We start from the raw sequence: 57,346 nt of genomic DNA on the forward strand, positions 1-57,346 counted from the left end.
TCCCGCTACTTCATCCAGCACTACGCACCCGGCCCGGCCACCGCCGTCGAACTCGTGCGGGCTGCAGGCGGCGTCCCCGTCTTTGCCCATCCGGTGGCCTCCTCCCGCGGGAGGATCGTTGGGGAGCGCGTCTACCAGGAGATGATCGACGCCGGCCTGGCCGGGCTGGAGATCGACCACCGGGACAATCCCGAGGAGGGCCGGGACTTCCTGCGACGCCTCGCGGCCCGCCATGACCTTCTGGTCACCGGCTCCTCGGACTACCACGGAACCGGCAAGCCCAATCTGCTGGGAGAGAACCTCACAGCCCGGGAGGTACTGGCGCGGATCGAAGAACTCGGCAGCGGGACCGCCGTCGTCCGCCCCTGACCCCGCACTTAGCGCTACCTACTTGGGCGGCAGGGACGCCACCGTGGCGTGCGCACCGAGGCGCTTGGCCATGATGTCGATGGCCGGCTGGTTCTGGTCGACACACACGAACTTCCGGCCCAGTTTGGCAGCCACGGCACCCAGGGTCCCGGAACCGGCGAAGAAGTCCAGGCACCAGTCGCCGGGCCGGCTGGACGCGGACACCACCCGCCGGATGAGGCCTTCGGGCTTCTGCGTGGGGTAGCCGGTTTTCTCCTTACCGGTGGGCGAGACGATGGTGTGCCACCAGACGTCCGTGGGAAGCTTCCCCAGTTCGCGCTTGGCGGGGGTCACCAGGCCGGGCGCCATGTACGGTTCCCGGTCCACCTCTGCGCTGTCGAAGTGGTACTTGGCGGGATTCTTGACGTACACCAGGATGTTGTCGTGCTTGGTGGGCCACCGGTTCTTGGCGCGGGCGCCGTAGTCGTAGGCCCAGATGATCTCATTCAGGAAGCACTCGCGGCCGAAGATCGCGTCCAGCATGACCTTGGCGTAGTGAACCTCGCGGTAGTCCAGGTGCAGATACAGCGTGCCGTCATCCGCCAGCAGGCGCCAGGCTTCAACAAGCCGCGGTTCCAGAAACGACCAGTAGTCGCTGAACGCGTCGTCGTAGCGGTGCAGGGCGCCCTTGATGGTGTCGTACGAGCGGCCCTTGAACCCGACCCGGTCCCCGCTGCCGCCGGCATTGGCCACCATCCGGGTTTCCTGGCGGCGCTGCACCCGGCCGGTGTTGAACGGCGGGTCAACGTAAATCAGGGTAAAGGCGCCGTCCGGCAGCGTGGGGAGGTAGTCCGCGTTGTCCGCGTGCACCACCAGGCTGCCGCCGTCCGGCGCCCAAACAGCGTCAGTCATCGACGCTGTTAGCCCTCGGTGCCAGGCTGCGTACCCTTGTCGCCGGCCACCACTTCGCCGTTGCGGCGGCGGGTGCGCGTCCGGGTGCGGCGGGCGCGGGACGGCTGGACGTCCTCGGAGCGGGGAGCCTGCGCACCGTTGTCACCGGCCTCTGCAGCATCGGATGTACGACGGCGGCGCTCCCCGGAGCGGGCTGCCCCTTCGGAGCCGCGGGACTCCCCGCTGCGGGCCGGGCGGCCACGGCCACCGCGGGTACGCTCACGTTCGCGGGATCCGCCGGAGTCGCGGGAGCCCGAGTCACGGCCGCCGCGGCTGTTCTTCTTGCCGGTTTCGCCGAGGTCTTCCAGGACCTCTGCATCCACGCCGGCCAGGGTGCGCTTGTCCCTGGGGAGCCTGCCCTTGGTGCCCTCGGGGATGTCCAGGTCCGTGTACAGGTGCGGCGAGGAGGAGTAGGTTTCGACCGGCTCGGGCACGTTCAGGCCGAGCGCCTTGTTGATCAGCGCCCAGCGGGGAACGTCGTCCCAGTCCACGAACGTGACGGCTGTTCCCTTGTTGCCCGCGCGACCGGTGCGGCCCACGCGGTGCAGGTAGATCTTTTCGTCCTCCACGCACTGGTAGTTGATGACGTGGGTGACGTCTTCAACGTCAATGCCGCGGGCGGCGACGTCGGTGGCCACCAGGACGTCCACCTTGTTGTTACGGAAGGCGCGCAGGGCCTGCTCGCGGGCACCCTGGCCCAGGTCGCCGTGGATCGCAGCCGCGGCGAACCCGCGGTCAACCAGTTCTTCGGACACCTTGGCGGCGGTGCGCTTGGTCTTGGTGAAGATGATGGTCCGGCCGCGGCCCTTGGCCTGCAGGATACGGGCCACCACCTCGATCTTGTCCATGCTGTGGGCACGGTAGATCAACTGGCGGATGTCGCGCTTGGTCAGGCCCTCGTCATCCGGGTCGGCGGCACGGATGTGGGTGGGTTGCGTCATGTAGCGGCGGGCCATGGCGATGACGGGGCCGGGCATCGTGGCAGAGAACAGGAGCGTCTGGCGGACAGCCGGGGTGCCGGCGATGATGGTCTCAACGTCGGGAAGGAAGCCGAGGTCCAGCATTTCGTCGGCCTCATCCAGGACCACAATCCGGACGTTCTTCAGGCTCAGGTGCTTCTGCCGGTACAGGTCGATCAGGCGGCCGGGCGTGCCCACCACGACCTCAACGCCGTTCTTCAGGGCTTCCACTTGGGGCTCATAGGCGCGGCCACCGTAAATGGTGGCGATGCGGGCATTGCGCTTGCTGGAGGCGGTCTGCAAGTCGTTGGCCACCTGGACGGCAAGTTCGCGCGTGGGCACGATGACCAGGGCCTGGGGCGCGCCCGGGACGGCCAGCTTGTCGTAGCCGGGATCGTCCTGGCCAACTACGCGCTGCAGGGCTGGGATGCCAAAACCGAGGGTTTTACCGGTGCCGGTCTTGGCCTGGCCGATGATGTCGTGGCCGGAGAGCGCCACGGGCAGGGTCATGGCCTGGATGGGGAAGGGGTGGGTGATCCCGGCTGCTGCCAGGGATGCGACGATGTCTTCGCGGACGTTGAAGTCGGCGAACGACTTTTCCTCGATCTCGTGCGGCTTCTCGTCCGAGATGATGGTCTCTTCCGGCTCGATGGTTTCGGTGCCGGACTCGTCCGTCAAAAGCTGGTGGGTGTGCAATTCACTCACGTGGAGTTTCCTTATTCATTTGGGCAATGGCGCTGCCTGCTCAACGGTTCCGCCGGTGGCGGGGCCGGAGCACGCTCAGGCGCACAAGCAATTCCAGTGGAAGCCGATCGCGGGCTATCTAATGCCGGCACTGGGGACCGGCGGGTGTTTCTCAAGATCGCGTAGGGGCGGGCTTGTTGGTTTCAATAAAAGGAAATCAACGACCGGGCATCCATTTCTACAGGCACCAGTCTAGCCGTAAATGCCCGCGATCTCGGCGAGGGCCGCGCGCAGGCGCGCATCGGCGTCGTCCGCTACCTCCCGGACCGCAGGGGCACCGCTGAGCTGCACCATGGTTTGTGGGTCGATTGCCTCCACCGTGGTGGCGTCCGCCTCCTTGCCGCGTCGGACCACTACGTTGCAGGGCAGGAGCGCGCCCATTTCGGGCTCGGCCGCCAGGGCGCGGCTGGCCAGCGACGGATTGCACGCACCAAGAATGATGTAGTCGCCCACAGCCTCCGCCGCTTCCGGGCCGAGTTTTGCCTCGAAGGTGGACCGGACGTTGATCTCCGTCAGGATTCCAAAACCCTGGTTGGCCAGCGCATCCCTGGTGGCCTGGACGGACTCTTCCCAGGCGAGCGGGACGGTGACGCTGTTGGTGTAGCTCATCATGACTCCTTGGTGGTGGGCTGCTGACTGACGAGTTCGAAATGAACCTGGCGCGCGGCGATGTCCGAGGACACCAGGCGCACCCGTACCTTGGTGCCCGATTCGAGTTCGCCGGCACAGCGGGCGGTCACCGCAGGCTCCGCGATCTGGATGATGCCGGAGGCGCCGTTCCCGTTGCCGTTCTTGCCGTTGGACGGCCCGCCATTGTCCTTGGACGGCCGGGAGCCGGAAATGACAATCGCGTCGAACTCCTGCCCCACGTGGTTGACCAGCAGCGCAGCTTCCACGGTGTCCAGCGCCATGCGCTCCATGCGGTTTGCCAGTTGATCCGAACCGGCCATAATCCCGGGCAGCAGCGGCAGGGCCGCACGGGCCCAGTCGGGGACTCCGCCGCCGCTGCATAGCGACTCGCAGATCACCAGGACGAAACGGTCCACAAGCCGGCGCAGTGGAGCCGTGGTGTGGGCGTAGGACGCACCGATGGCCGACTGGACCGCATCCCCGGGGACAGTGCCGTCGAAGGCGGTGTAGGCGGCGCCGCGGAACAGCATTCCGGCGGAGTGCAGGATGGCAAGCTGGCGCGGCTCCGTGGGGTCCAGGGTGCGGAGGTATTCGCCGTAGCTGATCTTTCCGTTCCAGGGCTTTCCCAGAACTTCGGTCTGGAGCCGGAAGTGGTCCAGGGATCGGCTGTCGGGCTCGGGCATGGTGCGCAGGATACCCACCTTGCCGTCCAGCATGAGGCGGGCGGCGGCCATCCCGGTCATGAGGGAAATCTGTGCGTTCCAGTCCTCCACGGGAAGCTGCGGGGCGGCGGCAATCCGGTAGCCGCCGTCGGGGAGCTGGACGATCTCCTGGTCCGGCATGTTCAGGCTGGCGCCGCCCCGCTCGCGCTCCAGTGCCACGCGCTTGAGCCCTACCTCCTTGAGCAGCTGGAGGACCGGCGGCGCCGTGCCGGCGTCGAGCTCCTTCTGGGCGCCCTTGTAGCTGAGCTTGTCACGGCTGCGGACGCGCGCCCGGCGCACGGTCACGGCAGTCACTTCCGCGGCGTTGTCCAGCTGGAAGTCCCAGACGAACGCCGGGCAGTCCTGGTCCGGCAGCAGGCTGCCGGCACCTTCGCTGATGACCTCCGGGTGCAGCGGGATCCGGCCGTCCGGGGCGTAGAAAGTTTGCCCCCGGCGCCGTGTTTCGGCATCCAGCGGCCCTCCCGGCCGGACAAAAGCGGGAACGTCGGCGATGGCGTACAGCACCCGGTAGCCGTCCTCGGCAGGCTCAATGAACAGGGCCTGGTCCAGGTCCGTGGAGGATTCCGGGTCAATAGTGATGAATGCGACGTCCGTCAGGTCGTAGTCGGGCATGTCCAATGAGGCCACGGCCGCTTCGGCGTCCGCGAGGACTTCCGTTGGGAAGCCGGCGGGCAGTTCCAGCTCGGTGCGCAGCGCGCTCAAGGCCTCCTCGAGCGCGTTTTTGTGCTCGTGGACATTGGGGGCCAACCGATGATGCGACACGAAAATCAGCCTAGCCCGAAACCACCGGAACGAGGAACAGCGGGGCTAGCGCGCGGCGTCCAGCGCCGCGAGCAGCGAGGCTGCAGCCGCGGCCGGGTCCGGCGCCTCCGTGATGGCGCGGACCACCACGATCCGGCGGGCCCCTGCAGCGACCACCTTGTCCACGTTGCCGTGGTCGATTCCGCCGATGGCAAACCAGGGCAGGCCGGCCGGCGCGGCGGCCGCGGCGTGCCTGACCAGGTCGAGGCCGACGGCGGCCCGGCCGGGTTTCGTGGGCGTCGCCCACAGCGGACCCACGCAGAAGTAGTCCAGCCCGGCCGGTCCCGAGGCAGCGGCCACCGCTGCATCCACCTGCTCCGGCGCGTGCGTGGACTGCCCGATCGCCGCGCCGCCCAGGAAGCTGCGCGCGGCCTTGAGGGGGAGGTCCTTCTGGCCGACGTGGAACACTGGCGCCCCGGAAAGGGAAGCGATGTCCGCGCGGTCGTTGACGGCCCACAGCCGGCCGTGGCGTTCGGCAGCTTCGCGCAGCACGTCGAGCAGCTCGAGCTCCTCGGAGGCCTCGATGGTTTTGTCCCGGAGCTGGATGATGTCCACGCCGCCGGCGAAGGCCTCATCGACAAAACGGGCAAAATCGCCCTGGCCGCGTCGGGCATCGGTGCAGAGGTACAGGCGGGCGGACGCCAAGGCGGCAGCGGGGGACACATTCATGGCTGCAAGCCTAGTTCCTCTAAACTGGCCTCGTACTGCGGGAGCCTGCGGCGGCTGTCATAAAAGCGCCGGGCTGAGAGGGCGTCAGAGCCGACCGCTTGACCTGATCCGGTTAATACCGGCGTAGGGAAGGAACCATATGGGCAACCCCACCGTTGGGTCCGGCGCTGCCGCGGATGGCGTGGTGCGTGCCGACGTCGCCGTTATCGGCGGCGGGGTGGTCGGCCACAGCATTGCCTGGGAGGCCCGCCGGTCCGGCCGGTCCGTGGTGCTGGTCGATGACGCCCCCGGCACCGGCGCCAGCTGGGCGGCGGCCGGGATGCTCGCCCCCGTCAGCGAGCTTCACTACCAGGAGGAAGGCCTCCTGGAGTTGATGCTGGAATCCTCCTCCCGGTGGCCGGGTTTCGCGGCCGCCCTCGCCACCGCCGCGGGCATGGACCCCGGATACCTCACGACGCCGACCCTCGCCGTCGGCGTGGACGCTGCGGACCGGCGGGCGCTGTTGGACCTTCGGGCCGTGCAAAAGGCCAACGGCCTCGACGTGGAGCCCCTCACGGTCCGGGAGGCCCGCCGCCGGGAGCCGCTCCTGAGCCCGGCGATCGCCTGCGCCCTGGACACCCCTGCCGACCACCAGGTGGATCCGCGGCAGCTGGTGGCCTGCCTCCGGCTGGCGCTCTCCCGGCATACAGACGGCGACGGCGGGGCCGGCACCCGGGTGGCGGGCGCCGTCGACGGTTACGCGGTCCCGGCCCGGGCCGCTGAACTGCTTTGGAAGGACGACGGCGTGGCCGGAGCCCTGCTGAAAGGCGGCGGAAAGGTCTTCGCGGGGGAGACCGTGGTGGCCAATGGCCTCTACGCAGGAGCGCTCGGCGGACTGCCAGCCGGGCTGGCCCTGCCGCTGCGTCCCGTGCACGGCGACATCCTGCGGCTCGCCGTGCCGGAACACCTTCGCCCGCTGGTGACCGCCACGGTCCGGGGCCTGGTCCATGGCGTGCCCGTCTACCTGGTGCCCCGGCAGGACGGAACCGTGGTGATCGGCGCCACCCAGCGCGAGGACGCCCTGGGCGGAACGGCTCGCTTGGAATCCGGTGCAGGTCAGGACGCCGCGTCCGACGGTGCGGTGTCCGCCGGCGGGGTCTACCAGCTCCTCCGGGACGCCCAGGCGCTGGTACCCGCCGTCGCCGAACTGGAATTGCTCGAATGCACAGTGCGGGCCCGTCCCGGAACCCCGGACAATGCGCCACTGCTGGGCCGGGTCCCGCTGCCTGACGGCGCAGTGGGACACGTCCCCGGGGTCATCGTCGCCACCGGCTTCTTCCGCCACGGCGTGCTGCTGGCACCCGCTGCCGCGGCTATTTGCCGCGCCCTGCTGGATGGCAGTCAAGACCCCCGCTGGGCAGCGTTCAACCCTGCCCGGTTTTCCGCAGCCGCATCACGCCACGACACCAAGGAGAGAGCATGAATATCATCCTGAACGGAAGCCTCCGCGCCGTGCCGGACGGCGCCTCCATTGCTGCGCTGGTCAGCGATATCACCGGCCGGCCGCTGGCAGCAGACGGCCAGGCCGCGGACGGGCGGAAGCTTGGCGTGGCGGTGGCGCAGAACGCGCAGGTGGTGCCGCGGAGCCAGTGGTCCGCCACGGCGCTCGCCGAGGGCGACGACGTTGAACTTGTCACCGCAGTCCAGGGAGGCTGACATCATGACCCAAATAACGAACGCACCCGCCGGCGCAGAATCCGACGTTGCCGACACCTTGGTGATCGACGGAGTCCCGCTGCACTCGCGGCTGATCATGGGGACCGGGGGAGCGCCCAGCCTGGACGGGCTCGGCGCTGCGCTGCTCGCCTCCGGTACAGCGTTGACCACAGTTGCGATGCGCCGTTATTCCCCTGCGGAGACCGGCTCGCTGTTCCAGCTCCTGGTGGACCACGGCATCCGGGTGCTGCCCAACACGGCGGGCTGCTTTACAGCCCGTGATGCCGTCCTCACCGCTGAGCTGGCCCGCGAAGCCCTGGAGACGGATTGGGTCAAGCTGGAAGTCATCGCTGACGAACAGACCCTCCTGCCGGATGCCGTGGAGCTGGTCGACGCCACGGAACAGCTGGTGGCCCGTGGCTTCAAGGTCTTTGCCTACACGAATGACGATCCTGTCCTGGCGCTCCGGCTCGAAAACCTGGGCGCCACGGCCGTCATGCCGCTGGGAGCACCGATCGGAACAGGCCTGGGCATCCTGAATCCGCACAACATTGCGCTAATCGTCTCCCGCGCTTCGGTTCCCGTGGTGCTGGACGCGGGAATCGGGACCGCTTCCGACGCCGCGCTGGCCATGGAACTGGGCTGCGACGCTGTGTTGCTGGCGACGGCGGTGACGAGGGCGCAGAACCCTGCGCTGATGGGCGCGGCCTTCAAGCACGCGGTGGCTGCCGGCAGGATGGCCAGGGCTGCGGGGCGGATCCCGCGGCGTGAGCATGCACTCGCGTCCTCCGCCATGGAGGGCAGGGCGGAGTTTCTCTAGCTCTAAAGGCGGAGGGCTGCGGTCAGGCGCTCCGTGTCCTGCCGGGCGCGTGTGCGTCCCAAGTAGATGACGACGGCCAGGGCCGCGCAGGTTCCGAGCAGCACGGGCAGGACCCACGGCAGCCAGGTCAGGCCGGGCAGGTAGCCAAACCCGGCGGCGATGAGGATTATCCAGGCCACGGACGCCGCGGCCACGGCCACCCCCGCCGGGAGGGCGGCGCCGTACTTGGCGTGCCGCCTGTCATTGGCCCACACAAGGAACCCTGCGGCAACGGCTGCGAGCACGACGATGCTGAGCGAGAGCATGGATCTCCTTTGACTGTAAGCCGCGGCGGACTGGCGGCCGCCGCGGCTTAGGTCCTAGAACTGGCCGAAACCTACGCGCCGGACTTCCTCGGCACCGATTTCCACGTAGCCAAGGGCGTTGCCGGGAACGATGATCAGGCGTCCTTTGTCGTCCTTCAGGCGCAGCTCGCTTCCGGTGTTGATGGCTTCGCCGACGACCTTGGCCACGGAGTCCGCGTCCTCCGTGGACTCGAGGACGATTTCGCGGCCAACGTTCTGCACGCCGATCTTAATTTCCACAGGGGCCTCCCAGCCGGTCAAAGTGCTCAGGTATCTCTACCCGTTGATGTCTTATTTGTAGTCTAGGACTCTTTGGGAAAACGGGAGATTCCGCGCCAAGCTAAACGGTAGATCAGGTCGCTGGCCACATCGAGGTCCAGGTTTCCGTCCGTTTCCAGCCAATACCGCGCGCTGACCTGGGCCATTCCGGCCAGGCCGCGGCCCAAAAGCTGCGCTTCAAGCTGCGGCAGCTTGGTGTCTTCCGCGATCACCCGTGCGATGGCGTCCGCGAATGTGCGGTTCAGGGTCTCCAGCCGCGAACTGACATCCGCGTCGTTAATAAGGTCTGACTCAAAAACCAGCCGGTGTGCCTGGTCATCGCTGGCGATGAACCGGAAGTAGGCGCGCATGACGGCCTGGACGCGTTCCTTGTTATCCGTGGTGGAATTCAGGGCGCCAAGCAGCAGTTCCGTCAGGGCTGTCAGGTGGCTGTCCAGAAGGGCGAGGTAGAGCTCGCGCTTGGACGGAAAATGCTGGTATAGAACCGGCTTGCTGACCCGTGCAGTCTCAGCAATTTCGTCCATGGCGGCGCCGTGGTAACCGTTGGCCACGAACACTTCCTGGGCTGCCGTCAGGAGCTGGGCACGGCGCTCATCCCGCGGCAGCCGTGCCGAGCGCTGGCCTGCCGGCCGGGCAGGTGATTCCGGGGCTGCGGACGGGCGGTCTGCACGTGCTTCTGGGACCACGGTTGTCCTTCTTTCCGTTGCGGGGTACTTCCACTTTACTGCGGGGTAATATGACCCGGCGGTATCCCGGGGCCTACATTGAAGTATGGCCTCTTCTTTGACCGCAAATGTTGCAAATGTTTCCCTGGAGCCCTTGGTGGAACCGGCAGGCGAACTTTCGCCGGCGGAAGTGGAACGGTATTCGCGGCACATCATTATTTCCGAAATAGGCGCGGTGGGGCAGCGCAGGCTCAAGAACGCCAAGGTGCTGGTGATCGGCGCAGGCGGACTGGGTTCCCCCGCATTGCTGTACCTCGCCGCGGCCGGCGTTGGAACACTCGGGATTGTCGATGACGACACGGTGGACCTCAGCAACCTCCAGCGTCAGGTTATTCACAGCGTGGCGGACGTGGGCCGCCCCAAGATCGAGTCCGCACGTGACGCAATTCATGCCCTGAACCCCCTCGTTGATGTCCGGCTGCACAACATCCGCCTCGACGCAACCAACGCGCTGGAACTGTTCGCCGGCTACGATCTGATCCTCGACGGGGCCGATAACTTTGCCACCCGCTACCTGGTCAACGACGCCGCCGCCATCCTGGGCAAGCCCTACGTGTGGGGTTCCATCTTCCGCTTCGACGGACAGGTCAGCGTCTTCTGGGAAAAGCACGGGCCCACTTACCGCGACCTCTACCCGGAGGCCCCGCCGGCAGGCTCCGTCCCGTCCTGCGGAGAAGGCGGCGTCTTCGGGATGCTGTGCGCGGCTGTGGGATCGCTGATGGTGACGGAGGCAGTGAAGCTTATTACCGGCGTCGGACGTTCCCTGCTGGGGCGCGTGGCGCTCTTCGACGCGCTGGGCGGAAGCTGGCGCGAAATCCGTGTGGCAAAGGATCCCGCGGCACCGCGCATCACCGAACTCACCGACTACGACGCGTTCTGCGGCATTGCACCGGAGCCGGAAACGGACACCGAGCACACCGTCACCGCAACCCAGTTGGCTACCATGTTGGCGTCACGGAAGGCCGGCCTGAAGGATTTTGAACTGGTGGACGTCCGGGAGCCGGGCGAGTACGACATCGTCCGGATTGACGGCTCCGTACTGGTTCCGCAGGGCAGGATACTGGCAGGCGAGGCATGGCAGGAGATCCCGCAGGACAAGGACGTGGTCTTCCTGTGCAAGGGCGGCACCAGGTCCGGGAACGTCCTCGCGGCCGCACGGAAAGCGGGGTACCAACGGGTGAGCCATCTCGACGGCGGCATCCTGGCCTGGGTGCGCGAGGTGGAGCCGCAGAAGCCCGTCTACTAGGCAGGTGTGGGTTCAGGCGGTTTCGCGGCCCTGGTGGTCTACCGGGCATTCGGCCGGTGCGGCAGCCGGTGCCGCGGGCTGTTCCACGGTGATGCCGTAAAGCGCTTCGAGGGCGGCGATGTAGTTGTCCTGCTCGCCGTTGGCGGCGAGCTCGCGGGCGCGGACCGTGGGCACATGCAACAGCTGCTTGACCATGCGGCGGAGCGCGAACTCCACTTCCTCGGCGGCGGCGGTGCAGCCGTGCCGGGCGCGGACCTTTTCCATTTCGGCATCCAGCACGTTCATAGTGTGCCGGCGGAGGGCAACGATGGCGGAGTCCATGGAGCGGGCTTCGCGCTCCTGCTCGAAGGCGCTGGCGGCTCCGGTGACAATGCCGCTGGCCTGGGCCAGGGATTCGGCCTGCTCCTGGGGCGCGGCGAGGCGGACGGATTCAAGGGTGAGCAGTTCCACGCCGTCCAGCTCGCCGACGGCGGGGTCGAAGTCATGGGTGAGGGCCAGGTCGATGGCGATCAGGGGCTGCGGCGAGGCGGCCCGGACCTGTGCCAGCTCGCTGGCCTCGACACGGGTGTCCGATCCGCTGCAGCCGATCATGACGTCCGCGGCGGCAACGGCAGGGTGCAGCGTGTCCGCATCCAGGGCCGTGCCCCCGCGGGTGGCCACGAAACCCTCGGCACGGCCGGAGGAGGAGAAGACTGAGATGTCGGTGCAGCCGCGCTCGCGAAGCAGCGCCATTGTGGCGCCGGCGTAGGCGCCGGTGCCGAAGACGACGACCTTCTTGGAGGACCAGTCCGGGTTCTCGGACAGGTCCGTGGCCAGGTCCAGCGCCACGGAAACAATGGAGAGGCCGCGGGATCCCAGCGCGGTCTGGGCGCCGACGTCCTTGGCCGTCTTGGACGCGGCCTGGAACAGCCGGACCAGGCCGGAACTGGCGGTTCCCTCATGCTGGGCGGTGATCAGGGCACGGCGGACCTGCCCGGCGATTTCGCGTTCACCGACGACGGCGGAGTCCAGTCCCGCGCTCACGGCAAACAGGTGCTGGGTCACCTCGGGGCCAACCCGGGTGCTGAAGGAACGCGAGACGATGGACTCACTCAGTCCGCTGGCCTCGCTGATCTGGGCCACGAGCGCAGCTCGGGCGGCCTCGACGTCGTCAGGGTTGGGGGCTTCGCCGTAGATTTCGTAGCGGTTGCAGGTGGCGAGGACAACGGCACCCGTCACTGCCGGCGATCCGGTCAGTGCGGATGTGGCAATCCCGGAGGAACCGTTGCTCAGGTGAGCAACAGTCTCAAGGTCGATGTCGGCGTGTGTAGCCACCAGAGAAAAAAGAACCACAGCAGACCAATCATAGCTTTTTCGCGGCCCCGTAGAACAACTCCCCGCTCGTCCGGCAGGCAGCTGCGGCTGTGATTCCTGCCACGGGTCCCGCCGGGCGTGCGCAGATGACAGTCTGTCGTTATCTTTTGGGCCCGATTTTCGGCACAATCAAAGGCATGACTTCCAGCCCCGCCACGTCCGCTGCCGGCAAGCTCGCCGCAGATCATCCGCTAGTGGATGGCCGTACCGGGGACTCCCCGCTCATCACGGCCTACCGTGGCGGGAAGCCGTCCCGGCGCCCCGTCTGGTTCATGCGCCAGGCCGGCCGTTCGCTGCCGGAGTACCTCAAGGTCCGTGAAGGCATCGCCATGCTGGACTCGTGCCTTCGGCCTGAACTCGCGTCTGAGATCACCCTCCAGCCGGTCCGCCGCCATGACGTGGACGCCGGGATCTTCTTCTCGGATATCGTCATTCCGCTGAAACTGGCCGGCGTGGGCGTGGACATCGTCCCGGGCGTTGGTCCGGTGCTGGACAAACCGGTGCGGACGGCTGCAGACGTCGCTGCCCTGCCGCAGCTGACCTGGGAAGCCCTGGAACCCATCCGCGAAGCCGTCCGCCTCACCGTGGCCCAGCTGGGCAAGACGCCGCTGATCGGCTTTGCCGGCGCCCCCTTCACCCTGGCCGCCTACATGGTCGAGGGCAAGCCTTCCCGCGACCACCTGGGCCCGCGCACCATGATGCACGCCGACCCGGAGACCTGGACAGCCCTGGCCAACTGGGCCGCTGACGCCTCCGGAATGTTCCTGCAGGCCCAGCTCGAGGCCGGTGCCTCGGCAGGTCAGCTCTTCGATTCCTGGGCCGGTTCCCTCGGCCTGGCCGACTACACGCGTTTCGTTGCCCCCGCCTCGCGCCGCGCTCTGGACCACGTCCGCCATCTCGGCGCTCCGCTGATCCACTTCGGCACCGGCACATCCGAGCTACTGGTGGCCATGCGGGACGTGGGTGTCGACGTGGTGGGAGTGGACTACCGGCTCCCGCTGGATGAGGCCAACCGTCGCTTGGGCGGCTCCAGTCCGTTACAGGGCAACATCGACCCGGCGCTCCTCTCCGCTCCGTGGGAGGTCCTCGAAGCCCACGTCCGCGAGGTCATCGCTGCCGGTTCCGCCGCGCCCGGCCACGTCCTGAACCTGGGGCACGGTGTCCCGCCGGAAACCGACCCGGACGTCCTCACCCGGGTGGTCAGCCTCATCCACTCCATCTCACCCGAGTAACAGCGATGGACAGCACCCCGGCCGTGCCCCAGGCTGTGCCTGCCACCGCACTCGTGGTGGGTGGAGGGATCTCCGGGCTGCTGTCCGCGCGGGAATTTTCCGCCGCCGGGCATGCCGTTACGGTCCTGGAAGCCTCGGAGCGGTGGGGCGGCTGCGTGGGCAGCCACATACTCGCCGGCCTCACTCTCGACAGCGGTGCCGAGTCCTTCGCCACCCGGACGGACGCGGTGTCGGGCCTGATCACCGAACTGGACCTGGCCAGGAGGATCGTGGCCCCGCGCCCCGGCGGCGCCTGGGTGCAGTTGCCGGAAGGGCCGCGTGAATTGCCGCGGACCGGCGTTCTGGGCATTCCGGCCAATCCGTGGGACCCGGAGGTCCGGCGCTCTCTGGGCCTGGCGGGCTCCCTGCGCGCCAGCCTGGACCGGTTCCTGCCCGCTTCAATCGGCGGGGCTGCGGAGGTCACCAGTGTCTCGGACCTGGTACGGATCCGCATGGGCTCCCGCGTGCTCGAACGCCTGGTGTCTCCGGTGGTGGGCGGCGTCCACTCGGCCGACCCCGGCATACTGGACGTCGACATGGTCGCACCCGGGCTGCGTGCGGGGCTGCGGAAGTACGGTTCCCTGGCCGGCGCGGTATCCGCCCAGCGCCGGGGTGCGGCAGGCGCTGCCGGGCCGGACCGGCCGTCACCCGCCAAGGCAGGGTCCGCCGTCGCCGGCCTCGAAGGTGGCATGCATACCCTGGTCTCCGCGCTCGTGGCCGACCTCCGCAACCGCGGCGTGCAGCTCCTGGCGGGGACACCTGCCACCGCTGTGACGCGGACCGCGGACGGGTGGCGCGTCACCTCGGGGGAAGAAACGTACGACGCCGGCCTGCTGGCGGTCGCAGTGGAAGGCCCCGCCGCCGTCGGGCTGCTTGAGTACGCGGTACCGGGGATTTCGGGCAGCGCCCCGCTGTCCGGACCGGATGTCAGGCTGGTCACGCTGGTGCTTGATAAACCCCAGCTCGACGCCCGCCCGCGCGGCACCGGGGTCCTGGTGGCCCCTCAGACCCCGGGTATCGAAGCGAAGGCGCTGACGCACGCCACCGGCAAATGGGACTGGCTTGCCGCGGCCGCGGGCCCTGGCCGGCACGTGGTCCGGCTCTCCTACGGCCGGGTGGACGGGCTGGGCCTGCAGGGCGATGGTCCGGCTACGGAGGAGGAACTCCTCGAAGCCGCCCTCCGGGACGCGGCGAACCTGCTGGGCGTGCCGCTTTCGCGTGCGGACATAGTGGACTGGGACGTGGTCCGCTGGCACGGGTCCCTTCCGTTCGCAGCCGTGGGACACCGCGCCAGGGTGGCCGCCATCCGCGGGGCGTGTGCCGCCGCGGGAGGCCTGGCGCTGGTCGGCGGCTGGGTTGCCGGAAACGGCCTGGCCGCGGTGGTGGCGGACACCAGGGATCAGATCCGCCGGCTCACCGCCTGATTCCCGGTGCCCGCGGTGCCGAATAGCCAACCGTGAGCGCAACTGGCTAGGGTCGATGACTATGGTTCAACACAGGTCCGAACTCGCACAGTCCCGGACCGGTATCCATGGGGGAATGGGGCGCGGCGCCGCAGCCGCGGCCATTGGCGCGGTACTGGTCCTTGCCGGCGGAGCGCCGGCTGCCCAAGGCACCCTGATCCCCGTCCCCACCGTTCCCGCCACCCCGCCGGGCCGACTCATCCAGCCGCCCCTCGGCGTCGTTCTGCCCCCGGAACCTTCGCCCGCGACGGAGAGCCCCGCCCCGACGGCATCTGTCCCGGCTCCCACGGCGCCCGCCACGGTGCCTGGTACCGGGACCGCCGACGGCTCCGCCGGTCCGGCCCCGGGCCAGCCAGTTTCGGCCGCCACGTCCGCCGCCGCCATCGGGCGTCCCGCCAGCTCTGAAGCAGCGCCCGCACGCCGGACGGGGGACGCTGCAGTGCAGGCCGGCGGGATTACCCCGGAGAGCGGCCGGGATGATCCGGCCGATCGGGTCCACAGCATGGTCCTCGCAGGGTTTGGCCTGGGCCTGCTCGGGGTCGCCGCCGCTGCCGCCGTGCTGTACGCACGGCTTCGCGGCGCCTGACCGGGCCCCACCCGCGGACGCTGGGGCGCCACGACCCGATGAGGCGCGAACGCCCGCCGGAGGCAGCGCCCAGAAGTGATTTCCATCACTTCTACGCCTTGTAGAAGTTCTGGGTTTCGGCTTGGCGCATTTAGGGGGCAAACTGGTAACCATGAGCCACACTTCTGCCGAATCTGTCACTAAAACCGAAGAATCAGCCGAGCAGTTCTTCACCCTCTGGACGGTCTTCAAGCGCTCCGAAACGGTTGCCCGCAGCGGTCAGGCGGCCTCCGACTTCGAAGCACTGCTGGAACGGCTGGCCGAGGGCGGCGTGACGCACCGCGGCAGTTACGACGTTTCGGCCATGCGCGCCGACGCGGACGTCATGGTGTGGCTCCACGGGCCCAAACCGGAGGCCCTGCAGCAGGCCATCCGCGACATCCGCCGCAGCACCCTTTTCGCAGGCACCGACATCGTCTGGTCCGCCATGGGCGTGCACCGCGAGGCGGAATTCGCCAAGAACCACACCCCGGCCTTCTCCCGCGGCGTTTCCCCGGCTGAGTGGCTGTGCGTCTACCCGTTCGTCCGTTCCTACGAGTGGTACATCCTGCCCGAGGAAGAGCGGGGTGCGATGCTCCGCGAACACGGCCTCCTTGGCCGCGAGTTCCCGCAGGTCATCTCCAACACCGTGTCCTCCTTCGCCCTCGGTGACTGGGAATGGATCCTGGGCCTCGAAGCCCCAGAGCTGGTGGACCTCGTGGACCTGATGCGCCACCTGCGGGCCACCGACGCCCGCAACCACGTCCGCGAGGAAATTCCGTTCTACACCGGCCGCCGCATCTCCGCCACGGAGATTGCCGAGGTCCTGGCATGACCCCCGTTAATCCGGTCACGGAAGCAGGCCGGATGGCACCGAAGCAGTACGACGCGGTGCTGCTGGCCTCCTTCGGCGGACCGGAAGGCCAGGAGGACGTCATTCCGTTCCTCCGCAACGTGACCCGTGGCCGCGGCATCCCGGACGAGCGGCTCGAGGAAGTTTCGCACCACTACCGTGCCAATGACGGCATCAGCCCCATCAACCAGCAGAACCGCGAACTCAAGGCAGCCATGGAGGCCGAGCTCGCCGCCCGCGGCATCGACCTGCCGGTGCTGTGGGGCAACCGCAACTGGGACCCCTATATCCCGCAGACCCTCCAGGACGCGTACGACGCCGGCCACCGCCGGCTGCTCATGGTCACCACGAGCGCCTACTCCTGTTACTCCAGCTGCCGCCAGTACCGCGAGGACATTGGGATGGCCCTGACGGAGACCGGCCTGGACGGCCGCCTCGAGGTGGACAAGGTGCGGCAGTACTTCGACCACCCCGGCTTCGTGGAGCCCTTCATTGAAGGCACGGCCGCTGGCCTGGCCGAGGTCCGCGCCAAGCTGGCCGGGATGGGCGCCCCTGACGCCCCGATGCAGGTCCTGTTCGCCACGCACTCCATCCCCACCCGCGATGCAGAAGCTGCAGGCAAGTCCGACGGCGAGCCCCGTGAATTCGAGGAGGGCTCGGCCTACGTGGCCCAGCACCTGGCCACCGCTGCGGCCGTCATGGCCCGGGTGGAGGAGGAATCCGGCCTGACTGCTCCGTGGTCGCTGGTGTACCAGTCCCGCTCCGGTGCCCCGCACGTGCCATGGTTGGAGCCGGACATCAACGACGCCATCGAGGAGCTGGCCGGCCAGGGCGTCAAGGGCGTCGTCATCGTCCCGCTCGGCTTCGTCAGCGACCACATGGAAGTTGTCTGGGACCTGGACACCGAAGCCATGGAAACCTGCGCCAACCTCCGCCTCGCCGCCACCCGTGTCCCCACCCCCGGAACGCACCGCAAATTCGTCAAGGGCATTGTGGACCTGATCGCCGAGCGGACCGTGGACCACACCATCAGCGACCGTCCCGCGATGACGGACCTGGGACCCTGGTACGACGTCTGCCGCCCGGGCTGCTGCGCGAACTTCCGCGGCGAAAAGCCCACCATCGCGGGTGCGGACACCACCGTGGGAACGGGGCACGACCCCTACCCGGCGGAGTCCGGAGCCGAGGCGGGAGCCACGCAGCAGTGACAGTCCGCATCGGCACCCGCGCCAGCAAGCTGGCGCTCACCCAGACGAAGCAGACCGCGGACCAGCTCGCAGCGGTGGGCGGCTTCCCCGTGGAGCTCGTCCACGTCCGGACCGACGGCGACGTCCTCACCGGCCCGCTCTCCCAGATGGGCGGCACCGGGGTTTTCGTAGCCGCTCTCCGCGACGCCCTGCTTCGGGATGAGTGCGATGTCGCCGTGCATTCCCTGAAGGACCTGCCCACCGGTGCGGCAGTGGGCCTGAGCCTGGCCGCGACGCCACGGCGCGTGGACGTCCGGGACGTGCTCTGCGCCCGCGACAGCTTCAAGCTAGCCGACCTGCCCGCAGGAGCAACCGTGGGCACCGGCTCACCCCGCCGCGCCGCCCAGCTCCGGGCCGCCCGTCCGGACCTGGCCATCGTCGATATCCGCGGAAATGTGGATACCCGGCTGGGGCGCGTGCCCGGAATTCCGGGCAACACCACTGACCAGGTTGTTCCGGGGAAGTCCTGCGACCTGGACGCCGTGGTGCTTGCCGCCGCCGGCCTGGAACGCATTGGCCGCCTCGACGCCGTCAGCGAGTTCCTGGACACGGACGTCATGCTGCCCGCCGCGGGCCAGGGCTCCCTGGCCATCGAATGCCGGACGGCCGATGCCCCGCGCAAGGCCGGTTCCACCGAAGGGTCCCAGGCAGTCCTGGCCCAGGCCCTGGCTGCACTGGATGACCCCGACACCCGGCTCGCCGTGACAGCCGAGCGCGCACTGCTGGCCCGCCTGGAAGCAGGCTGCGCCGCGCCGGTGGGCGCCTATGCTTACCGCAAGGGAAGCATGTTCCACCTTGAAGCCGTGGTGTGCGCGGTGGACGGTACGGCCACGGTCCGGGATAAGCGGGCAACGGACGGGCTCACCGAAGTGGGCGCCACTCTCCTGGGCATCGAACTGGCCGAGGCGCTGCTGGCTGCCGGCGCCGCTGACATCGCCGACCTCCAGGCTTCCTGACGCGGATGGAGCAGCCTCCCGGTGGATCCGCACCCGGCGCCGCGCTGAATGGTGCCCGGGTGCTGATTACCCGGAGCCCGGAGCGCGCCGCGCCGGTCGCCGCCGCCCTGGCAGCGGCCGGCGCCACACCCCTGCTGCTTCCCCTGATCGACTTCGAACGCGCAGCCGACCAGCACGCGCTGGACGTTGCCTGCGACGCCCTCAGTGCCGGAGCCTACGGCTGGCTGGTAATCTCCAGCGCCACCACGGTCCATGCCCTCGCGGGCAAGGCGCGGGAGCGCGGACTGGCGCTGCGCCAGCTGGTGCCGGCGGGCACGCGGATCGCCGCGGTAGGCCCCGCCACCCGCCGCGAGCTTGAGGCCGAAGGCCTGCAGGCACACCTGGTACCGGCCGGCGGGCAGTCCGCCGCAGGCCTCCTGGAAGTATGGCCCGGGGGCGGCACTGTGCTCCTGCCGCAGGCGGACATCGCAGCGCCGCTCCTGGCCGAGGGTCTGTCGGCGGCCGGCAGCAGTGTCACGGCTGTGACCGCCTACCACACGGTTGAGTACCCGGCGGCCGCCGAACGCAGGCTCGCCGTCGGTCCGGAAGCCAGGGCAGGCGGGGAGGGGCCGCCGTCGTACGTCCTGCTCACTCCGGAAGGTGCGCGCACTGAACTTGCCGCGGGCCGTGTAGACGCAGCCCTTGCAGCCTCACCCAGCGCCGTGCGGCGCCTCGCGGAGCTGCTGCCGGACGGAGCCTGCCGGCTGGTGGTCATCGGGCGGTCGACGGCGGAACAGGCGGCCGCACTCGACCTTCGGGTTGCCGAAGTGGCGGCTGAGCCCACCCCGGCGGGGCTGGTTGCCGCGGTAACCCGTGCCCTCAACCCGCCCTGATACCGCTGCCCGCCACCAGCCACCAATCCCACGACGCGAAGGACAGCACCATGAGCTTTCCCAACCAACGCCCCCGCCGCCTGCGCACCACCCCGGCCATGAGACGCCTTACCGCCGAAACCCGGCTGGCGCCTGCCGAGCTGATCCTGCCGGTGTTCATCCGTGAAGGGCTCACCGAACCCCACCCCATCGGCTCCATGCCGGGCGTGGTGCAGCACACCACAGACACCCTCAAACGGGCCGCAGCGGAGGCCGTGGAACTGGGCGTGGGCGGCATCATGCTCTTCGGAATTCCGGAAACCCGCGACGCCGAAGGTTCCGCTTCCCTGGACCCGGACGGCGTGCTGAACAAGGCAATCCGGGACGTCCGGGCCGAGGTGGGCGATGACCTGGTGATCATGAGCGACGTCTGCCTCGATGAATTCACCGACCACGGGCATTGCGGCGTGCTGGATGCCAGCGGCTATGTCGACAACGACCGCACCGTGGAGATCTACGCGCAGATGGCTGTGGCCCAGGCAGAAGCAGGCGCGCACATGCTGGGCCCGTCCGGCATGATGGACGGCCAGATCGCCGCCATCCGCACCGCCCTCGATGCGGCCGGACACGTCAACACGTCCGTCATCGCCTATGCCGCCAAATACGCGTCCGCGTTCTACGGGCCCTTCCGGGAGGCCGTGGATTCGCAGCTCACCGGCGACCGGCGCACCTACCAGATGGACGCCGGCAACCGCACCGAAGCGCTGCGCGAGGTGGAACTCGACCTCGCTGAAGGCGCGGACATTGTGATGGTGAAACCGGCCATGAGCTACCTGGACATCGTGGCCGACGTCGCCGCCGGGAGCCCGGTGCCGGTGGCGGCCTACCAGATCTCCGGCGAGTACGCGATGATCGAGGCCGCTGCGGCCAACGGCTGGATCGACCGGCGTGCGGCGATCACCGAATCGGTGCTGGGCATCCGCCGCGCCGGCGCCGGCATGGTCCTCACCTACTGGGCAGCGGAGCTGGCCGGCTGGCTGCAGGAATCCCGGTGAGTGCCGCGCGGGCTGCCGGGCCTACGGCGCCCGTGGGCCAGGACCGGATCCTCCTGGGCCTGAACACTTTCGGGGACGTCGGCGAGAACCCCGACGGCAGCCCGCAACACCATGCTGACGTCCTGCGGCAGGTGCTGGAACAGGCGGAACTGGCGGACGCCGTCGGACTTCACGCCTTCGGCGTGGGGGAGCACCACCGCAAGGACTACGCCATCTCCGCTCCGGAAGTGTTCCTGGCGGCAGCGGCGGCCCGGACGCAGCAGATCCGGCTGGGCTCAGCCGTCACCGTGCTCAGCTCGGACGATCCCATCCGGGTCTTCCAACGGTTCTCGACCGTGGACGCAATTTCCAACGGGCGCGCCGAAGTGATGCTGGGGCGCGGGTCGTTTGTGGAATCGTTCCCCCTCTTCGGCCTGGACCTGGCGGATTACGAGGTCCTGTTCGAGGAGAAGCTGGAACTGTTTGACAAGGTCCGTGCGCAGAAGCCCGTGCACTGGGAGGGCCGCACCCGGCCGGCCCTGCACGGATTGAGCGTGTACCCGCCCCTGGAACACCACCTGCTGCCGGCCTGGATCGGTGTGGGCGGCACGCCGGAGTCCGTGTTGCGCTGCGCCCAGTACGGCTATCCCATCATCTTCGCCATTATCGGCGGGCAGCCGGCCGCGTTCGGTCCGCTGGCCGGCCTCTACCGGGATGCCATGGAAAAATACGGGCATGCCCCGCAGCAGGTGGCCACGCACTCGCCGGGGCATGTGGCGGACACGGACCAGCAGGCCCGCGAGGAGTTCTTCCCGCACTGGCTCAAGCTGCGCAACCGGCTGGGTGCCGAGCGTGGCTGGGGTCCCGCCGGGCGCCCCGAATTCGACGCGCTTTGCTCACCCGAGGGTGCGCTGTACGTGGGCTCGCCGGACACGGTGGCCCGCAAGATCGCCATGCTGAAGAAGAACCTGGGCGTGGACCGGTTCGACCTTAAGTACAGCAGCGGCCCGCTTCCGCACTTCGCCATGATGCGATCCATCGAGCTCATGGGAACCGCCGTGGCCCCCCGCGTGGCTGAACTGCTCGGCCAGTGACGGCCGGGCCAACTGAGAGAATAGGGACCATGACTTCCACCACCACTCGTAACGAGGCACTTTTTGACCGGGCGCGGCAGCTCATGCCCGGCGGCGTCAACTCCCCGGTACGGGCCTTCGGGTCCGTGGGCGGGACCCCGCGGTTCATGGTTTCGGCCAAGGGCGCCTACCTGACCGATGCGGACGGCAACGAATACGTGGACCTGGTCTGCTCGTGGGGTCCGGCACTGCTGGGCCACGCCCACCCCGCCGTCCTCGAAGCCGTCCACGCCGCCGTCGACCGCGGACTGTCCTTCGGTGCCTCCACGCCGGACGAAGCCAACCTGGCCGCGATCGTCCAGGAGCGGGTCTCGGCCGTGGAACGCCTGCGCATGGTTTCCACCGGTACCGAAGCCACCATGACAGCAGTGCGCCTGGCCCGCGGCTTCACCGGCCGGAACCTCATCATCAAGTTCGCCGGCTGCTATCACGGCCACCTGGACGGACTGCTGGCCTCGGCCGGATCCGGCGTGGCAACACTGGCGCTGCCGGGTTCGGCAGGCGTCACCGCAGCGACCGCCGCGGAGACGCTCGTGCTGCCGTATAACGACCTTGCCGCGGTGGAAGCTGCCTTCGCCGCCCACGGCACGGACATCGCCGCCGTGATCACCGAAGCCGCGCCCGCCAACATGGGCGTGGTCACCCCCGCCGAAGGCTTCAACGCCGGCCTGGCCCGGATTACCCGCGCACACGGTGCGCTGCTGATCGTCGACGAAGTTCTCACCGGGTTCCGCACCGGATACTCCGGCTATTGGGGCCTGACCGGCGGAGCCCCGGACGCGGCCGACCCCTGGACCCCGGACCTCCTCACCTTTGGCAAGGTGATCGGAGGGGGAATGCCGACGGCGGCCCTCGGCGGGCGTGCCGACGTGATGGACTACCTCGCACCCATCGGCCCGGTCTACCAGGCCGGCACGCTCTCCGGAAACCCGGTGGCGATGGCCGCCGGCGTTGCCACACTGACCCACGCCACACGGGACGTGTATGAGGCCATCGACTCCCGGTCCCTGGAACTGTCTTCAGCACTGTCCTCCGCACTGGACGCGGCCGGCGTGGACCACTCCATCCAGTTCGCCGGCAACCTGTTCTCCGTGGCGTTCGGCACCTCGGCCCGCGGCGTCCACAACTACGGCGACGCCCAGGCACAGGAGACCTTCCGCTACGCGCCGTTCTTCCACTCCATGCTGGACTCCGGCGTCTACCTGCCGCCGTCCGTCTTCGAAGCCTGGTTCCTGTCCGCAGCGCACGACGATGCAGCCATGAACCGGATCTTCGATGCCCTGCCGGCCGCTGCGAAAGCGGCCGCTGCAGCGCAAGGCTAGTTCCGGCGTCGTACGCGCCACGAAAAATCCCCGCCTCCCGGACCGTTCCCCGCCGCATTCGCGGGGGAGAAGTCCAGGGGGCGGGGATCTTTGTGGTCCCTGCTGCCTTAGAAGGCGGGGGTCACGTCACCGTTGGGCCATTCCTTCTCGATGAAGGCCTTGACCTCGGGGGAGTGCAGGAGCTCTTCCAGCTTCTGGATGCGGGCGTCCTCCGCGGAATCCTCGCGCCAGGCCAGGAAGTTGGCGTAGGGGTTCTCTTCCACCGATTCCACGGCGAGGGCGTCCTCGGTGCTGAGGCCGGCCTTGAGGATGAAGTTGCCGTTGATCAGGGCCAGGTCCACCGAGGGGTCCTTAAGGTCGTTGATCAGCAGTTCCGGCTGGTTCTCGGAGAACTTCAGCTTCTTCGGGTTCTGCTCGTCAGTCAGGGTGAGGACGGCGGAGTCATCCTCGATGTCCTTGACCAGGCCGGCAACTTCCAGGACCTTCAGGGCGCGGACCTGGTTGGAGGGGTCGTTGGTGATGGCCACCTTCGCGCCGTCCTTGATGTCCTTGATGTCCTTGACCTTCTCCGAGAACGCGGCGTAGGGCTCGATGTGGACGCCTTCGCCGTGACCGAACTTGTAGCCCTTGGTCTCCACCTGGTCCTCGTACCAGGGCAGGTGCTGGTAGAAGTTGGCATCCAGCGAGCCGTCGCTCAGTGCGGTGTTGGGGGTCTGGTAGTCCTCGATTTCCTTGATCTCGAGCTTCAGGCCGGCCTCGGGGGCGAGTTCCTGGTTGACGAATTCGAGGATCCTGGCGTGCGGGACGGGGCTGGCCCCAACGGTGAGGGTTGCCGGGTTGGCAGGGTCGAGGGTGGCGACGTCGGCGCTCGGGGTGGAGGAACCACCGCAGGCAGCCAGCGTCAGCGCAGTGACGATGCCCGTGGCCAGGAGGGAGAGTTTCTTACGCATGGGATGCGTTCCTTTCAACTGCTGAAATGGGAATGGGGGCCGGGGCGTCCGGGCCTGGTGGCTGGCGCCTAGCGGTGGTCCAGGCGCCTGGAGATCCATTCGCCCAGGACTTGGATGACCTGGACCAGAACGATGATGAGGACGATCGTGACCATCATGACCGTGACATCGAAGCGCTGGAAGCCATAGTTGTAGGCCAGCTTGCCCAGGCCGCCGCCGCCCACCAGTCCGGCCATGGCCGAGTAGCCCACCAGGGTAACCACGGTGGTGGTGGTGGCTGCGACCAGGGCGGGAAGCGACTCGGGCAGCATCACCTTGTTGATGACCTGCATTCGGGTGGAGCCCATGACCTGGGCGGCGTCGATCTTGCCGTGGTGGACGTCACGCAGCGCGGTTTCCACCAGTCGGGCGAAGAAAGGGATGGTGCCGATGGACAGCGACACCGAAGCCGCTACGGGACCCAGACTGGTTCCGGTAAGGAGGCGCGCCACCGGAATCAACGCCACCATGAGGATCGCGAACGGGATGGACCGGGTGATGTTGACCACCACGTCGCTCATGATCCGGTTGGCCACGGGCATGGGCCGCAGGCCGCCGGGAGCGGTGGCATGCAGGAACACGCCGAGGGGCAGCCCCACGAGGACCGTGAAGAAGGCAGAGATTCCCACCATCTGCAGGGTTTCCACGATCGCCTCGGGCAGCGCCTTGGCCAGGACCGGATTGCTGAAGAGTTCGTTCACAGGAGTTCTCCCGCCTGATTAACCTCGGGTTCGTCCCCGGGGGTTGCGGCCTTGACGGCAATGCCGCGTTCGGCGAGATAGGCAATGACCGCGTCGCGGTCTGCTTCGCGGGCAAGCTGGACCCGGAGATGGCCGAACTGCTGTCCGCCCAGGGTTTCAACGCTGCCGGCCAGGACATTGAGGTCGATATCGAAATGACGTGCGACGCCGGTCAGGACGGGCTCCCGGGCACTCTCGCCGGAGAAGAGGATCTCCAGCACCGGACCGCTCTGGAGCGCCCCCTTCAGGGGTTCGGCGGCAGGGAGCGGCAGCAGCGCTTTGGCCAGCCGGCTTTCCAGGTTGCCGGCCACGTCTTCCAGGGCGCCGTGCTCCACGATGCGGCCCTTGGAAAGCAGCGAGACGGAATCGCAGACGCGCTTCACGACGTTCATCTCGTGGGTGATGATGAGCACGGTGAGCTGCAGCCGGGTGGTGAGGTCGTGGATAAGGTCCAGGATCTCGTCCGTGGTGGTGGGGTCAAGGGCCGAGGTGGGCTCGTCGCAGAGCAGGACGTCGGGGTCTGCGGCCAGGGCCCGGGCGATGCCGACGCGCTGGCGCTGGCCCCCGGAGAGCTGGGAAGGGTAGGCGTTTTCGAAGCCGGTGAGGCCCACGAGGCCCAGCAGTTCCGTAACGCGGGCGCGGATTTTATCCTTGGGGGCCTTGACCAGTTCGAGCGGGTGGGCCACGTTGCCGGCGGCAGTCCGTGAATCCATCAGGTTAGCGTGCTGGAACACCATGCCAATCCGCCGGCGGGCCGAGCGGATTTCCGAGTCCTTGACCGAGCTCAGCTCGGTGCCGTCGATGCTGACGGATCCGGACGTGGGGCGGTCAAGCAGCGTGAGACAGCGGACCAGCGTGGACTTGCCGGCGCCGGAGTGGCCGATGATTCCGTGGATCGAGCCTTTGGGAACGGAAAGTGAAACGCCATCAAGGGCCACTACTTCCTTTTTCCCTTGGCGGTAGACCTTGCGCAGGTCAGTAACAGTGATCATTTGTCCTCAGGAGATTGGCATGGGGCAGTGGCATAGCACAGGCACCCGTTTGAACTTAATTATGTCAGCGGGCCGATGGAGCCGTCACTTCCGTTCAGGATTTCGCTGAATGCTTGCTTAACCGAACAATGTTCCAGTTCAGGTCGAAGCGTCATTTTGTCCTGCAGGCAGTGGCGGCATTGGGAAATTGCCATACGAATCCCGGCAGGTGCCGCCAGAGGTGCATGCGTGTGATACTCGTCGCAGCAGCAGCAGCAGCAGCAGCCCGGCGCAGGGCCGCGATGGCCCGTCCCCGCGTCAGGGCACCGGACGGCGAGGCTAGAAACCTCCGGTGGTGGCGTCCTGCGGAGGAAGGACGGGCCAGTCTCCTTCGATGACGGCCGTCGGCTTGGTCTTGCGCAGGTAGCCCTGGAAGTCCGCGGCCTGGCTCACGGCCCAGTCAACCTGAAGCTGGTGGAGCTGGCCGGCGGGCATGACGAGCTTGGGAAACTTGCCGGCCATGGCGTCGAGGACCTTCAAGGTGGCCAGGGCGTCCGCCGCGGAGGTGTGGGCGTTGTCCAGCACCACGCCGTACTCCTCGCAGAGCGCCGTCAGCGTCCGCTTGCCCTTCCGGTACCGGTCCACCTGCTTGTTCATGATGTACGGGTCCAGGACCGGGAAGCGGGTGAGCTGTGGAACGCCATAGCGGGCGGATTCGGCCGCGAGGACCGTGAAATCGTAGCTGGCATTGAAGGCGATGACGGGGACGCCGGCGTCGAACAGGTCCTGCAGGACTGTTGCCAGCTCCCGGGTGACTTCGTGGGCGGGGCGGCCCTGGCTGCGGGCTTGCTCAGTGGTGACGCCGTGGACGTCACTGGCCTCCGTGGGAATCTCCACCCCTGGATCCGCCAACCATTCATGCTCGGTTACCAGCTCCCCGTGCTGGTCCACCACCGTGACGGACGCCGTGACAATGCGGGCCGCGCGCGAATTGCGGCCGGTGGTCTCGAGGTCGAATGCTGCGCGGGGGAGGGTGTTCCAGGTGCTCATGGTCCAACGCTATCGGGGCCGGCCGACAATTCGGCTCAACGCCACTGCGGCTACATTGGACCAATGCGGAGTGACTACGTGGAGGCAGTGCTGGCCGTCGTCGACATGGTTCCTGCCGGCTCCGCTGTGTCCTACGGCGACGTTGCCGAACTCCTTGGCGCCGGAGGCCCGCGCCAGGTGGGTGCCGTCATGAGCCATCATGGCAGCACCGTGCCCTGGTGGCGGGTGCTGAGGGCGGATGGCCGCGCGCCGGCCGGGCATGAAGCCGGGGCGTTGCGCCATTATCTTGAAGAGGAAACAGCGCTGCGCGGCGATATTGTCGGATACCTGCGGACCGGCGAAGGCAGCTGGCGCGTGGATCTGGCAGCGGCGCGCTGGGCGCCCACCGAAGAGAACTTCGCCCGAATAGACGCTTTGGCCTGCGGCCTGGCGGCGCCGCTGCCGGAATTGTCACTGGCTGATGATGGAATGTCCGGGTGACGTTAACAGCTTCGCTTCAAGGCCTTCCGGACCAGGGCCACGTTCCGAACCAGGACCCGGCAGATGCACACAGCCTGGCACTGGCACAGGAGGCCGGGCCGGCACTCCGGTTGCTTCCCCCGGCCAGGGTCCACGCCGCCGCACCCGTCCTGACGGCGGACCAGCAGGCCGTAGTGGACGTCCCGGCAGGTTCGGGCCCCGTGCTGGTGCCGGGCGCCCCGGGAACGGGGAAGACCACAGTGCTCGTAGAGGCGGCGGTGACGCGCGCGGTCCGGGACGGCGTGGACCCCGAACGCATGCTCATCCTGGCGCCTACCCGGCTGGCCGCAGACTTCCTTCGGGACAGCTTCACTGCGCGGCTGGACCGGAGCCTGAGCACCACGCCGGCAAGGACCTGGGCCTCCTACGCGTTCGACGTGCTCCGCCGCGCCAAGGCTGAAGGAATCCTTGCGTTGTCCCGGCCGCCCCGCCTGCTGTCCGGGCCGGAACAGGACCTCATCATCAAGGAACTTCTCGAGGGGCACCGGCTGCCCGGCCTTGAACTGCCCTGGCCGGAGGATCTGGACCAGGCCCTGGATACCCGGGGTTTCCGGCAGGAGGTCCGCCAGCTCTTTGACCGCATCATCGAATCGGGCAGGACCGCGCAGGACCTCGCGCTGCTGGGTGAACAGTGCGGCCGACCGGACTGGGTGGCGGCCGCGCGGCTCTACGCCGAATACCGCGACGTCCTGGACCTTAGGATGCCGGAAGCCTTCGACCCTGCCGGGATCCTGACAGCGGCACGGCACGTCTTCCAGGACGCCCCGGACTTCCTGGCCGCGGAACGGGACCGCCTCCAGCTGGTCCTGGCTGATGACATCCAGGAAGGCAGCCCCGCTGTTTTCGAACTGCTGGCCGACATCACCGCCGGACGGGATGCCTTCATCACCTCATCGCCGGACACCGTGGTCCAGGGGTTCCGTGGTGCCCGCCCGGACCTCGTGGCGGACCTCCCGGGCCTGCTGTCACCGCAGGCCCCCATCCTGGAGCGGCCGCTGCAGTTCGCGCACCGGCATGCCCCGGCCGTCGCCCGGGCCTGGCAGGGAGTGGCGGGCAGGATCTCACAACGTGCCGGCGGGCAGCTGGCCCGGCGGCTCGATCCCCACCGCGACGCGGGTGGGGCCGGTGCAGTGGAGGCCCACCTCGTTCCCTCCGCCGTGCATGAACTCCGGTACGTCACGCAGCGGATCCTGGACCAGCACATCAACCATGAACGGGACCTCAGTGACATGGCCGTGATCGTGCGCAACGGCGGCCAGGTCGCCGAACTCCAGCGCTACCTTGCCGGGCAGGGTGTCCCCGTGCGCGTCCCGGTGGCGGAATCTGCGGTTAGGGACGAGGTCGCGGTGCGGCCGCTGCTGGACGCCTTTGCCATCGCCCTGGACAGCTCCCGGCTCACGCCCGAGGCAGCGGTATCACTGCTGACGTCGCGGATCGGCGGTGCCTCGGCCATAGAATTGCGCCGGGTCCGGCAGTCGCTCCGGCGCGAGGAACTGCAGGGCGGCGGAGGCCGGACCAGCGACTCGCTCCTGGTCGAAGCGCTCCTGGAGCCCGGCGCGCTGTCCACCCTCGGTATCGAAGGCCGCTCGGCCCGCAGGACGGCCCGGATGATCCAAGCCGGCCAGCTCGCGGCGCTGGAGCCCGGGGCGAATGCCGAGTCGGTGCTGTGGGCTATCTGGAGCGCCACCGGCCTCGCCGCGGAGTGGACCCGTACGGCGCTCGCCGGCGGCCCCCACGGCGCCCGGGCTGACCGGGACCTTGACGCCATGATGGCCCTGTTCCACACCGCTGAACGCTACGTCGACCAGATGCCGGGCGCCGGCCCGGAACAGTTCCTCGAGTACCTCCTGAACCAGGAGCTCCCCATGGACACTCTGGCCGCGCGGGCCCAGGTCGACGATGCCGTGGAACTGATGACGCCCGCCAGCGCCGCCGGCCGGGAATGGCCAGTGGTGATCGTTGCCGGCCTCCAGGAGGGCGTGTGGCCCAACACCAGGCTCCGAGGCGAACTCCTGGGCAGCACCCTGTATTCGGATGCCGTGGAGCACGGGGTTCCCTACGCCCTGCAGCGCGACCCGCTGAGCAGGCTGCGGGACATCCGCTACGACGAACTGCGGAGCTTCTCCACGGCGGTGTCCCGGGCACGGGACCTGCTCATCTGCACCGCAGTTTCGTCCGAAGACGACCAGCCTTCCTCGTTCCTGGACTACATCGCGCCGCTGCCCGCCGGGAGCACCGGCCGGGGCTACACTCCCGTCGACCGTCCCACCACGCTGCGCGCCCTCGTGGCGGAACTGCGGCAGCATGCCCAGCTCGGCGGCACCGCAGGCCAGGAGGCCGCCCGGGTCCTGGCACACCTCGCCGTAGCGGACCCGCCCGTAGCGGGGGCCCACCCCGGCTCCTGGTGGGGGCTTGCCCCCCTCAGCTCCGACCAGGCGGTGGTACCGCCGGACGGAACAGTGTTTGTCTCGCCGTCCAAGGTGGAAACGGTGCAGAAATCCCCGCTCGACTGGTTCGTCCAGGCAGCCGGGGGCGAGGCCGCCACAGATTTTGCCCGCAGCCTCGGCACGCTGGTCCACACCATTGCGCAGGAACTTCCGGAGGCCTCGGGTTCCGAATATGTGGCGGAGCTGATTAAACGCTGGCCGGCCTTGGGGATGAAGGACAACTGGGAAGGGCGGCTGGATTTCCAGCGTGCCGAGGCCATGGTCCGCAAGCTCGCCTTGTATGTGCTGGCCATGAGGTCGGAGGGGCGGAGCCTGGTAGGCGTGGAGCAGGACTTCGAGGTTCCGCTGGGTCCGGTCACCGCGGACGACGGCGGCACTCGCCTTGGCGTTTTGCGCGGCCAAGTGGACAGGCTGGAAATCGACGGTGACGGCCGTCTGGTGATCGTTGACCTCAAGACCGGTAAACGGCAGCCGGGCAAGGGCGATGTCCCGCGCCATCCCCAGCTCGGCGCCTACCAGGCGGCCGTACTGGCGGGCGGGTTCGCTGCGGAGGACGGCAGCGGCGGAACGCCCGGCGGTGCGGTCCTGGCGCAGCTGGGAACGGGAACGAAGGGGCCGGCCATCCAGCACCAGGACGCGCTGGACCCGCAGGAGAACTGGGCCATGGACATGGTGAAGGCGGCAGCGGCCGTGATGGCAGGCAGCACGTTTGAAGCACGGCACGATCCTGCCAAGGGAGGGCACGGCGGTCATGGCTGCCGGCTGCCGGAAGTCTGCCCTCTCTGCGTCCGCGGACGGCAGGTGACCGAGTGAGCGAGGTGCATTCCGCTGTGCAGGAACCGAGGTTTACCCCCGAAGAGCTTTCAGGGCTGCTGGGCGAGAAGAACGTGCCCACGCCGGAACAGTCCGCCATCATCTCCTCGCCGCTGGAGCCGCGCCTGGTCATCGCAGGTGCCGGGTCGGGCAAGACGGCCACCATGGCTGACCGCGTGGTATGGCTGGTGGCCAACGGGTGGGTGCGGCCGGAGGAAGTCCTCGGCGTCACGTTTACCCGCAAGGCGGCGGGGGAGCTGGCCTCCCGGATCCGGACCAAGCTGGCCACGCTGCAGCAGGTGGCCCGCCAGGACGGGAGCCACGGCTTCCCGGAGGGATTGTCCGGCAGCGAGGCCCCGGAGCCCAAGGTCTCCACCTATCACTCGTTCGCCAGCGGAATCGTCTCCGATTACGGGCTACGGCTCGGCGTGGAGCGCGATGTGGTCCTGCTGGGCGGGGCGCAGGCATGGCAGCTGGCCAGCGAGGTGGTGGAGGCTTACGACGGCGAGTACGCCCACTTCCGAACAGCCAAGTCCACGCTGGTCAAGGCCGTCATCCAGCTTGCCGGTGAATGCGCCGAGCACCTCCAGGATCCCCGTGAGGTCGAGGCATGGCTGATGGCGCGGCTGGCGGGGTTCCAGGCCCTGCCATACCTGGATGGCAAAGCGAAGAATGCGCCGCAGGCCGCAGGAGAACTCGCTGCCATGCTGCGCACCCGCGCCAGCGTGGCTGACATGGTGGCACGGTACGCGGCAGCGAAACGGGCCCGGGGAGCACTGGACTTCGGTGACCTCGTGGCCCTGGCTGCCCAAGTGGCCCGCGACGTTCCGCTGGCGGCCACCGTGGAACGGCAGCGCTACAAAGTGGTTCTTCTTGACGAGTTCCAGGACACCTCGTACGCCCAGCTGGTCCTTTTCTCCCGACTGTTCGGCGGCGGACATGCCGTGACGGCGGTCGGCGACCCCAATCAGTCGATCTATGGCTTCCGCGGCGCGTCCGCGGGCCAGCTCTTCCACTTTGTCCGGGAGTTTCCGGTCCGCAACCATCCGGCCGGCCAACCGGGCAGTTGGTCCCCGGCCCCCACTTCCTACCTCACCACGGCGTGGCGGAACGGCCGTAACATCCTGGCTGCGGCCAACGTCATGTCCCAGGCGCTGGCCAGGGAGGCTGCCCAGCGGGGGCCCGCCGGCGGCGGGGTGGACGGCGCCGGCGGTCCCGCAGGTGCCACCGGGGTTCCCGAGGTGCCGCCGCTGCAACCCAGCCCCTTCGCGGCCGATGGAAAGGTGGTCATGGGCCGGTTTGCCAGCGACGCCTCGGAGGCCGAGGCCCTGGTGCAGGACGTCCTGAAGTACCGTGTGACGGACTTCGAGATGAAGGCGGACGGTTCACCGGTACCACCCGCGCTCGCAGTCCTTTGCCGCCGCCGGGCCCAGATGGAGGCCGTCCGGCGCGAATTCGACGCACGCGGAATCGCGTACGAGATCGTTGGCCTGGGCGGACTGCTGGACACCCCGGAAATCGTGGATCTGGTCGCCACGCTCCGTGTCCTGGCCGACCCGACGCGGTCGGATGCGCTGATGCGCCTGCTGGCAGGGGCGCGGTGGCGGATAGGCCCGGCAGACCTCATGGCGCTGCGTGACTGGTCAGGCCAGCTGGCTGGGCGGCGCAGCCAGGCCGCCCAACGCCCCGACAGCGCATCGGGGGAGTCAGCGCCGCACCAGCAGCAGGGCCCGGCGCAGGACGGAACTGACGACGGCGGTACGGTCCTTGAGGGGGACCTGACGGACGGCGCCAGCCTGGTGGAGGCCCTCGACTGGCTGCCCCGCGAAGGCTGGACGTCCACGCACGGCCGGTCCCTAACGCCGGAAGGCCGCAGCAGGATGGCACGGCTTTCCGCCGAGCTGCGCCAGCTGCGGACCTACCTGGCCGACGATCTCACCACCCTCTTGGGTGAGGTGGAACGGGCCATGCTGCTTGACATCGAGGTAGCGGCCCGTCCCGGCGTCAGCATCCACCAGGCGCGGCGCAACCTCGACGCGTTCCAGGACGCGGCCGCCGGATTCCTGCGCACCTCCCAGCGCGTGGATGTCCTTGCCTTCCTGGCGTGGCTTGAGGCCGCTGCCGCTGAAGAGAACGGCCTGGAATCTCCGCCCAGCGAGGTCAACCGGGAAGCGGTCCAGTTGCTCACGGTCCACGCATCCAAGGGCCTGGAGTGGGACGTCGTGTTCGTGCCCGGCCTCAACGCCGGCGCCTTTCCCAGCGACCGGGACTCGCGGTGGAGCAGCGGCGCGGCAGCGCTTCCCTGGCCCCTGCGCGGCGACCGGGCGGACCTGCCGCAATGGGACCTGGACCAGCCCGACCAAAAGGGCTGGATCGACGCGGAGAAGGATTTTAAATCGGCCGTCCAGGCACACGGTGTGTCCGAGGAACGCCGGCTGGCGTATGTGGCCTATACCCGCGCCAAGCACGTCCTGTGGTTGTCCAGCGCCGCATGGGTGGGCTCCCGGGCCGGCTTGGCGGTGATGTCTCCCTTCCTCGCCGAACTCGAATCACTCACCCAGGGCAGTGGCGGTGAGCCTGCCGCAGCCATGGTGCATCCGGCTTCCCTTGAGGAGGCCGCCCTGCCCGAGTCCAGTCCGCTGACACTCGACACAGAAGTGGCCTCCTGGCCCTACGATCCGCTCGAAGGTCCCGTAAACCCCCGCACGGGGGCACGCCTGCGGTCCGCCGAAGGGCGGCGGGACGCCATGGAGGCGGCCGCGGCCCGTGTCCGGGCGGAGCTAACAGCCGTAGCAGAGGCGCCCCTGCTACCCCAAGGAAATGGCGCCGGCCCCACCGGAAGCACTCCGCCGCCGTGGGCGAAGGAAGCCGCGCTCCTGCTGGAACGCAGGGCCCGCCGGTCACACGGCCAGGACGTCCACCTTCCCGGCCACATCTCTGCCTCCACCTTCGTGGAACTCAGCGATGATCCTTCGGCGGTCCTGGCGCGCCTGCGGCGGCCTGTCCCGCGCGAACCCGGGATGTCCGCCCGCAAGGGAACCGCCTTCCACGCCTGGGTGGAGGAGTACTACGGAACCAGTGGGATGCTGGACCTGGAGGAGGCACCGGGTTCGGACGACCACATCGATGCGGCCTACGACCTCGACGCTATGGTGGCCACGTTCAAGTCTTCGCCATGGGCTGACCGCTCCCCGGCGTTCGTTGAAGTGCCTGTGGAAACGCGCGTTGGCGACGTCGTGGTGCGGGGCCGCATCGATGCGGTATTCCAGGACCCTGACGGCCGCTGGGACTTGGTGGACTGGAAGACCGGGCGGCGTCCTTCCGCCGCCCAGCTCAAGACCCGCGCCGTTCAGCTGGCTGTCTACCGGCTTGCCTGGGCAAGGCTGAAGGGCGTTCGACTGGAAGACGTCCGTGCGGCGTTCTTCTATGTTGCGGACAACCAGGTGGTGCGTCCTCACGACCTCGGGAACGCCGCGCACCTGGAGGAGCTGGTGGCGGCCGCGTTCAGTTCTTCCTGATCTCCACCACGGAGAGGGCAGCCGTGGAGGTGTCCTCCGCACTCGCCGAAGGCGCGTCGCCGGCGCCGTGGCCGGGTTCCGGAGGGATCGGTGTCACGTGTACCGCCGGTACCGCCTTCAGTGGAACCTGCTGGACCGGCGTGGCAGGCTGAACACCAGGGACGGGGCGTGCCAGCGGGAGGGGCTCAGCGGCCACCACAGGTTCCACCGAGAGGGGCTGGCCGCCGTGGCGGAGGATATCCTCGTCGAGCGAGCTGAGCATGTCCTCCGCCTCGGCGATCATCCCGGCGTCGTTGGCCGCGATGCCCTTGACCAGGTACTGTGCCAGTGCAAACTCTGCCGAGAGCGCCGCCCGCCGCAGGAGATGGGTGTCGGTGCTGTCGCGGCGTGCAGAGCTGTAGGCGGCGAGCACCGCATCCACGAAGTCCTGCTCGTTTGACGCCACCAGCCACGCAAAGTCGTCCGCCGGGTCGCCGATGCGCAGATCGGTCCAGCCGGTCACGGCGCTGACCCGGTCGCCCTCCACCAAGAGGTTGTCTTCGTGCAGGTCCCCGTGCACCACGCACGGGTTGAACCGCCACAGCGAGACGTCTTCGAGGGCGTGTTCCCAGCGCAGGAGCAGGCCCGCCGGGATTTTTCCGGTGGTCGCGGCCTGGTCAAGTTCGTTCAGGCGGCGCTGCCGGAACTCGTTGGGGGTATAGCTGGGCAGGTCGGCATTGTTGACCAGGTCCAGTGGGAGGTCGTGGATCGCAGCCAGCGCCGTACCTATTTCCCTGGCCAGGGCCGGCGAACTGCCCGTCAGGTCCTCGACGCTGCGGGTGGAGCCGCCCAGATGCGAATAGACAAAGGTGCTCAGGGCTCCAAGGCGCACGCTTCCGGCTACCGTCGGCATCAGGAACGGCAGTTCGGCGCGGACGGCCGGGGCAAAGGCCCTCAGCACCAGGAACTCGGTCTCCAGCCGGGCGCTTGCCTCGGCATGGCGCGGAGACCTGACGCGCCACCTCTTGCCCTCCGAATCCAGCAACAGGGCAGAATCGAAGTCCGCCGGATCATCCGGGGCAGCACTGACAGCCGTCGGGGTCAGTCCGGGGACAGCCGCGGTAGCAACGGCTGCCAGTTCCATTGGTTCTCTTCTCACCGTTCCACGGTAGATTGCCCGCCCGCCAAGAAGCCGGTGTGGCGGCGGCGAGTCTCCAGATACGTGCAAATGTCACGGGCCGGGCTTCCGCGGCCGAGAATGTCAATTGTCGGCGCCAGTCAGTACGGTGGACCCATGAGCCACGCGGAGTCTGTTGCACCGGCCCGCCGGGATAACCCGGCGCGGCTCCCCGCCAACCACCTGATGGACACGGTGCTGCCGGTCCCGCCCGCACTCGTGGACCGCGGTTCCGTCGTCCGCACCCGGCCCGGGATGGTGGCCGAACTGCTGGAGGACCACAGCACGCTGGCCATGGTCCTCGCCGGCCGGGAAGGGCTCGTCCGCGACGGCGCCCTGTTCCTCACCGGCGCCAGAGAGCTCCGCGAACGCCTGGCCAGCGCCGGGAGCGAACCAAGCCTGGTCGTCTACCTCGGGGCTGCCCTCGCAGGATCGGACCTGCCGCCCGGCACCCAGCTCCTCCTGTTCGTCCTGCCCACGCCCCCAGCCCCCGGCACGGCAGGAATCCCGGCTGACTGTGCGTGGCAGGGCTTCCGCGAGGTCGCTGCCGGCCTCAGCGCCACCCACACCGCGCTCTTCATCGAAGCAAGCGCCATTGCCAACTGGCATGCCGGGCACACCCACTGCCCGCGCTGCGGCGCGCCCACCCGGGTGGAGGCCGGCGGCTGGATCCGGCGCTGCCCGGCGGATTCCACGGAGCACTACCCGCGGACGGATCCAGCCATTATCGTCACTGTGGTCGGCCCGGACGGCAGGGTACTTTTGGGCGGTGGAGGTCCGGTGGACGCCCGCAACTACTCCACACTGGCCGGTTTCGTAGAGCCGGGGGAGTCCCTGGAACAGGCGGTAGTGCGGGAGATCTTCGAGGAAGTGGGAGTCAAGGTCACCGCATGCCAGTACCTTGGCTCGCAGTCTTGGCCTTTCCCCGCCTCGCTTATGCTTGGATTTACCGCCGTGACGGAAGACTCGGAAGCAACGCCCGACGGCGTGGAGGTCACCAGGGCGCGCTGGTTCAGCCGCGAGGCACTCCAGGAAGCCATCCTGGCCGGTGAAATCACCATACCGGGACGGCTTTCCATCGCCCGGGCACTGATCGAACACTGGTTCGGCGGAACCATCCAGGACCGCGCCGGGGCTTAGCGGCCCTGCCGGGTCCCGGCACGGCACTCGAGACAAAGAACAGCAGAAGTGACTCCAGAACATTTTGACGGTGCAGCATCCTTGGAGGACCGGATCCTTGGGGGCCTGGACGCGGAACAGCGCGAAGTCGCCAGTAGCCTCAATGGGCCGTTGTGCGTGCTGGCCGGAGCCGGGACAGGCAAGACGCGGGCCATCACGCACCGGATCGCCTACGGGGTCCACTCAGGTGTCTACACTCCGCAGCGACTGCTGGCCGTAACTTTCACCGCCCGTGCGGCGGCCGAAATGCGCAGCCGCCTCCGTGACCTGGGCGCCGGCAATGTTCAGGCCAGGACCTTCCACGCAGCAGCGCTGCGGCAGCTTCAGTTCTTCTGGCCGCAGGCGGTGGGCGGCACCCTGCCGCACCTGTTGGACCACAAGGCCCAGCTGCTGGCCGAGGCCGCCCGCCGGCTCCGGCTCAGCACGGACCGGGCGTCCATCCGCGACCTCGCATCGGAGATCGAATGGGCGAAGGTCTCGATGCTCACCCCTGCCAATTACCTGGAAAACGCGCAGGGACGCGGGACGCCCGGAGGGTTCGACCTCACCGCGGTGGCCCGGGTGTTCCAGTCCTATGAGGACGTCAAGACAGACCGGAATGTCATCGACTTCGAGGACGTCCTGCTCATCACCGTCGGCATCCTGCAGGAGGACGAAAAGGTTGCCGCCACGGTACGCGAGCAGTACCGGCATTTTGTCGTGGACGAATACCAGGACGTGTCTCCGCTGCAGCAGCGGCTGCTGGAACTCTGGCTGGGCGGCCGGGACGAACTGTGCGTGGTAGGCGATGCCAGCCAGACCATCTACTCCTTCACCGGGGCGTCACCGAAGCACCTGCTGGGCTTCAAGGCGCGGTACCCGCAGGCCAGCGTCGTCAAACTCATCCGCGACTACCGGTCCACCCCGCAGGTGGTCAGGCTCGCCAACGACCTGCTGGCCGCGCGCCGGAGCGGCGGTCCCGCTGCGGACGCCGCGTGGGCCCCGCCGCTCCAACTGGTGGCACAGCGGCCCGCCGGTCCCGTGCCGGGCTTCATCGAATGCACAGACGATGAGGCGGAGGCCGCCACCGTTGCGGAAAGAATCAGGCAGCTCCTCGACGCCGGCACCCCCGCCAGCGAGGTGGCCATCCTCTTCCGCACCAACGGACAGTCGGAAGCCTACGAACAGGCCCTCGCAGCCGCGGGCATCGGCTACCAGCTGCGCGGCGGCGAACGGTTCTTCGCCCGCAAAGAGGTCCGCGACGCGATCCTCCAGTTGCGCGCCGCCACCCGTGCCGTGGCACCAGACGCTGCGGAGCCGTTGGGGCAGCTGGTACGGGACATAGTCTCGTCCCTTGGTTATACGGAGGCGGCCCCGCACAGCGGCGGGGCGCTGCGGGAGCGGTGGGAGTCCCTGGCAGCCCTCGTGGCGCTTGCCGATGAGCTCGTCCAGGCCCGCGGAGCCGGTTTCGGCCTTGCGGACTTCGTGAACGAGCTCCAGGAACGCTCACTGGCCCAGCATGCCCCCACGGTCCAAGGCGTAACGCTGGCTTCGTTGCACGCCGCCAAGGGCCTGGAATGGGACGCCGTGTTCCTGGTGGGCCTCAGCGAAGGGCTGATGCCCATCTCCTTTGCCGATACCCCCGAGGCTGTGGACGAGGAACGCCGCCTGCTCTACGTCGGCATCACCCGAGCGCGCGAACACCTGTCGCTCTCCTGGTCAACCGCCCGCACGCCGGGCGGGCGGGCCAACCGGAAACCCTCCCGCTTCCTCGATGGTCTTCGGCCGGACTCCGTGGCGGGCTCCGGCACCCGGGGGAGGGCCGCCGTCGTCCGCCGGAAAGCTGCTGCTCCCGCCGTCTGCCGCGTCTGCGGGAGCATGTTGGCCACGGGAGCGGAACGCAAGGTGGGCAGGTGCAATAATTGCCCGCCCAGCTATGAGGAACAGACTTTCGATGCACTGCGGAGCTGGCGCCTGGAAGTAGCGCAGGCCGCGGACGTGCCCGCCTTCGTGGTGTTCACTGATGCGACGCTCACGGCTATCGCCGAGGCCCGGCCCGCAGCGCTGGAGGAGCTCGCCGCCCTGCCCGGCGTAGGTCCGTCCAAGCTCGAACGCTACGGCGAAGACGTCCTGCGGGTGCTCGCGGAAAGCCAGGTCCTGTGAGCAGCGGCCGGGCACGCCAGGCGCTTGCCCCGGGTACTGCAACTGTGCTCACCACCCCGGACGGTTCCCCGGTCGAAGTGCGCCGGTCCGCCCGGCGCACCCGCACCGTGGCTGCTTTCTGGGAAAACGGCACCGCCGTGGTAGCCATCCCCGCGCGCTTCTCCGCGGCCCAGGAAGCCGAGTGGGTGCACCGGATGTTGGCCAAGCTGCAGCGGCAGGGGGAGAAGCGCGCTGCCGGCGGCCGCCGCCGTCCCGCCAGCGACGCTGCGCTGGCGGAGCACGCTGCCGCGCTTTCGGCGCGCTACCTCGAGGGCCGCGCCGTGCCGTCCTCCGTCAGGTGGGTGGGCAACCAAAACTCCTGCTGGGGTTCGGCGACACCGGCGGATGGAACTATCAGGCTTTCGGACAAGCTGCGGCCCATGCCGCAGTGGGTCATCGACTACGTGCTGCTCCACGAGTTGGCCCACCTGCTGGTCCCTTCGCACAATGCCGCATTTTGGCGGCTCCTGCAGGCATATCCGGAAACGCAGCGGGCCAAGGCGTTCCTGGAAGGCGTCGCGTTTGCCACGTCCAGGTCTTTGCCTGAAGCGCCCGGCGCCTGCCAGTAGGACGGCAGGCGCCGGGCGGTTGCCGGTGGACCCAGGCTACTTATCGTCTGAGCCGGGTGCTTCGCCGGAGTCCGGCGCGTCGTCGAAGCCGCCGTCCAGCAGCTTCTGCAGGGCGTCATCCACCTCGCTGTCGCTGGCTTCGGCGAGCTTGCGGCGGCTGCTGAAGCCGCGGGGATCGTCCAGGTCTTCGGCTGTGGGCAACAGGTCCGGATGGTGCCAGATGGCGTCCCGGCCCTCGATGCCGCGCTCTTCCTTGAGCGTCGCCCAGAGCGTGGCGGCGTCCCGGAGGCGGCGCGGCCGCAGTTCCAGCCCCACCAGGGAGGCGAAGGCCTGCTCGGCCGGGCCGCCCGTGGCGCGGCGGCGGCGGACCGTTTCGCGGAGCGCTGCGGCGGAGGGGAGGACATTCTCCGTGGCGGCGGCCGTGAGCTCGTCCACCCAGCCTTCCACCAGGGCGAGGGCCGTCTCCAGCTTCTCCAGGGCCTGGTCCTGGGCCGGTGTGCGCTGGGGCATGAAGACGCCCTGCGAGAGTGCTTCCTGGATGCCTTCGGGATTTCCGGGGTCAAGGTCCCTGGCCAGTTCCTCGATGCGCGTGGTGTCGATGTGGATGCCCCGGGCGTAGGCTTCGATGGCGCCCAGAAGGTGGCTGCGGAGCCAGGGAACCTGCACGAAGAGCCGTGCATGGGCGGCTTCGCGGACGGCCAGGAACAGCCGGATGTCGTTCTCCGGCAGGGACAGCCCTTCGCCGAAGGCCGCCACGTTGGTAGGCAGGAGGGCCATCTCCAGGTCCACCAGCGGCACACCGATGTCGGTAGAGCTCACGACGTCCGTGGACAGCGCCCCGATCGCCTGGCCAAGCTGCATGCCAAAGATTGCTCCGCCCATGTTCTGCAGCATGGAGGATGCGCCGCCCATCATGGACTTCATCTCCTCAGGCATCTGCTCCGTCATCGCTGAGGACAGTGCGTTGGCGATGCTGTTGGCCACGGGCTCGGTAAGCCGCTTCCACGTGCCCAGGGTGGCCTCGACCCACTCGGCGCGCGACCACGCGTGTCCGATCAGCCCCGTCCCGGGCAGGTCAGTCACCGGATCGAGCCACAGCTCCGCGAGCCGCAGCGCCTCGTCCACCTCACGCGACTGCTGGGCGGTCACGGACGGGTCGGCACTGCCTGCCGCCACGCGGCGGGCGTTCTCATGCGCCAGGGTCCAGTTCACCGGACCCTCCGAGGGGGCGCTCATCATGGCCTGGACCTGGGAAAACATCTGCGCCAGGAGGTTGGGATCGTTTGGCAGGCCCGCGGCCTTGGCCAGCTCGGCCGGGTCGAAGTTCTCCATCCCCTTGCCGCCCATCAGGTTCTGCAGCATCTCGGCCAGTGGATCCTTGGGCGTGTCATCGCCGTTGGACGAATTAAGTGGATTGGAGGTCATGGTCCTGCCGATCGTCGGTGTGACTGTTGATCAACCTTCACGGTACCCCCGCCGCAGGCGGCTGTCTGCCGCCCTGCGGCACCGTTCGCTGTGGGCAAAGACAGCCGTCCGGTGCCAGCGCGTACTCTTGGTGGGTGACGTTGATAGCCGAACCCAGGGACAGTGAATCCATGGACAGGGAGCCCGGGGACAGGAAAGTGTCCGTCATGATGCTGGCGGGCATGACCGCACTCGGACTGGGGATAGCGGTCGGTACCGTTCCGGTGCCGTACGTCGTCGAATCGCCGGGTCCCACCTACAACACCCTGGGCAGCGTCAACGGCGCCCCCGTCATCAGCGTCACGGGCCGGCAGGCCTACCCTGCCAACGGGAACCTGGACCTCACCACGGTGTATGTCGACGGCGGCCCCAACAGTCCGGTGAGCATCCTCGGTGCGTTCTCGGCCTGGCTGGATCCGGCCAAGAGCGTCCACCCGGTGGAACTGCTGTATCCCACGGGCACTACCAAGGAGGAGGCCGAGGAACAGAGCTCCACGGCGATGGCTTCCTCCCAGGAAAACGCTGTTGCGTCGGCGCTGAACGAGCTGGATATCCCCTTCGGCCAGAAGCTCCAGGCCGCTGAGATCCCCGAGGGTTCCGCCTCGGCGGGCAAGATCCTCCCGGGGGATGTCTTTGCCTCCATCAACGGGAAGCCGGTGACGGCGTTGTCCGTCATCCAGCAGGAACTCGCGGCCGGCGCCGGAGCCCCCGCCACCGTCGTGGTGGACCGGGACGGGAAACCGGTCACCGTGAGCATCACCCCGCAGGAAGTGGAGGGCCGGCATATCCTCGGGGTCATGCTCAAATACCTGTTTACGTTCCCCCTGGACGTGACGATTTCGCTGGAGAAGGTGGGCGGGCCAAGCGCCGGCCTCATGTTTTCGCTGGGCATTATCGACACCATTACGCCCGGGGACCTGACCGGTGGCCGGCACGTCGCCGGCACCGGGACCATCTCTCCGGATGGCCAGGTTGGCCCCATCGGCGGAATCCGTCAGAAAATGCAGGGCGCACGCGAGGCGGGTGCCACCCTGTTCCTGGCTCCAGCCGAGAACTGCGGGGAAGTGGTGGACCATGTTCCTGATGGCCTGCAGGTGGTCCGCGTGGAGACCCTGGCGGAGGCGCGCTCCGCAGTTGAACGCGCAGGTAACGGCCTGGACACGGCCGCCCTTCCCGCCTGCGCAAGCAACTAGACTGGCAGGAACCAAGCATTCCTGACCAGCAGCTATGAGGTATCGAGTTTGTCCCGTCCTGCCAGCCCCATGCCCACCGGAAGACCCCCCTCATCACGCGGGACCCTGACACCCACACTGGTGGTTGTTGCCCTGGTTGTGGTGGGTTTCATCTTCTTCGCCAATGTCTGGACGGATGTGCTCTGGTACCGCCAGCTCGGCTTCATCGAAGTCTTCATCACGGAAAACCTCTCCCGCGCGGGCATCTTCGCCGGCGGGTTTGCGACCATGTTCCTGGCCGTCTACTTCGCCATCCGGATCGCCTACAATGCCCGCCCGGTCTACGCACCGGACTCGGACATCCGCGACAACCTCAACCGGTACCAGGCCCAGCTTGAACCCGTTCGCCGCGTGGTCATGGTGGGGCTGCCGGTCCTGTTCGGGCTCTTCGCGGGCAGTGCCGCCGCCAGCCAGTGGCAGAAGGTACTGCTCTTCTTCAACCAGGAGCCTTTCGGCCAGGCCGATCCTGAGTTCGGACTGGACATCAGCTTCTACGTGATGACCCTGCCATTCCTTGGATTCATTACCGGTTTCCTGCTCAGCGTGGTGGTCATCGCCGGCATCGCAGGAATCCTGACCCACTACCTTTACGGCAGCATCCGGCTTATGGAGCGGGGCGTCTTCACCAGCCGCGCTGCCCAGATCCACATCGCGGTAACGGGCGCGGCCTTCCTGGTGCTGCTCGGCATCAACTTCTGGCTGGACCGCTATGCGGCGCTGCAGGGCAATAACGGCCGGTGGGCCGGTGCGCTGTACACCGATGTCAACGCCGTGATCCCGACCAAGGCCATCCTGGCCGTGGCCGCGGTGCTGGTGGCCATCCTGTTCGTCGTGGCGGCGGTCATCGGGCGCTGGCGGCTGCCGATGATCGGCACCGCCATGCTGGTGATCACCTCCATCCTGGCCGGCGGCGTCTATCCCTGGGTTATCCAGCAGTTCCAGGTGCGTCCGTCCGAGGAGACGCTGGAGAAGCAGTTTATCCAGCGCAACATCGACAACACCCGCAAAGCGTACGGCCTCGATACCATCCAGGTTGACCGCTACGACGCGACCAACACGGCCACCACGGGTGCACTGGCGCCGGATGCCCAGACCACGGCCAACATCCGACTCCTGGACCCGAACCTGATCTCCGACGCGTTTTCGCAGCTGGAACAGTACCGGCCGTACTACCAGTTCCCCGAGGCCCTCAACGTTGACCGCTATGAGGTGGACGGCAAGATTCAGGACACTGTTATCGCAGTCCGTGAACTGAATCCGGACAACGTGGCCACGAACCAGCAGGGCTGGCTGAACGAGCACGTGGTGTACACCCACGGCTACGGCGTGGTGGCCGCCAAGGGCAACAAGTTCACCGTGGACGGCAAGCCCGAGTTCCTTCAGTCCGGCATCCCCTCCACGGGGGTCCTGGGGGACGACTCGAGCTATGAACCCCGCATCTACTTCGGCGAGTTCTCTCCGGACTACTCGATCGTCGGCGCCCCGGAGGGTGCGCCCAAGCGTGAGCAGGACAGGCCATCCGGCGAAGGCGAAACCCAGTACACCTTCCAGGGCAACGGCGGGCCGAATGTCGGCACGTTCTTCAACAAGGTGCTCTATGCCATCAAGTTCCAGTCCTCGGACCTGCTGCTCTCGGACGGTGTGAACCCGGAGTCGCAGATCCTGTACGACCGCAACCCGCGAGAACGCGTGGAGAAGGTTGCCCCGTACCTCACGGTGGACGGTAACGCCTATCCGGCGGTGGTGGACGGCCGTGTGAAGTGGATCGTGGACGGCTACACCACGACCCAGTTCTACCCGTACTCGCAGCAGCAGCAGCTTTCGGACGCTACCGCGGACTCCCAGACCACCTCGGGACGCGCCGTGGCACTTCCCAACAGCACGGTCAACTACATCCGCAACTCGGTGAAGGCCACGGTGGATGCCTACGACGGCAGCGTCACCCTGTACGCCTGGGATGACCAGGATCCGCTGCTGAAGTCCTGGCAGAAGGTGTTCCCTGCTTCCCTGAAGCCATATTCGGAGATGTCCGGGGCTGTCATGAGCCACGTCCGGTACCCCGAGGACCTCTTTAAGGTCCAGCGGGAACTGCTGGGCCGCTACCACGTAACGGATCCCTCCAGCTTCTATAAGACGAACGACGCCTGGAGCGTTCCTGCCGATCCCACGGTGGACACCGACGTGAAGCAGCCGCCGTTCTATATGTCGCTGCAGATGCCGGACCAGGATAAGCCGGCGTTCCAGCTGACGTCCTCGTACATTCCGCAGATCGTCAACGGCACAGCGCGCAACGTCCTCTACGGCTTCCTGGCTGCCGATTCGGATGCCGGAAATGAGGCCGGAGTGAAGGCCGAGAGCTATGGCAAGCTCCGGCTCCTGCAGATCCCGCCGGAAATCCAGGTCCCAGGTCCGGGCCAGGCGCAGAACAAGTTCAACTCCGATCCCACCGTGTCCCAGGCGCTGAACCTGCTGCGCCAGGGTGCCTCGGACGTGCTCAGCGGCAACCTGCTGACCCTTCCCGTGGGCGGCGGCATTCTGTACGTGCAGCCGGTGTACCTGAAGTCCACGGGTGAAACGTCGTACCCCACGCTCCAGCGCGTCCTGGTGGCATTCGGTGACAAGGTCGGTTTCGCGCCCACGCTGGACGCTGCACTCAAGCAGTTGTTCGGCGGAGACTCGGGGGCGGCTGCCGGCGACTCGGACAACAACGGCCAGGCGCCCGCGGATCCCGTCCCCGGGGCACCGGCGGCGGATGCCAAGGCTGAGCTGAAGGCAGCGCTGGACGAAGCCAACAAGGCCATCAAGGATGGACAGGCGGCCCTGGCCGCAGCCGATTTTGCGGCCTACGGCGAGGCGCAGAAGAAGCTGGCGGCAGCACTGCAGAAGGCGGTCAGTGCTGAGGCGAAGATCCCGGCGGCTGCTCCGGAAGCTCCGGCACCCACCGCCGAGCCGACGCCGTCGCCCACTGAAGGGAATTAAGGACGACGGCGGCGCCCGGCGCCTGCTCCCACGCGGAGCGGGTGCCGGGGCGCGGCTGGCGAGACGGACATCACGGCCTCCCGATTTGGCCTCGTGTTCACCTCCCGGTAAAGTAGTTCTTGCGACGCGGGGTGGAGCAGTTCGGTAGCTCGCTGGGCTCATAACCCAGAGGTCACAGGTTCAAATCCTGTCCCCGCAACTGGATGGAAAGTCCGGATACTGGAAACGGTATCCGGACTTTTCTGTTTCCGGGGGGCAGGCCCGATGATTGTGGCTGAGTGTCTCCTGCCCTGAAATCCATGTGGTGAACGTGACCGCCAAAGTAGGGTAGTGTTGATCAAGCGACGCGGGGTGGAGCAGTTCGGTAGCTCGCTGGGCTCATAACCCAGAGGTCACAGGTTCAAATCCTGTCCCCGCAACTATGCAAAAGCCTCGACCGGTACAGCCGGCCGGGGCTTTTTGTTGGCCGGATATACTTGCGGTTCCTAGTATTCTCTTTCGCGGAGCCTCACGCGTCCGTGAGCACTTGGCCAGTCATTCTCGAGAGGAATGTTGTTCGATGTCCACACCCACGAAGAAGCCCGGCAGCGCGGCCGGCCAGAGGTCGAAACTTGTCTGGGCCGTACCCGCGGTCCTGGCGGCGCTGGTGGTCCTGGTTCTCCTGGCCAAACTCCTTATGGGCCTGGGCCCGGTGGCCTCGTTCGTGGCGGAATATCCGGGCCACTCGGAACTGCCGGAAGGGGCGCCTGTCGGCTTCCCGGCGTGGCTGGCATGGCAGCACTTCCTCAATGCTTTCTTCCTGCTCCTGATCATCCGCAGCGGCTGGCAAGTCCGGACCACCACCAAGCCCAGCGGGCACTGGACACGCAACAACAAGGGCCTTATCCGGACCCGGAATGCGCCCACCAAGATCACCCTGGAGCTTTGGTTCCACTTGACACTCGACGCGTTGTGGATCCTCAACGGCCTGGTGTTCGCAGTGCTGCTCTTCGCCACCGGGCAGTGGATGCGGATCGTCCCCACCAGTTGGGATGTCTTCCCCAACGCCCTTTCGGCGGCGCTGCAGTATGCCTCGCTTAACTGGCCTACGGAAAACGGCTGGGTCAACTACAACGCACTCCAGCTCCTGGCGTACTTCGCCACCGTGTTCCTCGCTGCGCCGCTGGCCTTCATTACCGGCCTGCGGATGTCCGGGGCGTGGCCCAAGAAGGCGGTGGCCCTGAACAGGGCCTTCCCCATCGAATGGGCCCGTGCCGTGCATTTTCCCGTCATGGTCTATTTCGTTGCCTTCATTGCCGTCCATGTGTTCCTGGTCCTGGCAACCGGCTTCCTGCGTAACCTGAACCACATGTACGGTGTCCGGGATTCCACCGACTGGTTCGGGTTCTGGGTGTTCGTGGCCTCAGTTGTGGTGATGGCCGCCGCTTGGTTCCTGGCCCGCCCGCTGTTCCTGCGGCCCATAGCGTCCCTCATGGGCAAGGTCAGCCGCTGAATCTGCACCCACCGCACTAAGACCTTCCGGCTGTGACCGGCCAGGGCCTCAGCCGTCCTTGAGCCGCTGGTAGGCGTCCAGGGCGCGCTGACGCGACACGGAAAGGTCCACGAGGGGAGCCGGGTATCCTGCGGTGCCGGACTTCCATGGTTCGTGGATTGCCTTGGGGTCCATGTGTTTCAGCTCCGGGAGGTACCTGCGCAGGTAGGTTCCGGCGGCATCGAATTTCCGGCTCTGGGTCACCGGGTTGAAAATCCGGAAGTACGGCGAGGCGTCGGCGCCCGATCCGGCCACCCACTGCCAGTTTGCCGGGTTGCTGGCGGCGTCGGCGTCCACGAGCGTGTCCCAGAACCAGGTCTCGCCCGTGCGCCAGTCCGCCAGCAGGTTCTTCACCAGAAATGAGGCGGCCGCCATCCTGACCCGGTTGTGCATCCAGCCGGTGGTCCACAGCTGGCGCATGCCGGCGTCGACCAGCGGATACCCCGTCCTGCCCTGCTGCCAAGCCCCGAGTTCCTCCGGACCCGGATGGTTCCATTCAAACCGGTCGAATTCGGCGCGGTAGTTCCGGGTAGCGAGATCCGGATTCGCGTAGAGCAGGTGCCAGCAAAATTCCCGCCAGCCAAGTTCGGAACGGAAGATCCCGACGTCGGCCGGTACCTGCCGGGGGAACCGGCGGCTGATTTCCCGCCATACCCGAAACGGGCTGACCTCGCCGAAACGGAGGTGCGGTGAGAGCCTGCTGGTCCCTTCGACACCGGGAAGGTTTCGCCCGGTTCCGTATTCTTCCGCCGGGCCGGCCAGGAAATCCTCAAGCCGTTGCCGCGCGCCGTCTTCTCCCGGGGACCACTCCGCTGCAAGGCCGCCGCTCCAGTCCGGGGAGGAGGGCAGCAGGTCCCAAGTCCCCAGGTCATCACCGGCGCCGGCGCCCGCCGGGGGAGCGGGCAGCGCGGACGGGGCAGGCAACGGTTCACGGACGCCGTCCGCTGCCAGGCAGGCGCGCCAGAACGGGGTGAAGACCTTGTACGGGCCGCCTGTTCCCGTCCGGATGGTCCAGGGCTCGAAGAGGAGGTTGGCCTGCAGGCTGGCCGCGGCCAGGCCGTGCTCCACGGCCCAGGTCTTGATGGCGGCGTCGACGGCGCGTTCGGGCAGCCCGTACCGGCGGTTCCAGAACAGGTGGGTCGCTCCTGTGGCTGCCGCAACTTGCGGCACGACTGCCCCGGCGGGCCCGCGGCGGAGGAGCAGGCGCGATCCGGCGGCCTCCAGTGATGCCCCGAGGGCGGCCAACGAGTGGTGCAGCCACCAGCGCGCGGCGCCGCCCAGCGGGCGTATCCCGTCCGATTCTTCGTCGAGGACAAAGAGCACCGTCACGGGATTGCCCAGCCCGGCGGCCTGCGCCAGTGCCGGGTTGTCATCGAGGCGGAGGTCGTCGCGCAGCCAGACGAGGGAACCTGAAGAGGGCATGGCTCCACGCTACACACCAGGGCTAGGGGAAGCGGCACACAAAGGAACCGTGGGCCCGGAAGGACATGCCTTCCGGGCCCACGGTTCCCATTGCCCCAGAGGGCATGTTCGTGTCAGAGCTTGTCGTAGTCCTCTTCGTCCACGGTGGAGCCGGTGCCGGACGTGGTGGAAGCCCCGAGGGCCGGTGCAGCGTTTCCGGATTTGAGGGCCGCCAGGCGTGCCTCGATCTCCACCTGCTCCCCAAGGTCCTCAAGCTGGTTGAACTGCGCGTCCAGGCTGGAAGCTGCGAGCTCCTGCTGGCCGCGGACCTTTGCTTCCTCGCGCCGGATCTTTTCTTCGAACCGGCCCACCTCGCTGGTGGGGTCCATGATGTCGATGCTCTTGATGGCGTCGTGCACCTGGGACTGGGCAGCTGCGGTCTTGGACCGGGCTACCAGCTCGTTGCGCTTGCTGGTCAGCTGGTTCAGCTTGCCCTTCATCTGTTCCAGGCCGGTCTTCAGCTTCTCCACCACTTCACGCTGGGAGGCGATGGATGGCTCTGCGCCCTTGGCCTCATTCTCGGCTGCCAGCTGTCGCTGCAGCGCCACCTTGGCGAGGTTGTCGAACTTTTCGGCATCAGCGATGTTGCCGCCGGAACGGAATTCATCAGCTTTGCGTGAGGCGGCCAAGGCTTTGTTGCCCCAGTCACGGGCGTTGCGGACATCCTCGTTGTAGTCGTCCTCGAGCATGCGCAGGTTTCCGATGGTCTGTGCGACGGCTGACTCGGCCTCGGCAATGTTGTTGGTGTAGTCGCGGACCATCTGGTCCAGCATTTTCTGCGGATCCTCTGCGTTGTCCAGCAACGTGTTGATGTTTGCTTTCGCCAGCTGTGCGATGCGGCCGAAAATGGACTGCTTAACCATGGTGATACCTTTCATCCTGCTCCGTGTCGAACTTTCAAAAGTGTTGTGCTGGTCCAGCCGCTGGACGATCCGGCAGCTAGAAGCTGCCGGAATCCCCGCCGCCAAAATCTCCGCCGCCGAAACCGCCGCCGCCGAAGTCCCCGCCGCCCCAGCCGCCGCCGTCTCCATGGCCCCCGCCCCAGCCGCTGCCGCCCCCGTTGAGGATGGAATTGATGAGGATCCCGCCCAGGATGGCGCCGCCCAGTCCGCCGCCGCCGCCACCGCCAAACATGCCGCCGCGGCCGTAGCCCTGCTGTGCATATCCGCCGAAGTGGTCCACGTCCGCCTGCGCCAGCTGGGCTGCCTGCGCTGCTAGCCCGTGGGCCTGCTGGGCGTAGGTGAGTGCGGTCACCGGGTCCTGCCGGGAGATGGACAGTGCGTAGTCGAGGTTTCGCTGGGCCTCTGCCAGCCGGGTGCGGGCCTCGGTGCCCACCCCGCCGCGGCGGGCGCCGATGTAGTCCGACGTAGCACTGATCTGCGCCTGGGCGGACATGATGGTCTGCTGGAGGGAAGCCTGGGCGCGCCGGGTCTGTTCCTCCTGGTCCCGGATCCCGCCCAGTGCCTGGTCCAGGGATTGGTGGGCTGCCTCGACGCGTTCCAGGGTCTTGATGGGGTCGATCTTGCCGCCCTGGATTTCGGTCTTGACCTGGGCCAGCGCTGCTTCCACCCCGGCAACCGGGCCGGCTAGTTCCGGATGGGAACCTGCCTGGAGGATGGCCCGTGCCTGTGCCAGGTCCTGCGAGGTGTCCACTACGGCGCTGTCCACGCCGCTGCGGGCCTTGTCCAGGTGTGTGGCCACTCTGGCGATGGCGTCGAGCAGCACATTGGTCTGGTGCAGGCTTTCTTCCGCGGCACGGACCGCCACGGCTGCGAGGCTCGGCTCGCCGTCGGCAAGTTTTTGGCCTGCCGTCTCCGCAGCGTTCTGTACGAACGCCAGGCGTTCCTTGGCCTGCAGGATGTTGTCGGAAACCTGCACCAAAGCGCTGTCCGCGTACTTGCTGCGAAGGGCGCTGAGGGTCTGCTCTGCACTGGTGATCTTCGCGCCCGCTTCGCTGGCACCGGACTGCACTGTGGCCAGGGCCTGCGGCGCGTTCTTCTCCAGTTCACGCAACGCATCGAAGTCCGCCTTCTGCTCCTGCAGGGAGGCGAGGGCTGCTTCGGACCGCCGGATGATTTCGGTGAGCCAGGTGCGCTGCTGTTCTTCGGTATCCGGAATGTGGTCGTCCAGCTGCTGCTGGAGCTTGAACGACTCGGTCATGTGGGCTTTGGCCTCGTTAAGCGCCTTGGTGAAGTTTCCGGTGGCGGCGTCCCCGTACTGCGCCTGTGCGAAGCCAAGCTCGTGCTCGCTGGAAGTAATGGCGTCGTCTGCCTCCACCAGCAATGAACCGCTCTTCTTGCGGAGATCCGGGATGCTGAGTCCTGCCAGCGGGTCAGCTGGTGCCTGCTGGGCCCGGGACGCCTCTGCAGCCTGCGTCCTTCGGCGCTTGTTGCGGAAGTAGAGGTAGGCGGCCGCTCCGCCAGCGGCCACCACGCCGGTTCCCACCAACACCGCGGCGCCGGCGCCATCACCGGATGGGACGGAGCCGCTGCCGCCACCGGCGGCGTCACCAATGGCGGCCGCAGTGTCGATGGCCGCCTGGGCGTAGTCCTTCTTGCCGCCGGCCAGGTTGGCCACCACCGCGTTCTGCGTGATGTTGGTCCGCTTGGAGTAGATGGGGCTGGCCGAGTTGGGAGCAAAGTAGTAACGGCCCTCAGTGGCGATGGCCAGGATAACGTCAGCCGTTCCCATGCCCTTCTGCTTGGCAACCGCGGAACCCCAGGCCGCGGGGTCCGACGGATTTTCGAACGAGTCAACCGTTACCACGTACAGGTTGTACTTGTGGTCCGCCAGGAGCTTTTGGACGGCCTCCTGGACTTCGCCCTTGCGCGCGCCCAGGACATTGGCCTTGTCCACGACGTTGGTGCCGGACGGGATCTCCACGGGATCTTCGGCGTGCGCCGCGCCGGCCGGCAAGGCCAGGAGCGCAACGACGCCCATCACAGCGAGGAAATTCTTGAACTTTGACCGCATGTGCAAACCCTTCAGCACGCTTCACGCTGATTCGGGCCGAATCAGGCTCCCGGAATGCAGCAGCGCCCCCAAGCGTCAAAGGTGAAGCCGCAGGTCGCTGTGGCAATTCATGTTGATTCTATGGTGCACCGAAGGCACCGTCCATCGCGCTGGATATGCCACCAGCGAAACGCCGGAGCAGCGCCGCCGGATACCGGACACTCCTTCAGCAAGCTCTCAGCAAACATCCGAACTTGTTCCAGCCGGGGGGTCCATAGTTAAGTGCAGACGAGGATGAAAGGAAGTCCCATGACTGAGAACCATACGCCCGGTGGAGCGCCCGAGGGCGGCCGCGGGGAGGACCGGACGGCGGGGCAGCCAGCGGACCAGCATCCCACCCGGCGCATGGAACAGCCCTATGGGCAGCAGCCCACGCAGGAAATCCCGGCTGCCGGCCGCCCGGATTATCCACGGCACCAGCCTTTCTACGGGCAGCCAGCCCATTTCTCCGGCGAGCAGGGCCAGCATGGTCCGCAGCACGGAGGAGGTTATGTACCCGACCCCAAGGATGCGCCGCGACGCAAGGCGAGCTTCGGCGTCGGGACTCTTGTGGCGAGCATCCTCGCGGCCGGCCTGGTGGGCGGCGGAGTGGCCACGGTGGGCTCGGCAGAGCTGTTCGGCAATGCGGGGCAGTCCTCGGCCGGGGGCAGCAGTCAGCCCGGAACCGTCATCGTCAACAACCAGGACGAAGTGAACGCCATTACGGCAGCGGCCGTGAAGGCCACACCGAGCGTTGTCACCATCAGCGCTTCCAGCGGCAGCGCAGGCGGCACCGGCTCGGGTATCGTGCTCGACGACGAGGGACATATCCTGACCAACACCCACGTGGTCACCCTGGACGGCCAGACGGCCAACGCCTCCCTGGAAGTCCGGACCAGCGAAGGGCGCGTCGTCACGGCCAAGCTGGTGGGAACCGACCCGCTGTCGGATCTCGCTGTGATCAAGGTCGAGGACTCCTCCGGTCTGACCCCCGCCACGCTGGGCGACTCAGGCAAACTCAACGTGGGCGACACCGCCATTGCGATCGGCTCGCCGCTGGGCCTGACAGGCACCGTGACTGACGGAATCGTCTCCACGCTCAACCGGACCATCAGCGTTGCTTCTTCCGCAGCGCCCGAGGAAGGGGACAACGCAGAAGACGACGAGGGCGGCTTCCAGTTCGCGCCCCCGGGCGGCGGGCAGGGCAGGCCGTCGTCCGGCCAAGGGTCCATCTCCATCAATGTCATCCAGACCGATGCGGCCATCAACCCCGGCAATTCGGGAGGTGCCCTGGTCAACACCAAGGGCGAGGTCATCGGCGTCAACGTGGCCATCGCCTCCGCCGGATCCGAGGCATCCTCAACGAGCGGAAACATCGGAGTGGGCTTCAGTATCCCCATCAACCACGCCAAGCGTGTTGCTCAGGAGATTATCGACACCGGCAAGGCTTCGCACGGCCAACTGGGTGTCAGCGTGAAGGGCAAGACCGCCTCGGGCTCGAACTCGGGCTTCTCCGTCGGGGCCGACGTGGCCAGCGTGGAGCCGGGCTCCGCCGCCGACAAAGCAGGAATCCGGACCGGCGACGTGATCACGCGGTTCAACGATCTCTCCATCGGCGAACCCAACCAGCTGACCGCCGCTGTGCGGGAACAGGCCCCGGGCACCAAGGTGGACATCACCGTCCTGCGCAACGGCCAGGAGCGGACGCTGGAGGTCACCCTCGGTGAGGCGGCAAGCTAACCGGCCTGCACCATCCCCTGGCCCCGGGAGACGAGGGGCGGACGACGGCGGGGTCCCCACCTGGGTGGGGGCCCCGCCGTCGCCCGTTGCCGGGCCGCTGCAAGTGCCGCTGACACGGGGGTTAACGGAAGGGGGCACCCGCACGGGCCTATATGGTTAGCTAGGAGCTACCCGTACGCCGGGCGTTTCCGCGGCCATGACCTTACCCGGCTGGCTGACCACAAGCATGGAAGGCTGCTGTAAATACAGTGGAAGAGACATTGAAAATCATCGTCCTGGTCAAGCATGTCCCGGACGCCCAGTTCGACCGGCACCTCAACGGGGAGGGCTTCACCGCGGACCGCAGTGAAAGCATCCTGTCTGAACTCGACGAGTACGCTCTGGAGGCAGCACTGCAGCTCGCCGAGGCCCGCGGTGGCAGCAAGGCGGGCAACCAGGTCATTGCCTTGAGCATGGGTCCCGCCGGAGCCGTGAACGCTGTCAAGAAATCCCTGCAGATGGGTGCCACCGAAGGCGTCCACCTCAGTGACGACGCGCTGGCCGGCTCGGATGCCGCCGCCACGTCCCTGGCGCTCGCAGCAGCAGTGCGGCACCTCGGCCAGCCGGACCTGATCATCACCGGCATGGCGTCCACCGACGGCGAGACGTCCCTGGTTCCGGCGCAGCTCGCCGAACGCCTCGGCCTGCCGCAGGTGACCTTCGCGTCCTCGCTGGACGTGGACGGCGGCCGCCTCACCGCGCGCCGTGACGCGGACACCTTTTCGGAAACCGTCGAAGCACCGCTGCCGGCAGTCGTGTCCGTGACGGACCAGATCAACGAACCCCGCTACCCCAACTTCAAGGGCATCATCGCCGCCAAGCGCAAGAGCATCACCACGCTGTCTTTGGCGGACATAGGTCTGGACACAGGCCAGGTAGGCCGCAGCGGCTCCTGGACGACGGTAGCCAACGCTGAGGAGCGCCCTCCGCGCACCGCAGGCACCATCATCACGGACGAAGGCGACGCCGGCATCAAGCTGGTCGACTTCCTGGCCGCCCAGAAGCTGCTCTAGTAGGGATCACTGACATGGCAAACGTACTCGTATTCATTGACAACCCCGGTGCCTCGCTGAAGAAGGCCCATCTGGAGCTGCTCACACTGGCCCGTACCCTGGGTTCAAGCACGGTAGCCGTCAACGGTGATCTGACCGAGGCAGCCACCGCCACCCTGGCCGAATACGGCGCCACTGCGGTGCTGCGGCCCTCCTCTGCAGACCTCGACGACTTCCTGGTGGCACCCAAGGCGGCATTCCTGGCCGCCGCAGTCGAAAGCGCCGGCGCCGGCATCGTCCTCCTGGACAACTCTCCGGAAGGCAAGGAAATTGCAGCCCGGCTCGGGATCCGGCTGAACGCCGGCGTGATCACCGACGTCGTGGCAGTGGACCCTGACGGCACCGCGCACAAGTCGGTCCTGGCCGGTTCGTACAACACAACCTGCAAAGCCACTACGCCCGTCACCGTCCTTACGGTCAAGGCCAACAATGTCACCCCGGAGCCGGCCCCTGCGGCGGCCCCGGCCGTCTCCACCGTAGAGGTTCCGGCGGACGCAGCAGCAACGGCAGCCCGCATCACCGGGCGCGAACAAAAAGTGGCCAGCGGCCGCCCGGACCTGACCGACGCCCGCATTGTCGTGGCCGGCGGGCGTGGCCTTGACGGCGACTTCGGACCGGTGGAAGAGCTTGCGGACGCCCTGGGCGCAGCCGTGGGCGCTTCCCGCGCAGCCACCGACGCCGGCTGGATCAGCCACGACGCGCAGGTGGGGCAGACGGGTAAGACCGTTTCGCCGCAGCTCTACATCTCCGCGGGCATCTCCGGAGCTATCCAGCAGAAAGCGGGCATGCAGACCTCCAAGGTGATCGTCGCGATCAACAAGGATGCCGACTCGCCCGTGTTCGAAATTGCAGACTTCGGCATCGTGGGCGACCTTTTCGACGTCCTGCCGCAGGCCACCGCTGAGATCAAGAAGCGAAAAGGCTGATTGTTGGCTGATCCGACGGCCAGCGCACAGAGCCCGTTCAACCCGGAGATCCACCGGGTTGGGCGGGTGCTCTGTTTCGCGGCCCACCCGGATGACATCGACTTCGGCGCTGCGGGAACCATCGCCGCCTGGACCGCCGCGGGGATTGAGGTCAGCTACTGCATCATGACCGACGGCGACGCGGGCGGCTTCGACCCCGCGCACCGCGCGGACATCATCGCACTCCGCGATTCCGAGCAGCGCCGCGCCGCCGCACTGGTCGGCGTCACCGACATCCATTACCTGCACCAGCGGGACGGTTACCTTGAGCCCTCGCACGAGGTCATGAAGGCCGTGGTGAGGCTTATCCGGGAGGTCCGTCCCGACGTCGTACTCGCCATGCACCCCGAACGGAACTGGCAGCGGATCCAGAAGAGCCATCCGGATCACCTGGCGGCGGGGGAAGCTGTGACGAGGGCCGTGTATCCGGCACTGGAGAACCCGTTCGCCTACCCGGAACTGGCGGAGGCCGGGCTGGCCGCATACAAGTTGCCCTGGCTGTGGCTCTACGCGGGGCCGGAGGAACGGGAAAACCACTTCGTTGACGTGACGGTCCACGTCGAAGCTAAGCTGCAGGCCATCCACGTCCACGTGAGCCAGCATCCGGACGTGGCGGCGATGGAAGCAACGGTCCGCCAGGGGATGCGCCGCAACGCCGCACGAGCCGGGCTGCCGGACGGTGCCAGCGCCGAAGCGTTCCACGTGGTGGAAATCAACGGCCCGGGCACCATCGCGGGTTTCTAGGCTCCCAGCGGAGCTGCGGCAACAGTCGGAAGCGTGGGGGACGTGGAACCGCCGGCAGGCTCCACCGTGATGCCGAGCGCTGCGGCCGAGGAAATGCCCTTGACCATGGCCGGCTTGGACAGCGCCTCGGCGTCCATGAGCCCCTGCGAGACCGGTGCGGAACCGTCCTTCGGTATCAGCCACATCTGATAGACCTTGCCCTCGGGTGGAGCCGGGACGCCGTTCATCTTCACCACGGCGGCATCCTTCTCGGAGGAGATGAGCACCGTGGCGGTGCCGCCGCCGGCAACCTGCACCGATGCCTGGCGGACGTCCTGGGCCCGGGCCACCTGGTTCATGGGATCGTTCTGGTCGGCAAGATAGGAGCCGACACCGACGCCCCCCAGTGCGATGGCGGCCGCTGCGGCCACGCCGGCCAACCAGCGCCGCGTGCCCGTGGGCCGACGGCGGAGCTTCCGTTCCCTGGCCAGCGACAGTTCGTCCGTGGCCGGGTCGTGCCCCGGCGCAGGGGCCGGCACAGAGGCCGGAAGCTGGGCCACGATGCGGTCGAAGAGGTCTGCCGGTGGTTCTTCCTCGGCGCGGAACGTCATGGCCAGCGTCTCCCTGGCAACGCGGACACGCTCGAAGAATGCAGTACGTTCGGCCTCGGGGGCGGCCGAGAGGTACCCGTCAATGGCCTGCCGTTCCTGCTCCGTGACCGCGTTCAGGGCGTAAAGTTCGGCCAGGTCTACGGCCCGTCCGGAGGCGAGGTCAGTGGCTATCGCGTCCCCGAAGGATCCAGTGGAGCGTCCCTTGTTCATGTCTGTCATCTCAACTCACCCCCAAACAGGTTTTTAGTCGTATCAGTCCGTCGCGAATGCGCGACTTGATGGTGGGTACTGCGGCGTTCAGTTTTTCGGCGACTTCCCGGTAGGTCAGGCCGCCGTAATAGGCCAGACGCACGGACTCCTGCTGGGTTTCCGTGAGCGTGCCCAGGCACCGGACCACGGCTTCGGCCTCGAGCCTGCTGCCAACCTCGTCCGAGACCGAGTCATGGTCGATATCCTGCGTGGTCGCCCCGTACTTGGCTTCGCGGTCCGTTGCTGACTGGGCCGACCTGACCCGGTCAACGGCCCGGCGGTGCGAGATGGTCATCAGCCACGAGAGCGCGCTGCCGGCCCGCGGATCGAACTTGGCCGCATTTTGCCAGACCTGCAGGAAGACCTCCTGTGTGGTGTCCTGGCTCAATTCCGGGTCGATAAGGACGCGGCGCGCCATGCCGTAGACCCGGCGTGAAGTCAGCTGGTAGAACTCCGAGAAGGCCGCCTGGTCGCCCCTGCCCGTGCGTTCGAGCAGTTCCGTCAGGCGCTGGCTGAGGTCGGCCGGAGGCTCTGTCACCGCGGCCGCGGCCTCGGAGTTGGGAGCATTGGGAGTTTCCATTACTACCAAGCATAAGTCTCCCTGCGGTGATTCCAGGGCAGTTGCCCCGGCGTGACGTGTTCGTGCACGCAGATCCGTTCCCAGCAACGTCACGTGCACCTCCCTGCGTCTCCCGGGAACATTCCCGTGTGGAATGTCCTCGGATGTCATTCGGTGCGGAGAGCCCGGCGGATGGGTGCGTGCCGGCCGGGCGCGCCGGTACAGGTCCTGCCGGCGTCCTCAGACCTGCGCGCCTGCGAATCCCTGCTGGCGCCAGGCCTCGTAGACGGCGATCGAAGCCGCATTGGCCAGGTTCAGCGAGCGCAGGGCAGGGAGCATGGGCAGCCGGACGGTGGCCGTCACGTGCGGATCAGACTTCAGTTCCGGCGGCAGCCCCACGGATTCCTGTCCAAACATCAGGACGTCCCCGGGCTGGTAGGCGATGTCCGTGTAGCTCACGGAACCGTCCGAGGTGAAGGCGTAGACCCGTTCAGGCTGCAGGTGCTGCCAGGCGTCCTCGATGCTGCGGTGGACCGTCACGACTGCGAGGTCATGGTAATCGAGTCCGGCGCGCTTCAGCTTGGCGTCCGAGAAGTCG

At 67.7% G+C, this 57,346-nt stretch carries 49 protein-coding genes, 2 tRNA genes and 1 riboswitch (2 of these 52 only partly in view); of the genes, 30 read left to right on the forward strand and 21 right to left on the reverse strand.

The window, feature by feature from the left end; genetic code table 11:
• Window positions 1-369: the 3' end of a PHP domain-containing protein gene (locus tag ACFWIX_RS04050; protein WP_377214801.1), read on the forward strand. The gene continues 480 nt to the left of window position 1, outside the view; the window shows 369 of its 849 coding nt (coding positions 481-849); its start codon lies off the left edge, out of view; the stop codon is at window positions 367-369.
• 18 nt (window positions 370-387) lie between these two features.
• Here the strand turns inward: ACFWIX_RS04050 and ACFWIX_RS04055 are convergent, their stop codons facing one another.
• The 5 genes from ACFWIX_RS04055 to thiE all read right to left on the reverse strand — a co-directional run bounded on the left by ACFWIX_RS04055 (window position 388) and on the right by thiE (window position 5,824).
• Window positions 388-1,260 (reverse strand): DNA-methyltransferase, encoded by an 873-nt coding sequence (locus ACFWIX_RS04055; protein WP_377214802.1) that lies wholly within the window; start codon window positions 1,258-1,260, stop codon window positions 388-390.
• An 8-nt stretch (window positions 1,261-1,268) separates the two neighbouring features.
• A complete protein-coding gene (locus ACFWIX_RS04060; protein WP_377214803.1) occupies window positions 1,269-2,963 on the reverse strand; it encodes a DEAD/DEAH box helicase in 1,695 nt (564 codons plus the stop codon).
• A 231-nt stretch (window positions 2,964-3,194) separates the two neighbouring features.
• The gene (locus ACFWIX_RS04065) at window positions 3,195-3,611 is read right to left on the reverse strand and encodes a DUF302 domain-containing protein (protein ID WP_377214804.1); all 417 of its coding nucleotides are present in this window, start codon (window positions 3,609-3,611) and stop codon (window positions 3,195-3,197) included.
• Window positions 3,611-5,116 (reverse strand): RNB domain-containing ribonuclease, encoded by a 1,506-nt coding sequence (locus ACFWIX_RS04070; protein WP_377214805.1) that lies wholly within the window; start codon window positions 5,114-5,116, stop codon window positions 3,611-3,613. Before ACFWIX_RS04070 ends, ACFWIX_RS04065 begins: the two co-directional genes overlap by 1 nt.
• A gap of 45 nt (window positions 5,117-5,161) precedes the next feature.
• A complete protein-coding gene (gene thiE, locus ACFWIX_RS04075; protein ID WP_377214806.1) occupies window positions 5,162-5,824 on the reverse strand; it encodes a thiamine phosphate synthase in 663 nt (220 codons plus the stop codon).
• A gap of 27 nt (window positions 5,825-5,851) precedes the next feature.
• Window positions 5,852-5,971: riboswitch (TPP riboswitch) on the forward strand.
• On the opposite strand from thiE, the gene thiO reads away from it, so the two are divergent.
• From thiO to ACFWIX_RS04090, 3 genes are all read left to right on the forward strand, one after another.
• Entirely contained in the window at window positions 5,964-7,286 is a 1,323-nt protein-coding gene (gene thiO / locus ACFWIX_RS04080) for a glycine oxidase ThiO (protein WP_377214807.1), read from the forward strand. Its footprint overlaps the riboswitch before it by 8 nt.
• On the forward strand, window positions 7,283-7,519 hold the full coding sequence (gene thiS / locus ACFWIX_RS04085; RefSeq protein ID WP_377214808.1) for a sulfur carrier protein ThiS: 237 nt from the start codon (window positions 7,283-7,285) through the stop codon (window positions 7,517-7,519). Before thiO ends, thiS begins: the two co-directional genes overlap by 4 nt.
• A gap of 4 nt (window positions 7,520-7,523) precedes the next feature.
• Window positions 7,524-8,339, forward strand: a complete 816-nt coding sequence (locus ACFWIX_RS04090; RefSeq protein WP_377214809.1) for a thiazole synthase — start codon at window positions 7,524-7,526, stop codon at window positions 8,337-8,339.
• Between the two features lie 2 nt (window positions 8,340-8,341).
• Here ACFWIX_RS04090 and ACFWIX_RS04095 read toward each other — a convergent pair whose 3' ends face one another.
• From ACFWIX_RS04095 to ACFWIX_RS04105, 3 genes are all read right to left on the reverse strand, one after another.
• Window positions 8,342-8,644: a hypothetical protein gene (locus ACFWIX_RS04095; RefSeq protein ID WP_377214810.1), complete on the reverse strand. Its 303-nt coding sequence runs from the start codon at window positions 8,642-8,644 to the stop codon at window positions 8,342-8,344.
• Window positions 8,645-8,698: 54 nt separating this feature from the next.
• Entirely contained in the window at window positions 8,699-8,923 is a 225-nt protein-coding gene (locus ACFWIX_RS04100; RefSeq protein ID WP_377214811.1) for a DUF3107 domain-containing protein, read from the reverse strand.
• Between the two features lie 62 nt (window positions 8,924-8,985).
• Entirely contained in the window at window positions 8,986-9,648 is a 663-nt protein-coding gene (locus ACFWIX_RS04105) for a TetR/AcrR family transcriptional regulator (RefSeq protein ID WP_377214812.1), read from the reverse strand.
• A gap of 85 nt (window positions 9,649-9,733) precedes the next feature.
• On the opposite strand from ACFWIX_RS04105, the gene moeB reads away from it, so the two are divergent.
• Complete coding sequence (moeB, locus tag ACFWIX_RS04110) at window positions 9,734-10,933, forward strand: molybdopterin-synthase adenylyltransferase MoeB (RefSeq protein WP_377214813.1); 1,200 nt, start codon at window positions 9,734-9,736, stop codon at window positions 10,931-10,933.
• A 12-nt stretch (window positions 10,934-10,945) separates the two neighbouring features.
• On the opposite strand, the gene ACFWIX_RS04115 is transcribed toward moeB, so the two are convergent.
• Window positions 10,946-12,265, reverse strand: a complete 1,320-nt coding sequence (locus tag ACFWIX_RS04115; protein WP_377214814.1) for a glutamyl-tRNA reductase — start codon at window positions 12,263-12,265, stop codon at window positions 10,946-10,948.
• Between the two features lie 158 nt (window positions 12,266-12,423).
• Here ACFWIX_RS04115 and hemE point away from each other — a divergent pair, with 158 nt between their 5' ends.
• The 10 genes from hemE to hemL all read left to right on the forward strand — a co-directional run bounded on the left by hemE (window position 12,424) and on the right by hemL (window position 23,020).
• Entirely contained in the window at window positions 12,424-13,518 is a 1,095-nt protein-coding gene (gene hemE, locus ACFWIX_RS04120) for a uroporphyrinogen decarboxylase (protein ID WP_377214815.1), read from the forward strand.
• A gap of 5 nt (window positions 13,519-13,523) precedes the next feature.
• Complete coding sequence (gene hemG / locus ACFWIX_RS04125; protein ID WP_377214816.1) at window positions 13,524-14,981, forward strand: protoporphyrinogen oxidase; 1,458 nt, start codon at window positions 13,524-13,526, stop codon at window positions 14,979-14,981.
• A 61-nt stretch (window positions 14,982-15,042) separates the two neighbouring features.
• Window positions 15,043-15,606 (forward strand): hypothetical protein, encoded by a 564-nt coding sequence (locus ACFWIX_RS04130; RefSeq protein ID WP_377214817.1) that lies wholly within the window; start codon window positions 15,043-15,045, stop codon window positions 15,604-15,606.
• A gap of 151 nt (window positions 15,607-15,757) precedes the next feature.
• Window positions 15,758-16,459 (forward strand): hydrogen peroxide-dependent heme synthase, encoded by a 702-nt coding sequence (gene hemQ, locus ACFWIX_RS04135; RefSeq protein WP_377214818.1) that lies wholly within the window; start codon window positions 15,758-15,760, stop codon window positions 16,457-16,459.
• Complete coding sequence (locus ACFWIX_RS04140; protein WP_377214819.1) at window positions 16,456-17,685, forward strand: ferrochelatase; 1,230 nt, start codon at window positions 16,456-16,458, stop codon at window positions 17,683-17,685. The genes hemQ and ACFWIX_RS04140 overlap by 4 nt, the downstream gene beginning before the upstream one ends.
• Window positions 17,682-18,680 (forward strand): hydroxymethylbilane synthase, encoded by a 999-nt coding sequence (hemC, locus tag ACFWIX_RS04145; protein ID WP_377214820.1) that lies wholly within the window; start codon window positions 17,682-17,684, stop codon window positions 18,678-18,680. The genes ACFWIX_RS04140 and hemC overlap by 4 nt, the downstream gene beginning before the upstream one ends.
• Before the next feature lie 5 nt (window positions 18,681-18,685).
• Complete coding sequence (locus tag ACFWIX_RS04150) at window positions 18,686-19,552, forward strand: uroporphyrinogen-III synthase (protein ID WP_377214821.1); 867 nt, start codon at window positions 18,686-18,688, stop codon at window positions 19,550-19,552.
• Between the two features lie 50 nt (window positions 19,553-19,602).
• The gene (gene hemB / locus ACFWIX_RS04155) at window positions 19,603-20,586 is read left to right on the forward strand and encodes a porphobilinogen synthase (protein ID WP_377214822.1); all 984 of its coding nucleotides are present in this window, start codon (window positions 19,603-19,605) and stop codon (window positions 20,584-20,586) included.
• On the forward strand, window positions 20,583-21,659 hold the full coding sequence (locus tag ACFWIX_RS04160) for an LLM class flavin-dependent oxidoreductase (protein WP_377214823.1): 1,077 nt from the start codon (window positions 20,583-20,585) through the stop codon (window positions 21,657-21,659). The genes hemB and ACFWIX_RS04160 overlap by 4 nt, the downstream gene beginning before the upstream one ends.
• Window positions 21,660-21,688: 29 nt before the next feature.
• Window positions 21,689-23,020, forward strand: a complete 1,332-nt coding sequence (hemL, locus tag ACFWIX_RS04165; RefSeq protein WP_377214824.1) for a glutamate-1-semialdehyde 2,1-aminomutase — start codon at window positions 21,689-21,691, stop codon at window positions 23,018-23,020.
• 107 nt (window positions 23,021-23,127) lie between these two features.
• On the opposite strand, the gene ACFWIX_RS04170 is transcribed toward hemL, so the two are convergent.
• From ACFWIX_RS04170 to ACFWIX_RS04185, 4 genes are all read right to left on the reverse strand, one after another.
• A complete protein-coding gene (locus tag ACFWIX_RS04170; protein WP_377214825.1) occupies window positions 23,128-23,970 on the reverse strand; it encodes a MetQ/NlpA family ABC transporter substrate-binding protein in 843 nt (280 codons plus the stop codon).
• Between the two features lie 68 nt (window positions 23,971-24,038).
• Window positions 24,039-24,710 carry a methionine ABC transporter permease gene (locus tag ACFWIX_RS04175; RefSeq protein ID WP_377214826.1) on the reverse strand — a complete coding sequence of 224 codons (672 nt, stop codon included), beginning with the start codon at window positions 24,708-24,710 and terminating at the stop codon, window positions 24,039-24,041.
• Entirely contained in the window at window positions 24,707-25,741 is a 1,035-nt protein-coding gene (locus ACFWIX_RS04180) for a methionine ABC transporter ATP-binding protein (RefSeq protein WP_377214827.1), read from the reverse strand. Before ACFWIX_RS04180 ends, ACFWIX_RS04175 begins: the two co-directional genes overlap by 4 nt.
• 318 nt (window positions 25,742-26,059) lie before the next feature.
• Entirely contained in the window at window positions 26,060-26,770 is a 711-nt protein-coding gene (locus ACFWIX_RS04185) for a 3'-5' exonuclease (protein ID WP_377214828.1), read from the reverse strand.
• A gap of 63 nt (window positions 26,771-26,833) precedes the next feature.
• Between ACFWIX_RS04185 and ACFWIX_RS04190 the strand changes: the two genes are divergently transcribed.
• The 3 genes from ACFWIX_RS04190 to ACFWIX_RS04200 all read left to right on the forward strand — a co-directional run bounded on the left by ACFWIX_RS04190 (window position 26,834) and on the right by ACFWIX_RS04200 (window position 34,067).
• Window positions 26,834-27,250: an MGMT family protein gene (locus ACFWIX_RS04190; RefSeq protein ID WP_377214829.1), complete on the forward strand. Its 417-nt coding sequence runs from the start codon at window positions 26,834-26,836 to the stop codon at window positions 27,248-27,250.
• Window positions 27,251-27,324: 74 nt separating this feature from the next.
• A complete protein-coding gene (locus tag ACFWIX_RS04195; RefSeq protein WP_377214930.1) occupies window positions 27,325-30,549 on the forward strand; it encodes an ATP-dependent helicase in 3,225 nt (1,074 codons plus the stop codon).
• A complete protein-coding gene (locus ACFWIX_RS04200; protein WP_377214830.1) occupies window positions 30,546-34,067 on the forward strand; it encodes an ATP-dependent helicase in 3,522 nt (1,173 codons plus the stop codon). Before ACFWIX_RS04195 ends, ACFWIX_RS04200 begins: the two co-directional genes overlap by 4 nt.
• Here ACFWIX_RS04200 and ACFWIX_RS04205 read toward each other — a convergent pair.
• On the reverse strand, window positions 34,054-35,205 hold the full coding sequence (locus tag ACFWIX_RS04205; RefSeq protein ID WP_377214831.1) for a macrolide 2'-phosphotransferase: 1,152 nt from the start codon (window positions 35,203-35,205) through the stop codon (window positions 34,054-34,056). The genes ACFWIX_RS04200 and ACFWIX_RS04205 overlap by 14 nt on opposite strands.
• A 135-nt stretch (window positions 35,206-35,340) precedes the next feature.
• Between ACFWIX_RS04205 and nudC the strand changes: the two genes are divergently transcribed.
• Genes nudC through ACFWIX_RS04220 form a run of 3 tightly spaced genes read left to right on the forward strand, consistent with a single transcriptional unit; the run spans window position 35,341 to window position 39,152 of the window.
• Entirely contained in the window at window positions 35,341-36,363 is a 1,023-nt protein-coding gene (gene nudC / locus ACFWIX_RS04210) for an NAD(+) diphosphatase (RefSeq protein ID WP_377214832.1), read from the forward strand.
• A 48-nt stretch (window positions 36,364-36,411) separates the two neighbouring features.
• A complete protein-coding gene (locus ACFWIX_RS04215; RefSeq protein ID WP_377214833.1) occupies window positions 36,412-38,544 on the forward strand; it encodes a UvrD-helicase domain-containing protein in 2,133 nt (710 codons plus the stop codon).
• Entirely contained in the window at window positions 38,541-39,152 is a 612-nt protein-coding gene (locus ACFWIX_RS04220) for a YgjP-like metallopeptidase domain-containing protein (RefSeq protein ID WP_377214834.1), read from the forward strand. Before ACFWIX_RS04215 ends, ACFWIX_RS04220 begins: the two co-directional genes overlap by 4 nt.
• Window positions 39,153-39,188: 36 nt before the next feature.
• On the opposite strand, the gene ACFWIX_RS04225 is transcribed toward ACFWIX_RS04220, so the two are convergent.
• Window positions 39,189-40,577: a zinc-dependent metalloprotease gene (locus ACFWIX_RS04225; protein ID WP_377214835.1), complete on the reverse strand. Its 1,389-nt coding sequence runs from the start codon at window positions 40,575-40,577 to the stop codon at window positions 39,189-39,191.
• Between the two features lie 170 nt (window positions 40,578-40,747).
• On the opposite strand from ACFWIX_RS04225, the gene ACFWIX_RS04230 reads away from it, so the two are divergent.
• From ACFWIX_RS04230 to ACFWIX_RS04250, 5 genes are all read left to right on the forward strand, one after another.
• Window positions 40,748-41,809 carry a PDZ domain-containing protein gene (locus ACFWIX_RS04230; RefSeq protein ID WP_377214836.1) on the forward strand — a complete coding sequence of 354 codons (1,062 nt, stop codon included), beginning with the start codon at window positions 40,748-40,750 and terminating at the stop codon, window positions 41,807-41,809.
• Between the two features lie 69 nt (window positions 41,810-41,878).
• On the forward strand, window positions 41,879-44,827 hold the full coding sequence (locus tag ACFWIX_RS04235) for a UPF0182 family protein (RefSeq protein ID WP_377214931.1): 2,949 nt from the start codon (window positions 41,879-41,881) through the stop codon (window positions 44,825-44,827).
• Window positions 44,828-44,952: 125 nt separating this feature from the next.
• A tRNA-Met gene (locus ACFWIX_RS04240) sits at window positions 44,953-45,026 on the forward strand.
• 146 nt (window positions 45,027-45,172) lie between these two features.
• Window positions 45,173-45,246, forward strand: a tRNA-Met gene (locus tag ACFWIX_RS04245).
• A 140-nt stretch (window positions 45,247-45,386) separates the two neighbouring features.
• Window positions 45,387-46,319, forward strand: a complete 933-nt coding sequence (locus ACFWIX_RS04250) for a cytochrome b/b6 domain-containing protein (protein ID WP_377214837.1) — start codon at window positions 45,387-45,389, stop codon at window positions 46,317-46,319.
• Between the two features lie 48 nt (window positions 46,320-46,367).
• On the opposite strand, the gene ACFWIX_RS04255 is transcribed toward ACFWIX_RS04250, so the two are convergent.
• The 3 genes from ACFWIX_RS04255 to ACFWIX_RS04265 form a co-directional block, all read right to left on the reverse strand.
• A complete protein-coding gene (locus ACFWIX_RS04255) occupies window positions 46,368-47,780 on the reverse strand; it encodes a cryptochrome/photolyase family protein (protein ID WP_377214838.1) in 1,413 nt (470 codons plus the stop codon).
• A 113-nt stretch (window positions 47,781-47,893) separates the two neighbouring features.
• Window positions 47,894-48,682: a PspA/IM30 family protein gene (locus tag ACFWIX_RS04260; RefSeq protein WP_377214839.1), complete on the reverse strand. Its 789-nt coding sequence runs from the start codon at window positions 48,680-48,682 to the stop codon at window positions 47,894-47,896.
• A gap of 76 nt (window positions 48,683-48,758) precedes the next feature.
• Window positions 48,759-50,792, reverse strand: coding sequence for a TPM domain-containing protein (locus ACFWIX_RS04265; RefSeq protein ID WP_377214840.1), 2,034 nt, complete (start codon window positions 50,790-50,792; stop codon window positions 48,759-48,761).
• A 288-nt stretch (window positions 50,793-51,080) separates the two neighbouring features.
• On the opposite strand from ACFWIX_RS04265, the gene ACFWIX_RS04270 reads away from it, so the two are divergent.
• The 4 genes from ACFWIX_RS04270 (at window position 51,081) to ACFWIX_RS04285 (ending at window position 55,350) form a co-directional block, all read left to right on the forward strand.
• The gene (locus ACFWIX_RS04270) at window positions 51,081-52,550 is read left to right on the forward strand and encodes a S1C family serine protease (RefSeq protein ID WP_377214841.1); all 1,470 of its coding nucleotides are present in this window, start codon (window positions 51,081-51,083) and stop codon (window positions 52,548-52,550) included.
• Window positions 52,551-52,810: 260 nt separating this feature from the next.
• Window positions 52,811-53,602 carry an electron transfer flavoprotein subunit beta/FixA family protein gene (locus ACFWIX_RS04275; RefSeq protein WP_377214842.1) on the forward strand — a complete coding sequence of 264 codons (792 nt, stop codon included), beginning with the start codon at window positions 52,811-52,813 and terminating at the stop codon, window positions 53,600-53,602.
• Window positions 53,603-53,616: 14 nt separating this feature from the next.
• Window positions 53,617-54,567, forward strand: a complete 951-nt coding sequence (locus ACFWIX_RS04280) for an electron transfer flavoprotein subunit alpha/FixB family protein (protein WP_377214843.1) — start codon at window positions 53,617-53,619, stop codon at window positions 54,565-54,567.
• Window positions 54,568-54,570: 3 nt separating this feature from the next.
• Window positions 54,571-55,350, forward strand: a complete 780-nt coding sequence (locus ACFWIX_RS04285; protein WP_377214844.1) for a PIG-L deacetylase family protein — start codon at window positions 54,571-54,573, stop codon at window positions 55,348-55,350.
• Here the strand turns inward: ACFWIX_RS04285 and ACFWIX_RS04290 are convergent.
• From ACFWIX_RS04290 to ACFWIX_RS04300, 3 genes are all read right to left on the reverse strand, one after another.
• Window positions 55,347-56,159, reverse strand: coding sequence for an anti-sigma factor domain-containing protein (locus ACFWIX_RS04290; RefSeq protein ID WP_377214845.1), 813 nt, complete (start codon window positions 56,157-56,159; stop codon window positions 55,347-55,349). The genes ACFWIX_RS04285 and ACFWIX_RS04290 overlap by 4 nt on opposite strands.
• A gap of 1 nt (window position 56,160) precedes the next feature.
• Window positions 56,161-56,769: an ECF RNA polymerase sigma factor SigK gene (gene sigK / locus ACFWIX_RS04295; protein ID WP_377214846.1), complete on the reverse strand. Its 609-nt coding sequence runs from the start codon at window positions 56,767-56,769 to the stop codon at window positions 56,161-56,163.
• Window positions 56,770-56,988: 219 nt separating this feature from the next.
• Window positions 56,989-57,346, reverse strand: partial view of a tRNA (cytidine(34)-2'-O)-methyltransferase gene (locus ACFWIX_RS04300; RefSeq protein WP_377214847.1) — the 3' portion only. Its footprint extends 110 nt past the window's final position; 358 of the gene's 468 nt are visible here — the last part of the coding sequence; the start codon falls outside the window, past its right edge; it ends in the stop codon at window positions 56,989-56,991.

This window comes from Pseudarthrobacter sp. NPDC058362, from assembly GCF_042723515.1.
Taxonomy (GTDB): domain Bacteria; phylum Actinomycetota; class Actinomycetes; order Actinomycetales; family Micrococcaceae; genus Arthrobacter.

Excerpts from the sequence above, each read along its gene's own strand:
- sigK (WP_377214846.1), bottom strand. The coding sequence starts at position 56,769 with ATGGAAACTCCCAATGCTCCCAACTCCGAGGCCGCGGCCGCGGTGACA.
- ACFWIX_RS04170 (WP_377214825.1), bottom strand. The coding sequence starts at position 23,970 with ATGCGTAAGAAACTCTCCCTCCTGGCCACGGGCATCGTCACTGCGCTG.
- ACFWIX_RS04095 (WP_377214810.1), bottom strand. The coding sequence starts at position 8,644 with ATGCTCTCGCTCAGCATCGTCGTGCTCGCAGCCGTTGCCGCAGGGTTC.
- ACFWIX_RS04255 (WP_377214838.1), bottom strand. The coding sequence starts at position 47,780 with ATGCCCTCTTCAGGTTCCCTCGTCTGGCTGCGCGACGACCTCCGCCTC.
- hemE (WP_377214815.1), top strand. The coding sequence starts at position 12,424 with ATGACTTCCAGCCCCGCCACGTCCGCTGCCGGCAAGCTCGCCGCAGAT.
- moeB (WP_377214813.1), top strand. The coding sequence starts at position 9,734 with ATGGCCTCTTCTTTGACCGCAAATGTTGCAAATGTTTCCCTGGAGCCC.
- hemQ (WP_377214818.1), top strand. The coding sequence starts at position 15,758 with ATGAGCCACACTTCTGCCGAATCTGTCACTAAAACCGAAGAATCAGCC.
- ACFWIX_RS04265 (WP_377214840.1), bottom strand. The coding sequence starts at position 50,792 with ATGCGGTCAAAGTTCAAGAATTTCCTCGCTGTGATGGGCGTCGTTGCG.
- ACFWIX_RS04250 (WP_377214837.1), top strand. The coding sequence starts at position 45,387 with ATGTCCACACCCACGAAGAAGCCCGGCAGCGCGGCCGGCCAGAGGTCG.
- hemL (WP_377214824.1), top strand. The coding sequence starts at position 21,689 with ATGACTTCCACCACCACTCGTAACGAGGCACTTTTTGACCGGGCGCGG.
- ACFWIX_RS04150 (WP_377214821.1), top strand. The coding sequence starts at position 18,686 with ATGGAGCAGCCTCCCGGTGGATCCGCACCCGGCGCCGCGCTGAATGGT.
- ACFWIX_RS04190 (WP_377214829.1), top strand. The coding sequence starts at position 26,834 with ATGCGGAGTGACTACGTGGAGGCAGTGCTGGCCGTCGTCGACATGGTT.
- hemG (WP_377214816.1), top strand. The coding sequence starts at position 13,524 with ATGGACAGCACCCCGGCCGTGCCCCAGGCTGTGCCTGCCACCGCACTC.
- ACFWIX_RS04130 (WP_377214817.1), top strand. The coding sequence starts at position 15,043 with ATGGTTCAACACAGGTCCGAACTCGCACAGTCCCGGACCGGTATCCAT.
- ACFWIX_RS04180 (WP_377214827.1), bottom strand. The coding sequence starts at position 25,741 with ATGATCACTGTTACTGACCTGCGCAAGGTCTACCGCCAAGGGAAAAAG.
- ACFWIX_RS04140 (WP_377214819.1), top strand. The coding sequence starts at position 16,456 with ATGACCCCCGTTAATCCGGTCACGGAAGCAGGCCGGATGGCACCGAAG.
- ACFWIX_RS04185 (WP_377214828.1), bottom strand. The coding sequence starts at position 26,770 with ATGAGCACCTGGAACACCCTCCCCCGCGCAGCATTCGACCTCGAGACC.
- thiO (WP_377214807.1), top strand. The coding sequence starts at position 5,964 with ATGGGCAACCCCACCGTTGGGTCCGGCGCTGCCGCGGATGGCGTGGTG.
- ACFWIX_RS04230 (WP_377214836.1), top strand. The coding sequence starts at position 40,748 with ATGGACAGGGAGCCCGGGGACAGGAAAGTGTCCGTCATGATGCTGGCG.
- ACFWIX_RS04065 (WP_377214804.1), bottom strand. The coding sequence starts at position 3,611 with ATGAGCTACACCAACAGCGTCACCGTCCCGCTCGCCTGGGAAGAGTCC.
- nudC (WP_377214832.1), top strand. The coding sequence starts at position 35,341 with ATGAGCCACGCGGAGTCTGTTGCACCGGCCCGCCGGGATAACCCGGCG.
- ACFWIX_RS04260 (WP_377214839.1), bottom strand. The coding sequence starts at position 48,682 with ATGGTTAAGCAGTCCATTTTCGGCCGCATCGCACAGCTGGCGAAAGCA.
- ACFWIX_RS04270 (WP_377214841.1), top strand. The coding sequence starts at position 51,081 with ATGACTGAGAACCATACGCCCGGTGGAGCGCCCGAGGGCGGCCGCGGG.
- ACFWIX_RS04090 (WP_377214809.1), top strand. The coding sequence starts at position 7,524 with ATGACCCAAATAACGAACGCACCCGCCGGCGCAGAATCCGACGTTGCC.
- ACFWIX_RS04225 (WP_377214835.1), bottom strand. The coding sequence starts at position 40,577 with ATGACCTCCAATCCACTTAATTCGTCCAACGGCGATGACACGCCCAAG.
- thiS (WP_377214808.1), top strand. The coding sequence starts at position 7,283 with ATGAATATCATCCTGAACGGAAGCCTCCGCGCCGTGCCGGACGGCGCC.
- hemB (WP_377214822.1), top strand. The coding sequence starts at position 19,603 with ATGAGCTTTCCCAACCAACGCCCCCGCCGCCTGCGCACCACCCCGGCC.
- ACFWIX_RS04235 (WP_377214931.1), top strand. The coding sequence starts at position 41,879 with ATGCCCACCGGAAGACCCCCCTCATCACGCGGGACCCTGACACCCACA.
- ACFWIX_RS04290 (WP_377214845.1), bottom strand. The coding sequence starts at position 56,159 with ATGACAGACATGAACAAGGGACGCTCCACTGGATCCTTCGGGGACGCG.
- ACFWIX_RS04055 (WP_377214802.1), bottom strand. The coding sequence starts at position 1,260 with ATGACTGACGCTGTTTGGGCGCCGGACGGCGGCAGCCTGGTGGTGCAC.
- thiE (WP_377214806.1), bottom strand. The coding sequence starts at position 5,824 with ATGAATGTGTCCCCCGCTGCCGCCTTGGCGTCCGCCCGCCTGTACCTC.
- ACFWIX_RS04280 (WP_377214843.1), top strand. The coding sequence starts at position 53,617 with ATGGCAAACGTACTCGTATTCATTGACAACCCCGGTGCCTCGCTGAAG.